Origin of the sequence: Variovorax sp. KBW07, assembly GCF_003852515.1 — a bacterium.
GTDB lineage: Bacteria > Pseudomonadota > Gammaproteobacteria > Burkholderiales > Burkholderiaceae_C > Variovorax.
Genome location: NZ_QAJK01000130.1, coordinates 1 through 44022, shown reverse-complemented (window position 1 = coordinate 44022; position 44022 = coordinate 1). Strand labels below are relative to the sequence as shown.

44 protein-coding genes are annotated in these 44022 nt (G+C 67.9%); 17 read left to right on the top strand and 27 right to left on the bottom strand.

Annotated features, from left to right (window positions below; genetic code table 11):
- Positions 1-73: 73 nt before the first annotated feature.
- Positions 74-1645, bottom strand: a complete 1572-nt coding sequence (locus DBV14_RS24575) for a BBE domain-containing protein (RefSeq protein ID WP_124463023.1) — start codon at positions 1643-1645, stop codon at positions 74-76.
- Positions 1646-2046: 401 nt separating this feature from the next.
- Here DBV14_RS24575 and DBV14_RS24570 point away from each other — a divergent pair, with 401 nt between their 5' ends.
- The 3 genes from DBV14_RS24570 (at position 2047) to DBV14_RS24560 (ending at position 3408) form a co-directional block, all read left to right on the top strand.
- Positions 2047-2232, top strand: coding sequence for a hypothetical protein (locus DBV14_RS24570; RefSeq protein WP_124463021.1), 186 nt, complete (start codon positions 2047-2049; stop codon positions 2230-2232).
- A 100-nt stretch (positions 2233-2332) separates the two neighbouring features.
- Positions 2333-2755, top strand: coding sequence for a hypothetical protein (locus tag DBV14_RS24565; protein ID WP_124463019.1), 423 nt, complete (start codon positions 2333-2335; stop codon positions 2753-2755).
- A gap of 23 nt (positions 2756-2778) precedes the next feature.
- Positions 2779-3408: a shikimate kinase gene (locus DBV14_RS24560; protein WP_124463018.1), complete on the top strand. Its 630-nt coding sequence runs from the start codon at positions 2779-2781 to the stop codon at positions 3406-3408.
- On the opposite strand, the gene DBV14_RS24555 is transcribed toward DBV14_RS24560, so the two are convergent.
- A complete protein-coding gene (locus DBV14_RS24555) occupies positions 3350-4285 on the bottom strand; it encodes a LysR family transcriptional regulator (RefSeq protein ID WP_124463032.1) in 936 nt (311 codons plus the stop codon). The genes DBV14_RS24560 and DBV14_RS24555 overlap by 59 nt on opposite strands.
- A gap of 142 nt (positions 4286-4427) precedes the next feature.
- Between DBV14_RS24555 and DBV14_RS24550 the strand changes: the two genes are divergently transcribed.
- The 9 genes from DBV14_RS24550 to DBV14_RS24510 all read left to right on the top strand — a co-directional run bounded on the left by DBV14_RS24550 (position 4428) and on the right by DBV14_RS24510 (position 13799).
- Positions 4428-5330, top strand: coding sequence for an amino acid ABC transporter substrate-binding protein (locus DBV14_RS24550; RefSeq protein WP_124463016.1), 903 nt, complete (start codon positions 4428-4430; stop codon positions 5328-5330).
- Positions 5331-5334: 4 nt separating this feature from the next.
- The gene (locus tag DBV14_RS24545; protein ID WP_124463014.1) at positions 5335-6654 is read left to right on the top strand and encodes an aminotransferase class V-fold PLP-dependent enzyme; all 1320 of its coding nucleotides are present in this window, start codon (positions 5335-5337) and stop codon (positions 6652-6654) included.
- A 69-nt stretch (positions 6655-6723) separates the two neighbouring features.
- The gene (locus DBV14_RS24540; RefSeq protein ID WP_124463012.1) at positions 6724-7848 is read left to right on the top strand and encodes a hypothetical protein; all 1125 of its coding nucleotides are present in this window, start codon (positions 6724-6726) and stop codon (positions 7846-7848) included.
- A gap of 17 nt (positions 7849-7865) precedes the next feature.
- On the top strand, positions 7866-9119 hold the full coding sequence (locus DBV14_RS24535; RefSeq protein WP_124463010.1) for a toxic anion resistance protein: 1254 nt from the start codon (positions 7866-7868) through the stop codon (positions 9117-9119).
- Positions 9116-10705 carry a VWA domain-containing protein gene (locus DBV14_RS24530; RefSeq protein ID WP_260397213.1) on the top strand — a complete coding sequence of 530 codons (1590 nt, stop codon included), beginning with the start codon at positions 9116-9118 and terminating at the stop codon, positions 10703-10705. Before DBV14_RS24535 ends, DBV14_RS24530 begins: the two co-directional genes overlap by 4 nt.
- Positions 10705-11334 (top strand): hypothetical protein, encoded by a 630-nt coding sequence (locus DBV14_RS24525; protein ID WP_124463007.1) that lies wholly within the window; start codon positions 10705-10707, stop codon positions 11332-11334. The genes DBV14_RS24530 and DBV14_RS24525 overlap by 1 nt, the downstream gene beginning before the upstream one ends.
- Before the next feature lie 121 nt (positions 11335-11455).
- Positions 11456-11752 carry an iron uptake protein gene (locus DBV14_RS24520; RefSeq protein WP_124463005.1) on the top strand — a complete coding sequence of 99 codons (297 nt, stop codon included), beginning with the start codon at positions 11456-11458 and terminating at the stop codon, positions 11750-11752.
- Positions 11753-11776: 24 nt separating this feature from the next.
- On the top strand, positions 11777-13459 hold the full coding sequence (locus DBV14_RS24515; protein WP_124463003.1) for a PepSY domain-containing protein: 1683 nt from the start codon (positions 11777-11779) through the stop codon (positions 13457-13459).
- Between the two features lie 4 nt (positions 13460-13463).
- Positions 13464-13799 carry a DUF3325 domain-containing protein gene (locus DBV14_RS24510; protein WP_124463001.1) on the top strand — a complete coding sequence of 112 codons (336 nt, stop codon included), beginning with the start codon at positions 13464-13466 and terminating at the stop codon, positions 13797-13799.
- Between the two features lie 45 nt (positions 13800-13844).
- Here DBV14_RS24510 and DBV14_RS24505 read toward each other — a convergent pair whose 3' ends face one another.
- From DBV14_RS24505 to DBV14_RS24480, 6 genes are read right to left on the bottom strand one after another with little or no spacing between them, the layout of a single operon-like run.
- Positions 13845-15296, bottom strand: a complete 1452-nt coding sequence (locus DBV14_RS24505) for an aldehyde dehydrogenase (RefSeq protein ID WP_124462999.1) — start codon at positions 15294-15296, stop codon at positions 13845-13847.
- A 44-nt stretch (positions 15297-15340) separates the two neighbouring features.
- Positions 15341-16057 carry an ABC transporter ATP-binding protein gene (locus DBV14_RS24500; protein ID WP_124462997.1) on the bottom strand — a complete coding sequence of 239 codons (717 nt, stop codon included), beginning with the start codon at positions 16055-16057 and terminating at the stop codon, positions 15341-15343.
- Positions 16054-16812 carry an ABC transporter ATP-binding protein gene (locus DBV14_RS24495; protein ID WP_124462995.1) on the bottom strand — a complete coding sequence of 253 codons (759 nt, stop codon included), beginning with the start codon at positions 16810-16812 and terminating at the stop codon, positions 16054-16056. Before DBV14_RS24495 ends, DBV14_RS24500 begins: the two co-directional genes overlap by 4 nt.
- Entirely contained in the window at positions 16805-17758 is a 954-nt protein-coding gene (locus DBV14_RS24490) for a branched-chain amino acid ABC transporter permease (RefSeq protein ID WP_124462993.1), read from the bottom strand. Before DBV14_RS24490 ends, DBV14_RS24495 begins: the two co-directional genes overlap by 8 nt.
- Positions 17755-18633 carry a branched-chain amino acid ABC transporter permease gene (locus DBV14_RS24485; protein ID WP_124462991.1) on the bottom strand — a complete coding sequence of 293 codons (879 nt, stop codon included), beginning with the start codon at positions 18631-18633 and terminating at the stop codon, positions 17755-17757. The genes DBV14_RS24490 and DBV14_RS24485 overlap by 4 nt, the downstream gene beginning before the upstream one ends.
- Before the next feature lie 4 nt (positions 18634-18637).
- The gene (locus DBV14_RS24480) at positions 18638-19828 is read right to left on the bottom strand and encodes an amino acid ABC transporter substrate-binding protein (RefSeq protein ID WP_124462989.1); all 1191 of its coding nucleotides are present in this window, start codon (positions 19826-19828) and stop codon (positions 18638-18640) included.
- 220 nt (positions 19829-20048) lie between these two features.
- Between DBV14_RS24480 and DBV14_RS24475 the strand changes: the two genes are divergently transcribed.
- Entirely contained in the window at positions 20049-21005 is a 957-nt protein-coding gene (locus tag DBV14_RS24475) for a helix-turn-helix domain-containing protein (RefSeq protein ID WP_124462987.1), read from the top strand.
- Here DBV14_RS24475 and DBV14_RS24470 read toward each other — a convergent pair.
- The 3 genes from DBV14_RS24470 to DBV14_RS24460 form a co-directional block, all read right to left on the bottom strand.
- On the bottom strand, positions 20980-22656 hold the full coding sequence (locus DBV14_RS24470) for a SulP family inorganic anion transporter (RefSeq protein WP_260397212.1): 1677 nt from the start codon (positions 22654-22656) through the stop codon (positions 20980-20982). The two genes, DBV14_RS24475 and DBV14_RS24470, sit on opposite strands and share 26 nt — an antisense overlap.
- On the bottom strand, positions 22653-23360 hold the full coding sequence (locus DBV14_RS24465; RefSeq protein WP_124462985.1) for a ParB-like protein: 708 nt from the start codon (positions 23358-23360) through the stop codon (positions 22653-22655). Before DBV14_RS24465 ends, DBV14_RS24470 begins: the two co-directional genes overlap by 4 nt.
- A 102-nt stretch (positions 23361-23462) precedes the next feature.
- Positions 23463-24392 carry an SAM-dependent methyltransferase gene (locus tag DBV14_RS24460; RefSeq protein ID WP_185546114.1) on the bottom strand — a complete coding sequence of 310 codons (930 nt, stop codon included), beginning with the start codon at positions 24390-24392 and terminating at the stop codon, positions 23463-23465.
- Positions 24393-24788: 396 nt separating this feature from the next.
- Between DBV14_RS24460 and DBV14_RS24455 the strand changes: the two genes are divergently transcribed.
- From DBV14_RS24455 to DBV14_RS24445, 3 genes are all read left to right on the top strand, one after another.
- A complete protein-coding gene (locus DBV14_RS24455; protein ID WP_260397211.1) occupies positions 24789-25514 on the top strand; it encodes a hypothetical protein in 726 nt (241 codons plus the stop codon).
- A 76-nt stretch (positions 25515-25590) separates the two neighbouring features.
- Positions 25591-26064 carry a hypothetical protein gene (locus DBV14_RS24450; protein WP_124462981.1) on the top strand — a complete coding sequence of 158 codons (474 nt, stop codon included), beginning with the start codon at positions 25591-25593 and terminating at the stop codon, positions 26062-26064.
- 96 nt (positions 26065-26160) lie between these two features.
- A complete protein-coding gene (locus DBV14_RS24445) occupies positions 26161-26784 on the top strand; it encodes a flavin reductase family protein (RefSeq protein ID WP_124462979.1) in 624 nt (207 codons plus the stop codon).
- On the opposite strand, the gene DBV14_RS24440 is transcribed toward DBV14_RS24445, so the two are convergent.
- From DBV14_RS24440 to paaC, 16 genes are all read right to left on the bottom strand, one after another.
- Positions 26765-27814, bottom strand: a complete 1050-nt coding sequence (locus DBV14_RS24440; RefSeq protein ID WP_124462977.1) for a hypothetical protein — start codon at positions 27812-27814, stop codon at positions 26765-26767. The two genes, DBV14_RS24445 and DBV14_RS24440, sit on opposite strands and share 20 nt — an antisense overlap.
- Positions 27811-28635, bottom strand: coding sequence for a ChbG/HpnK family deacetylase (locus DBV14_RS24435; RefSeq protein ID WP_260397210.1), 825 nt, complete (start codon positions 28633-28635; stop codon positions 27811-27813). The genes DBV14_RS24440 and DBV14_RS24435 overlap by 4 nt, the downstream gene beginning before the upstream one ends.
- A 22-nt stretch (positions 28636-28657) precedes the next feature.
- Positions 28658-30304, bottom strand: a complete 1647-nt coding sequence (locus DBV14_RS24430) for a glycosyltransferase family 39 protein (RefSeq protein ID WP_124462973.1) — start codon at positions 30302-30304, stop codon at positions 28658-28660.
- Positions 30301-31377 (bottom strand): glycosyltransferase family 2 protein, encoded by a 1077-nt coding sequence (locus tag DBV14_RS24425; protein WP_124462971.1) that lies wholly within the window; start codon positions 31375-31377, stop codon positions 30301-30303. Before DBV14_RS24425 ends, DBV14_RS24430 begins: the two co-directional genes overlap by 4 nt.
- Positions 31374-31958 carry a phosphatase PAP2 family protein gene (locus tag DBV14_RS24420; RefSeq protein ID WP_124462969.1) on the bottom strand — a complete coding sequence of 195 codons (585 nt, stop codon included), beginning with the start codon at positions 31956-31958 and terminating at the stop codon, positions 31374-31376. Before DBV14_RS24420 ends, DBV14_RS24425 begins: the two co-directional genes overlap by 4 nt.
- Positions 31959-32187: 229 nt before the next feature.
- Positions 32188-32646 (bottom strand): hypothetical protein, encoded by a 459-nt coding sequence (locus DBV14_RS24415; RefSeq protein ID WP_124462967.1) that lies wholly within the window; start codon positions 32644-32646, stop codon positions 32188-32190.
- 107 nt (positions 32647-32753) lie between these two features.
- Entirely contained in the window at positions 32754-33314 is a 561-nt protein-coding gene (locus DBV14_RS24410; protein WP_124462965.1) for an isoprenylcysteine carboxylmethyltransferase family protein, read from the bottom strand.
- Positions 33315-33344: 30 nt separating this feature from the next.
- The gene (locus tag DBV14_RS24405) at positions 33345-34103 is read right to left on the bottom strand and encodes an SDR family NAD(P)-dependent oxidoreductase (protein ID WP_124462963.1); all 759 of its coding nucleotides are present in this window, start codon (positions 34101-34103) and stop codon (positions 33345-33347) included.
- A complete protein-coding gene (gene paaZ / locus DBV14_RS24400; protein WP_124462961.1) occupies positions 34103-36163 on the bottom strand; it encodes a phenylacetic acid degradation bifunctional protein PaaZ in 2061 nt (686 codons plus the stop codon). The genes DBV14_RS24405 and paaZ overlap by 1 nt, the downstream gene beginning before the upstream one ends.
- Before the next feature lie 161 nt (positions 36164-36324).
- Positions 36325-37056, bottom strand: a complete 732-nt coding sequence (locus DBV14_RS24395; RefSeq protein WP_124462959.1) for an ABC transporter ATP-binding protein — start codon at positions 37054-37056, stop codon at positions 36325-36327.
- On the bottom strand, positions 37053-38975 hold the full coding sequence (locus DBV14_RS24390; RefSeq protein ID WP_124462957.1) for an ATP-binding cassette domain-containing protein: 1923 nt from the start codon (positions 38973-38975) through the stop codon (positions 37053-37055). The genes DBV14_RS24395 and DBV14_RS24390 overlap by 4 nt, the downstream gene beginning before the upstream one ends.
- A complete protein-coding gene (locus DBV14_RS24385) occupies positions 38972-40000 on the bottom strand; it encodes a branched-chain amino acid ABC transporter permease (RefSeq protein ID WP_124462955.1) in 1029 nt (342 codons plus the stop codon). The genes DBV14_RS24390 and DBV14_RS24385 overlap by 4 nt, the downstream gene beginning before the upstream one ends.
- A gap of 177 nt (positions 40001-40177) precedes the next feature.
- A complete protein-coding gene (locus DBV14_RS24380; RefSeq protein WP_124462953.1) occupies positions 40178-41323 on the bottom strand; it encodes an ABC transporter substrate-binding protein in 1146 nt (381 codons plus the stop codon).
- Between the two features lie 47 nt (positions 41324-41370).
- Positions 41371-42465 carry a 1,2-phenylacetyl-CoA epoxidase subunit PaaE gene (paaE, locus tag DBV14_RS24375; protein ID WP_124462952.1) on the bottom strand — a complete coding sequence of 365 codons (1095 nt, stop codon included), beginning with the start codon at positions 42463-42465 and terminating at the stop codon, positions 41371-41373.
- A 13-nt stretch (positions 42466-42478) separates the two neighbouring features.
- Entirely contained in the window at positions 42479-43021 is a 543-nt protein-coding gene (gene paaD, locus DBV14_RS24370) for a 1,2-phenylacetyl-CoA epoxidase subunit PaaD (RefSeq protein ID WP_124462950.1), read from the bottom strand.
- Positions 43021-43809: a 1,2-phenylacetyl-CoA epoxidase subunit PaaC gene (gene paaC, locus DBV14_RS24365; RefSeq protein WP_124462948.1), complete on the bottom strand. Its 789-nt coding sequence runs from the start codon at positions 43807-43809 to the stop codon at positions 43021-43023. The genes paaD and paaC overlap by 1 nt, the downstream gene beginning before the upstream one ends.
- A 137-nt stretch (positions 43810-43946) precedes the next feature.
- Between paaC and DBV14_RS34025 the strand changes: the two genes are divergently transcribed.
- Positions 43947-44022, top strand: a 76-nt coding sequence (locus DBV14_RS34025) for a hypothetical protein (RefSeq protein ID WP_311732862.1), incomplete at its 3' end; no start/stop codon positions are given.

Genomic DNA, 44022 nt, shown 5'->3' with positions numbered 1-44022 from the left:
GCGCGGGCGTCGCCCTGAACAGCAGCCCGGGACCCACGCACCCAAGGCACGACGCGACGAGCAGAGCGGCATCTCAAGGCCGCACCGACATGGCATGGTGAAAGATGTTGTTCGGGTCGTACCGGCGCTTCACCTTCTGCAGGAACCCGTAGAGCCCTCGGTCGCCGTAATACAGCTGCGACCAGAACGGGTACGCCAGCATGTCGTTGTCCGGGTAGTTGATGTAGCACCCCTCGTAGCGCTCGCCGGGGTAGGGCGTGCCCGCGTAGCGTTCGGGGACTTCGGGCGTGCCGTACACGTCGCGGTAGAAATCGCTGATCCAGCGCAAATGGCCGGCGTCGTCCTTCGCGCTGCGCCAGTAGGTCTGGTATTGCAGCTTCATGATCGATGCGCGTTGCGGCACCGCCGTGTCGTCGATGCGCTCCGGCTTGTTGATCGCACCACCATACGAATCCACCTGAACCAACGACTGGCTCAGGTCCACCCCCGGCATCACGCGCGTCAGGTGCGTGTAGATGCGCAGGGCCTCGCGGGCGCTGAAGTTCTGCTTCATGTAGGCCGACTTGTACTTGCCGCGCTGGTTGTCGCCCGAGCCGTTCAGATATTGCGTCGCCGTCAGCCAGTCGTAGCGCGTCACCGTGTGCGGCTTGGAGCACAGCAACTGCCCCGCATCGCGCTGCGGAGCCGGCCCCACGCCCGGCGGCCGGCCTTTGAGCGGCACCGGTGCGCAGGCGCGAAAGCGGTCGAGAAACTCGTTCAGCACCGTCAGGTCGTTGCACGTGCCGTCGGGGTTGCAGAACTGCGTCAGCATCACGATCTGGCCCGACGAGCGGTGCGTGAGCTTCAGCAGCGAAAACATGCCCCAGGTGTCGGGGGACTTGCCGCGCGTTGCCCAGTAGTCGCCGTAGGTGGTCAGCAGGGCGGTGAAGCGCTCGGGCGTCATGGTGGCCCAGTCGAACGCGACCACGGCCAGTGCCACCTCTCTCGGCGCCGGCGGCAAGGTGTCGAACACGTAGCTGGTGATCGCGCCGAAGTTGCCGCCGCCCGCGCCGCGGCAGGCGCGGAACAGTTCGGGCTCGCGGCGCGCGTCCACCGTGCGCGGCACCACCTTGCCGCGCGAGTCCACCGTCAGGATGTCCACCGCCGAGAGCCAGTCGACCGTCAGGCCCTGCAGGCGCGACAGCAAGCCGTAGCCGCCGCCGCAGATGTGCCCGCCGGCACCGACCGAATAGCACGAGCCGCCGGGCAGCGTGACGTTGCTGTGCTTGTACAGCTCCAGGTAGCCGTTCCAGTTCTGCGTGCCGGGGCCGATGCGGTAGCGCCCGTTGGTGGTGGCGTTGTTGCTGCTGTTGTCGTTGCCGCTGCCGTCGTTGCCGCCCGCATTCGCCCGGTTCAGCAGGCTCAGGTCGAGGATCGCGCCGTCGGGGTTGTTCGACACGAAGTCTTCATAGCAATGCCCACCGCTGCGCAGCGTGGGCCGCAGGCCCGCATCGACGATGCGCTGCAGCGCCGCGGCGGCATCGGCGGCGTTTTCCGCGAGCTCGATGCGCGATGCCGCGTCCGATTCCGTCGAAGGCCATCGCAGGTTGAAGCCCTTTTTCAGGGTGTTGTAGCGGGCATCCTGGCGTGTCACGGTGATGGTCATGCGCACTTTCTGAAGGACGTCTTGCGACGGTGGAAGCCGGAAACAAAGACGGGCCGCGCTGCTTTCGGCGACGAACCGCAGTGCTTTTCCCTCGCGCGAATCCGATGCCAAGGCAGCTTCGAATTGAAAGATTTTTTCTTAACTTCTTTGAATCGAAGTGAATTTCACGCGATATCGCCAATATTGCCGTCAATTTCAGACTTTGTGAAATATATTTTCATGAAGCTGGAGGCTGGTCGGCAGCGGCCGATACCGGCATGGCGCTGCCCGAAATGCCGAGGCGCCGCCCAGGCGAATACTGACTTTCGCCATTGGGGACTTCTAAAGTTCTAACGCTCTTGTCAAAAATCAGTCAAACTGACGCAGGAATCAGGGCGGTGGTCACGAGGACAGGAACGCAGATGGACAAGGACGCGGAAGGTCTGGGCGCCGACTTCGAGCAGTGGCAAAAGCTCACCGACGATTACGAAGAAGCGTTGGCAGCCTTGGCCCGCGGGGAGCCGGGTGCGCGCGACCTGGCCATGAAACTGTCGCTCGTCCTCCGGCAACGCCACCCCGAGCCTTTGCGCCCCAGCTTCGGGGAGTAGTGGACACAAGAGGCGCCTACCGGCAATGGCGCGCCGGCCGTCAGGTATGTAGGTAGGCAGGTAGCATGCGGCAGCCTCACCCACCGCTCCCTTTCTCCCCATGCACACTGCAGCGCGGCATCTCGTCTTTCACGGCGCCATCGTCCTCCTGTTCGGACTGTTGCTGGGTGCCCCCTATGCAAAGGCGATCAAGCGCGAAGCTGCGGCGCACATCGTCAATTCGTGGCGCGTCGCGCACCTGAGCCTGCCCATCGGCGCGACGCTGATGCTCGCGACGGCGGCCGTTCTTTCTTCGCTCGCCGTGCCGGCGTGGATGCCGTGGCTCATCGCGGTTTCACTCACCGTGTCGGCCTACGGCTTCTGCGTTTCCACGCCGCTCGCGGCCATCTCGGGCCAGCGCGGGTTGTCGTCCGATGGCGCAGTGGGGCTGGGCAAGCTCGTCTACCTCGGCAACATGGTCGGCGCGGTGGCTTCCATCGTCGGTGCCGGGGCGCTGCTGGTGGCGGCCTTCATTTCGCTCTGACCGGTCGGCAGGCAGGCAGGCGCATGCAGGCCGGGACGCTCCCCGTCGTCCAGCTCATCGGCCCCGGAGGCGCCGGAAAAACCACTGTCGGGCGCGCACTCGCCGGATTGCTCGGCTGGCCCTTCGTGGACCTCGACGCGGAGTTCATGTCGCGCGAAGGCGATGTCGCCGAGTGCATGGCGACCCATGGCTACCTGGGCTACGCAAGGCGCAACCTGGCCGTCCATCGGGAGGTGCGCGGCGCTTTCACCGTGCCGACCGTGTACGCGCTTTCGTCGGGCTTCATGACGTACCCCATCGATGCGGACAGCGGATATGCGCAGGCTCGCGAGTGCATCGAGCGCAGTGCATTGACCGTGCTGCTGCTCCCGCATTTCGACCTGGAGCCCTGCGTCGAAACCATCGTGCAAAGGCAGTTGGCCCGGCCTTACCTGCGAGGCGACAGGGCGAGCGAAGAATCGCGCATACGCCAGCGGTTTCCGCTGTTCATGGCCTTGCAGTGCGAGCGCTTCCGCAGTGACGCAGTGCCATTGCAGGCGGCCTCGCAGATCGAGCGCTTCGTGAAGCAGCGCATCGGTTCACTGCCGGAACCCGCTATGGCTTCGGTGCCGCCCGATCCTCTTCTTCCGCCTGCGCCTGGAACATCCGCGTGAAGTCGCAGCATTCCTGCGCCAGCATCACGATCGACGACGTGAGGGCGCTGCGATGCTCGCCCTTGTGCATCGCCACGTAGCGCACCACCGGCAGGGCCGGCGTCACGTCGATCACCGCGAGCATGCCCGCCGCGACCAGCGGCTCCAGGCACTGGCGCGGCAGGTAGCTCACGCCCAGCCCCGACACGGTGAGCCCGGTCAGCGCCACGAGGTTGCTCACGACGATCACGTTGGTGGGCTGCACGCCCTGTTCCTTCATCCATGCGTCGTAGGCGCGCCCGGTGCCCGAGTTGTTGCCCTGCACCAGCATGCGGTGCCGCGCCAGTTCGTGCAGCCGCACGGCGGTGGTGCTGGCCGGCACCACGCCGGGCTTGCACATCCATGCGCTGCGCACGCGGCCAATGGTCTTGTGCGGCAGGCGGGAGTCGGCAAAGGTGTCGGGCACGATGACCAGGTCGAGCTCGTCGGCCAGCAGCTTGTCGCGCAGCTGCAGGCTGTCGTCCACGTCGGGTTCGAGAATCACCTTCGGGTATTGCTGCTGGATCAGCCCGACCAGCCGCGGCAGCCATGTCATGGCCGTGAGCTCGGTCACGCCGATGCGGATGCGCCGCTCCACCACGCCGGGCTTGCCGAACTGCTCCACGGCCGCGTCGCGCTGCTCCAGCAGCTTCTTGGCGAGCACGAACATCTCCTCGCCCTTTTCGGTGAGGCGCGCGGTGCGCTGGCTGCGGTCGAACAGCTCGGTGTCGAACAGCAGCTCCAGCTCGTGCACCCGCTTGGACACGGCCGACTGCGAGGTGTGCAGCTGGTTGGCCGCCTGCGCAAAGCCGCCCAGTTGGGCGATCCAGTACAGGGCTTCGAGCTGCTTGAAGGTCATCACGGTGCGGGTCTCCAGCGGAAACGACTCATAAGAACACTTTTATTCATGCGATTCGATCACAAAAAATCGCTTTTAGAAATTCATCGAGACGCAGAAGATTCGCGGCAGGCCACCGTCATTGCAAACCAAGGAACACACCATGGACTTCAAACTGCCCAAACTGCGTCTTGCTTCAGCCCTCGCCCTTGTCTTCGCCTGCGGCGTCGCCAGCGCCCAGGACGGCGGCACCCTGCAGAAGATCAAGGAGAGCGGCACGGTGCAGATCGGCGCGCGCGACAGCCAGATCCCGTTCTCGTACAAGCTCAGCGCCGACAGCGCCCCCATCGGCTTCACCAACGACATCTGCCTGAAGATCGTCGACGCCATCAAGGCGAAGCTGGGCCTGCCGAAGATCGAAGTGCGCTACACCATGCTCAACTCGACCAACCGCATTCCGCTGCTGCAGAACGGCACGGTCGACCTCGACTGCGCCACCACCACCAACACCACGCAGCGCCAGGCGCAGGTCGACTTCGCGCCCAGCCACTTCGTGACCAACATCACCGCCGCGGTGAAGAAGGCCTCGGGCATCAACGTGCTGGCCGACCTGAACGGCAAGAACGTGGCCACCGTCTCGGGCAGCACCTCGATCCAGCTGCTGCGCGGTGCGCGCAAGAGCGGCACCATCGAAGTGAACGAGATCGCCGGCAAGGACACCTCCGACGGTTTCCTGCTGCTGTCCACCGGCCGCGCCGACGCCTACGTGCTGGACGACGTGCAGCTGGCCGGCATGGTCGCCAGCGCCACCAACCCCGGCGAATACAAGCTGCTGAAGGAGTCGCTGCGCCAGGAGCCCTACGGCATCATGCTGCGCAAGGACGACCCGCAGTTCAAGGCGCTGGTCGACGAAACCGTCACCGGCCTCATGAAGTCGGGCGCCATCGAGCAGCTGTACACCAAGTGGTTCATGTCGCCGATTCCGCCGAAGAACGCGAACCTGAATTTCCCGATGTCGGACGCGGTGCGCGAGATCTACAAGAACCCCAACAACAAGGGCGTCTGAGCACATGGCGTCCGCACTCGACAACCACCCCCGGGGCCTGGCCTTTTCCGATGCGCTGATGCGCGAGGTGAAGGCGCGCTTCCTGCTCGTCGACCACGACCACCACGGCCGCGAGCGCCTGTACTTCGACAACGCCGGCGGCTCGTTCCGGCTCAAGGCCGCGGCCGAGCGCTTTGCGCAGGTCGATGCCATTCCCGACAACGCGGAGCGCATCCACGCCACCGCGGTCGAGCTGCAGCAGATCCAGGCGAAGGCCGGCGACGACCTGCGCACCATCCTCAATGCGCAGGGCGGCAGCGTGTACGCCTCGCTTACCGCATCGGGAGCCATGTTCGACATGGTGCGTGCCATCGCCGAGAACGTGCCGGGCACGAACATGGTCACCACCGTGCTCGAGCATCCCTCGGCCTTCGACGCGATGAGCCTCTATGCCAACCGGCTGGGCCGCGAGCTGCGCGTGGCAAAGAGCAACCCGGTGACGGGCGGCGTCGACGTGGAAGAGATCGTGCGCCTTGTCGACAAGGACACCTGCCTGCTCAACGTGATCTACGCCTCGAACATCTCGGGCGCCAAGCTCGACATGGCCGAGATCGTGCGGCGCGCGCGCGCCATCAAGCCCGACCTGTACATCCTGGTGGACGCCGTGCAGCATGCGCCGCACGGCCTCATCGACCTGCAGAAGACGCCGGTCGATGGCATCAACCTCGCGCCCTACAAGTTCTTCGGCTGCCGCGGTTCGGGCCTGTCGTGGGTGTCCGAGCGCGCGGCCGTGCTGCCGCACCACAAGCTCGCGGGCAAGAAGCCGGACTTCTGGGACCTGGGCAGTTCCGCGCCGTGGCAGTTCGCGGCGCTCACGGAGATCGTCGACTACGTGTGCTGGATCGGCGGGCAATTCATCGATGCCATCGATGCCACCGGTGCCACCGGTGCCACGGACCGCCGTGCCCTGTTCGTCGCGGGCATCGGTCACATCGAGCTGCACGAGCGCGCATTGCTCGCAGCGCTGCTCGACGGCACCGGCAACGCCACCGGGCTGCGAGAGATGCGCGGCGTGGAAGTGTTCCTCGACCACGAAGACCTGACCCGGCGCGACCTGATCCTGGGCATCGGCTTCGACCGCATCGACTGCACGCAGGCGGTGGTCGAGTACGGCAAGCGCGGCGTCACGGTGTACGAGCGCGTGGCAACCAGCATCTATTCGAAGCGCATGCTCGAGTCCTTCGGGCTCGAAGGCACGGTGCGCGTCTCGCCGCTGCACTGCCATTCGATGGCCGACGTGGAGCGGTTCCTGAAGGTCACGCAGGACATTGCGACCGCTGTGTGACAGCACTGTCATATTCGGTAAGTAGCATGTTTCTCAGCCCCATCACAGAGGGCCTGAGGAGCATGAGATTTGGAAATTCGAAAGCTGATCGCGCCGGTGCTGGCCGTGGTGCTGCTGGCGGCGGTCGCGTCCGGTGTCTGGTACTCCAACACCCGCCTGCACGATGAATCGGCCACTGCCGCCGCCGCGCGCATCGAGCAGGAAAAACAGGTCACGCTGCGTGGCCTGATCGGCTCCGAGAAAGAAGCCTTCTTCGCCGATGCGCGCGTGCAGAAGGCGCTGGCCGCGCAGGGCATCACCGTCACGGTCGAGAAGGCCGGCTCGCGGGCCATTGCCAGCCGCTACGACGCCAGCAAGTTCGACTTCGGCTTTCCCTCGGGCGCGCCCGCGGCGGCGCAGCTCAAGTCGCTGGCCAAGGCGCCGAACGTCTTCAATCCGTTCTACACGCCCATCGTGCTGGCCAGCTGGCGGCCCATCGCCGAGATTCTGGTGGCCAACGGCATCGCGCAAAAGCAGGGCGACTTCTACTACGTGGTCGACCTGCCGGGCCTGATGGCCATGATCGAGAAGGGCACGCGCTGGAAAGAGCTCAAGGCCAGCAACGCCTTTTCCACCAGCAAGTCGCTGCTCATCAACTCGACCGACGTTCGCACCTCCAACTCGGCCGCGATGTACCTCGCGCTGGCGAGCTACCTGGCCAACAGCCAGCAGATCGTGCAGAGCCAGGAAGACGTCGACCGCGTGATGCCGGTGGTGGCGCCGCTGTTCCTGCGCCAGGGCTTCCAGGAGCAGTCGTCGGCCGGCCCGTTCGAAGACTATCTCGCGCTCGGCATGGGCAAGGCGCCGCTGCTGGTGGCCTACGAATCGCAGATGGTCGAGTTCTGGCTGAAGAACCCCGACCGCCTCAAGAGCGACATGGTGCTGCTCTACCCCAAGCCCACCGTGTTCTCCAAGCACGTGCTGGTGCCCTACACGCCGGGCGGCGTGCGGCTCGGCGCGGCACTCGAGAACGATGCGGCGCTGCGCGAGCTGGCGCACGAATACGGCTACCGCACCGGCGGCGACACCAAGGGCCCCGAGACCTGGGCCGCGCGCGGCGTGAAGGTGCCCGACGTGCTGGTCGACGTGATCGATCCGCCCAGCTTCGAGTGGCTCGAACGAATGACCGTGGGCATCGAAGCCCGCTTCAAGTAATGAATCAAGGAACCCTCATGAACGTGCCCGTCACTGCAACGAACACCAGCACCACGGCCCCCGCACCGGTCGAACTCCAGCCGCCGCAGGCCTTCACGCTCGAGCCGCCGGCCGCCGTGGCCGTGGTGCCGGTGGAGTCCGCCAGCGGCAAGGTGCGCCTGAAGCCGGAAGACGTGGCCGAGCTCGATGCGCAGGTGGCGCGCTTCATCGACGACATCACGCAGCACGACAGCCAGCATCCGCAGTTCAAGGAAGCCGTGGAGCGCATCCACGCGATGGGCAACAAGGACATCGAGGCCTCGGCCTCGGTGTCCAACCGCATGCTCGACCGGCCCGTGGGTTCGCTGCGCAACGGCCTGTTCGACAAGGGCGCGCAGATCGGCCAGTCGCTGATCGACCTGCGCCACCAGGTGGAAGACCTCGATCCGTCGAAGCAGGGCGACCTGTTCTCGGCGCGCAAGCTGCTGGGCATCATTCCACTGGGCAACAAGCTGCTGGCGTACTTCGAGCGCTACCAGTCGTCGCAGACGCACCTGAACGCGATCATCGAATCGCTCAAGCGCGGCAAGGACGAACTGCTGCGCGACAACACCGCCATCGAGCAGGAAAAGGTCAACCTCTGGACGCTGATGGAGCGGCTCGAGAAATACGTGCACATCGGCAAGGCCCTCGACAGCCGGCTCGACGTGAAGGCGCGCGAGCTCGACGCCACCGACCCTGAGAAGGCCCGCGTGGTGCGCGAAGAAATGCTGTTCTATTCGCGCCAGAAGGTCACCGACCTGCTGACGCAGCTGGCGGTGAACATCCAGGGCTACCTGGCGCTGGACATGATCCGCAAGAACAACCTGGAGCTGATGAAGGGCGTGGACCGCGCCACCACCACCACCGTGGCCGCGCTGCGCACCGCCGTCATCGTGGCGCAGGCGCTGTCGAACCAGAAGCTGGTGCTCGACCAGATCAGCGCGCTGAACGCCACCACCGGCAACCTGATCGCCAGCACCAGCGAAATGCTGCGCGACCAGAGCAGCGCCATCCACCAGCAGGCGGCCTCCAGCACCATCGAGATCGCCAAGCTGCAGCAGGCCTTTGCCAACATCTACCAGACCATGGACACCATCGCGGACTTCAAGAGCAAGGCGCTCGACTCCATGCAGACCACGGTCGACACGCTGACCAACGAAGTCGCCAAGAGCCGCACCTACCTGGACCGCGTGCGCCGCCAGGAAACCACCGAGGCCATGCAGCAGCCGCGCGGCGAGGTCGCGCTGTGAGCCTGTTGCCGCGCATGCGCTGGCTGCTGGCCATCGCGCTGCTGGCGATGGGCTTTCTTGCGGGTTGCGAGCCGCAGCAGGCCGCGCAGGCCTCCAACGGCGCACCGGCGGCGGCATCGGACGCCGCCTTCACCATCCTCGCGGGCTCGGAGCTCAAGGACCTCGAAGCGCCCATCGTCGCTGCCGCCAAGGCGGCGGGCGTGGACGTGAAGCTGTCGTACGCCGGCACGCTGGACATCGTCGAACGCATCAACGCCGGCGAGCACTTCGACGCCATCCTGCCGCCCAACGGCGCGTACCCCGCGCTCGCGCTGCAGGCCAAGCCGCTGGCGCGCGACAAGCTGTTCTATTCGCGCATTGCGCTCGGCGTGAAAAGCGCCAAGGCCGCGCAGCTGGGCTGGAACAAGCGCGCGCCCGGCTGGGCCGAGATTGCCAAGGCCGCGAGCACGGGCCAGCTGCGCTACGGCATGACCAATGCCACCAGCTCCAACACCGGCATGAGCGCGCTGTTTGCCGTGGCGTCCGCGCTGGCCGGCAAGACCGAGGACCTGGGCGCGCAAGACGTCGACGGCAAGACGCTGAAGGCCTTTCTGTCGGGCCAGAAGCTCACGGCCGGCAGCTCGGGCTGGCTGGCCGAGGCGTACATCAAGGACCCGTCGGCCATCGACGCGATGGTGAACTACGAGGCCGTGATCCTGCGCGCCAACGAGAAATTGCCGGCCGCCGACCAGCTCACGCTGATCTACCCGCGCGACGGCATGATCTCCGCCGACTACCCGCTGATGCTGCTCGACGCCGGCAAGCGCGAGGCCTACACGCAGCTGGTGGCCACGCTCAAGGCCGTGCCGTTCCAGCGCGATGCGCTGTCGGCCGCGTTCCTGCGCCCCGCCAATCCCGAGGTGGCCGCGGCCAGTGCGCTGCCCACCGCCGCCGTGGCCGAACTGGGTTTTCCCAACCGGCTGGAAGTGATCGACGCGGTGCTCGGCACCTACCAGTCGCAATGGCGCAAGCCCGCCACGTCGATCTTCGTGCTCGACCTCAGCGGCTCGATGGCCGGCAAGCGGCTGGCGTCGATGCGCGAGGCGCTCAAGCTGCTGTCGGGCGCCGATGCCAACACCGCCAGCGCGCGCTACAGCGCCTTCCAGAGCCGCGAACGCGTGGTGCTGATCCCCTTTGCCACCGAGGTGTCGGCGCCGGTGTGGGTGCGCTTCGAAGGCGACCGCATCGACAGCGCGCGCACAGAGCTGCGCATGCAGGCCGACGCCATGACGGCCAACGGCGGCACCGCGATCTATTCCGCGCTGGCTGCCGCCGAAGAGCTGGCGCGCCAGGAGCAACTGCGCGAGCCCGACCGCTTCGTCAGCATCGTGCTGCTGACCGACGGCGAGAACAACTCGGGCCTGAAGCTGCACGAGTTTCGCGAGCGCTATGCGAAGGGCCTGCCGGCGCGCATCTTCCCGATTCTGTTCGGCGAGGCCAATGCGTCCGAGATGCAGCAGATCGCGCAGCTCTCGGGCGGGCGCGAGTTCGATGGCCGCAAGCTGCAACTGGGCCAGGTGTTCAAGGAAATCCGGGGCTACCAGTGATGCCGGAGCGTTCGCTGAAACTGCGGGCGCTGCTGTTCTTGTACGGCAACGCCAACATCCTGGGCTGCGCGCTGGCGCTGCTCGGGCCGGCCCTGCTGTTCGCCGGCTTCATCGACCGCGGCTGGCTGCTCATTACCGCCGGCCTGTACGTGGCCGGCTTGCTGCTGGGCCGCAAGGCGCCCGAGCTGGAGCGCCGCATCGAAGACAGCCTGAGCATCGAGCAGACGCTGGAGCGCCTGGACCACGTGGTCGCGCAGGCGCAGCCGCACCTGACCGAAGACATGCGCAAGAGCCTCGACAGCGTGCGCGGCTCGGTGGGCGAGGTGCTGCCGCGGCTGGTGGGCGACCGCTCGAATGGCGACGACCTGTTCACCGTGCGCGAGACCGTGCTGCGCTACCTGCCCGAAACACTGGCCAACTACGTCGCGCTGCCGCCCGCCTTTCGCATCACCCATGCGGTGAAAGACGGCAAGACCGCGCGCCAGCTGCTCGGCGAACAGCTGGGCCTGCTCGACGCCAAGCTGCGCGAGATCGTCGCCAACGTGGCATCGAGCGACGCGGCCGCGCTGGTGGCCAACGGGCAGTTCCTCGAAAAGAAATTCCGCCAGCCCGATTTCCTGGTGGGGTAGGCCGGCCGCCGCAAGACACGGGGTCGGCATAGGGTTGTTCGCCCGGACGGGCGGGCACCTCGGGGATAATGCGATCAATTCCCATTTGAGTCGCTTGCGCGATCCGTCCGAACTCCAAGCCATGGCCCGAAGTGCTGCGTCCGCTGTCCACGTTGTCTCCCGCATTGCCGCCGGTGTGCTGGGCAGCTACGTGTTCTGCTGGGGCTTCATTGCCCTGGGCGTCGGCCTGCTGTTCAGTGCGGGCATGCCATTCCACGACGCCGAATCGCTCAGCAGCATGCTGGCCTTTCTCGTGTTTCTCGTCGCGTTCCTCTGGGCCTTTGCAGCGAGCAGCCTGACCCGTGTGTGGCTGGTGCTGCTGGGTGGCGGGCTCGTGATGACGGGGGCGGCCTCGCTCGTGCAGCGCGCCCTGCTCTGACCTTTTCTCTTCAGGAGCTTCCCCGTGTTTCAGAACTTCCGGCTGTCCATGGCCTGGCTGCATACCTGGTTCGGCCTGACGCTCGGCTTCGTTCTGATGGTCGTCTTCTTCTTCGGCTCGCTGTCGGTGTTCGACCGCGAGATCGACCGCTGGGCCATTCCGCAGACGCGTTTCGAGCCGCAGCCCATGCCGTCCTTCGACCGCATGCTGCTGCCCATCTTCCAGGACATCAAGCCGACCGCCGAAAGCATCGAGCAGGCGCGCAGCCGCGTGAACGGGCCGATGGCCACGAGCTTCGGCCCCAAGCAATGGGCTGCCTACACCACCCACCGCGACCCGGTGCTGAGCCTGTTCACGAGCTACACGCTGCCCAATGCCAAGGACCCGGACGATGGCGTCTTCGGCCAGCGGACCATCGATCCGCGCGTCGGCAAGGCCCTGCCTGACGACCGGCTCAAGGTCGGCAGCGAGTTCTTCTATCCGCTGCACTACAGCCTTCACCTCGAATGGCTGAACCTGGGGATGTGGATCGTCGGCCTTGCGGCCATGGTGATGCTGGTCGCGCTGGTGAGCGGCGTGGTGATGCATCGCAAGATCTTCCGCGAGCTGTTTACTTTCCGGCCGGCCAAGCACATCCAGCGCAGCGTGCTCGACCTGCACAACCTGACGGGCGTGGTGGCTCTGCCCTTTCACTTCATCTTCGCGCTGTCGGGCCTGGTGGTCTTTGCGGGCATCTACTTTCCGGTCACGCACACCCAACTGCATTCCCTGCACGAGCTGCACGAAAAACTCGACGCCCAGAAGACCGGCCTCCCGCACGAGCGCGCTGGCGTTCCCGGCACGCTGGCGTCGGTGGATGCCATGGTGGCCGACGCCAAGCGGCGCTGGGCCGCGCGAGGCGTGGCGGGCGAGGTGGGCCTGCTCACGGTGCAGCACGTGAACGATGCCAACGCCTATGTCAGCGTCTATCGCGCCGGCAGCGATCGCGTCACGCTCACCGGCGAGGGCATTCATTTCAAGGGCGCCACGGGCGAGCTGATCCGCGAAGACCCGGCGCCCACGGTCGTGGCCGGCGTCGTGGACTTTCTCACGGGCCTGCACCTGCAGCACTTCGAGCACTGGATGCTGCGCTGGCTGTACGTGCTCGGCGGGCTCTCGGGCTGCGCGTGCATTGCCACCGGCTTCATCTTCTTCGTGGAAAAGCGCAAGCGCCAGCACGCCAAGCAGGGCGTGAGCGGCGCGCGCTGGGTCGATGCCTGCGCGGTCGCCACGGTCACCGGCCTGCTGGTCGCGACCTTCGCCATGCTCATCGGCAACCGGCTGCTCCCCGACAACCTGCCGATGCGTGGCAGCTGGGAGAAGGGCATTTTCCTGGGCGCGTGGCTGCTGGCCTTCGCGCACGGCATCTGGCGCACCGCGCCCACCGCCGAAGGGCGCCTGTCGCCCGCGTGGGCGGAGCAGTGCCGGACCGTGGCCGTGCTGGCCGTGGCCGCCGTGCTGCTCAACTGGATCACCACGGGCGATCACCTCGTGCGCACCATCGGTGCCGGCTACTGGCCGGTGGCCGGTGTCGATCTTTCGTTGCTCGCGAGTGCCGCGCTGGCCATCGTGGCCGCGCGCGTGCTCAAGCGCCGGGCTGCCGCGGCGGTCATCGCGCCGGTGCGGGCCACACCCGACAACGACAACACCTCGGCCGCCCGTGCCTGACGCCATGCTCCTGTTCATCGCACTGCTCATCAGCATCGCCGGCGCGGGCTTTCTCGCGCTGTCGATGGACGTGCACTGGGCGCAGGTGCGCGCCGACGCGCATTGCCCGCAACAAGTGGCCCGGCTGCTGCGCGTGCTGGGCGCCGCCTGCCTGGCCGGCTCGCTCGTGCTGTGCCTGCGCGTGGACCATGTCTCGATGGCCTCGCTGGTCTGGTTCATGACGCTCGCCAGCTCGGCGCTGGTGGTGACGTTCACGCTCAGCTGGCGCCCGCGCTGGCTCGCCCCGCTGGTGGCGTGGATTCCCGCGGCCACCGCCACCTCCTCGTCCTCGGAGAAGTAGCGCGGGCCGCAGCCCGGCGCCGCGTGGCTCGCGTGACGCTGTGATTCAGAACGGGTAGTGGCGCGGCGTGGTCTGCACGGTAATCCAGCGCAGCTCGGTGAACGCCTCCACGCCGGCCCGTCCGCCGAAGCGTCCGTAGCCCGAAGCCTTGACGCCGCCGAAGGGCATCTGCGCCTCGTCGTGCACCGTCGGGCCGTTCACGTGGCAGATGCCCGCTTCGATGCGCTGCGCCACGTTCCATGCGCGCGCCACGTCGCGGCCGAACACCGCCGACGACAGGCCGAAGGCGTTGTCGTTGGCCGTGGCCACCGCCTTCTCGACGCCATCGACGCGCACCACCGCCTTCACCGGGCCGAACGATTCCTCGTGGTAGATCTGCATGGCCGGCGTGACGTGGTCGAGCACGGTCGCGGGCATCAGCGTGTTGGTGGCCTTGCCGCCGCACACCAGCTTCGCGCCCCTGGCCAGCGCATCGTCGATGAGCGCGTTGCAGCGCTCGACCGTGCTCATGTCGACCACCGAGCCCAGCACCACGGGGCCTTCGCGCGGATCGCCCAGCGGCAGGGTCTGCGCGCGGGCGGCGAACTTCGAAACGAATTCATCGGCCACCGCGTTGTCGACCACGATGCGCTCGGTCGACATGCAGATCTGGCCCGAGTTGGCGAACGAGCCGAAGATCGCGGCGTTCACCGCAGCGTCGATGTCGGCATCGTCCAGCACCACGAACGGCGCCTTGCCGCCGAGCTCCAGCACGGCGGGCTTCAGGTATCTGGCGCAGGTCTGCGCAATGAGCCGGCCGACGCGCGTCGAGCCCGTGAAGTTGACGCGGCGCACGGCCGGGTGCGCCACCATGGCCTCGACCACGGCGCCCGCATCGGCCGGTGCGTTGGTGACGAAGTTCACCGCGCCCCTGGGCAGGCCGGCTTCGGCCAGCGCTTCGATGATGAGCGCGTGCGTCTCGGGGCACAGCTCCGAGCCCTTCAGCACCACCGTGTTGCCGCAGGCCAGCGGCGTGGCAATGGCGCGCGTGGCCAGGATCACCGGCGCGTTCCACGGCGCAATGCCGACCACCACGCCGGCCGCCTGCCGCACGCCCATGGCAAGGCTGCCCGGCACGTCCGATGGAATCACCTCGCCGCTGATCTGCGTGGTGAGCGACGCGGCTTCGGTCAGGATGCCGGCCGCCAGGTGCACGTTGAAGCCGGCCCACAGCGCCGAGGCGCCGGTCTCGCGCGCCATGGCCTGCACGAAGGCATCGGCGCGCGCTTCGAGCGCATGCGCGGCTTTGAGCAGCAGCGCGCGGCGCGCACCGGGTCCGGTCTGCGACCACTCGGCGAAGGCGCGCTGCGCGGCATCGACGGCGGCGACCGCATCGGCCGGCGTGCCTGCGGGCGCGCGCGTGGCGACCTTGCCGTCCAGCGGGTTGCGGCGCTCGAAGGTGGCGCCACCGGTGGCGGCGCGGCGTTCGCCGTCGATGAACATGGAGATGTCGGTCATGGGGTGTGTCCTTGCGAAAAAAGAGGAGGAGGAGGGGAGATGCGTCAGGCAACGCCCAGGTAGGCCTGGCGCACCACGTCGGAATGCAGCAGCGCCTGTGCTTCGCCCGAGGCCACGACGCGGCCGCGTTCGAGCACGTAGCCGCGGTCGGCGGCCTGCAGCGCCTTGCGCACGTTCTGCTCGACCATCAGCACGGTCACGCCTTGCGCCGCGATGCGCCGCACGATGGCCAGCAGCTCATCGACCATGCGCGGTGCCAGGCCGAGCGAGGGTTCGTCGAGCATCAGCAGGCGCGGCCCGCTCATCATGGCGCGCGCCACCGCCACCATCTGCTGCTCGCCGCCGCTCATGGTGCCGGCCAGTTGCGTGGCGCGTTCCTTCAGGCGCGGAAAGTCGTCGAAGGCACGCACCAGCCGTTCGGCGCGCAGGCGCGCGGGCAGCAGCCAGCCGCCGAGTTCGAGGTTCTCGGTGACGGTCATCTGCGGGAACAACTGGCGGCCCTCGGCCACCAGCGCCAGGCCGCGGCGTACGCAGGCCGTGGCTTCGCCCGAAGGCAACGCGGTGCCATCGAGCAGTGCCTCGCCGGTGCGCGGCAGCAGCCCCGCCAGCGCCTTCAGCAGCGTGGTCTTGCCCGCGCCGTTGGGCCCGAGCACGACGGTGATGCCGGGCGTCACGTCGATGTCCATGCCCTGGATGACCTGGAAGCCGCTGTAGCCCGCACAGAGGCCGCGCACGGTCAGTTGGCTTGCGGTGGTGCTCATGCCGTGGTCTCCATCTCGTCGCCCAGGTAAGCCTCGACCACCTCGGCATTGCGCACCACTTCGGCCGGCGTGCCGTCGGCGATCTTGCGGCCCTGGTGCAGCACCAGCACGCGCTCGACGTACTTGAGCAGCGTGGCCACCGCATGCTCGATCCACACCACCGTGAGGCCGTGTTCGTCGCGCAGCTTGCGGATGCGCCGCGCCATCGCGTCCACTTCCGCTTCGGTCAGGCCGGCCGCCACTTCGTCGAGCAGCAGCACGCGCGGCCGGGTGCCCAGCGCCATGCCGATTTCAAGCAGGCGCTGCTGCGAAGGCGTCACGTCGGCCGCGGTGTTCTTCGCAAGATGGCCGAGGCCCAGCATGTCCAGAATCTCGCCCGTGCTGCCCAGCCCCGCGATGGGTGCGCGATGGCGCCCCGCAAACTGCATGCCGAAGCGCACGTTGTCTTCGAGCGTCATGTCGGCCATGACGCGCGGCGTCTGGAAGGTGCGCGCAATGCCGTGCGCCGCGTACAGGTGCGGCCCGCGCCGCGTGAGATCGACACCGCCCTCGACCAGCAACTGGCCCGAGGTCGGCATGACCACGCCCGAGATCGCATTGAAGAAGGTCGTCTTGCCCGCGCCGTTCGGCCCGATGATGCCGACCAGCTCGCCCGCATGCAGCGTGGCGCTGACCGCATCCACGGCGGTGAGGCCGCCGAAGCGCACCGTGAGCGCGCGGGCTTCGAGCAGCAGCGCCGGTTGCCTGTCATTCATGGCCGTGCCTCCGCAATGCCGCCGCCTTGCGCTGCCACAGCGACGCCAGGCCGTTCGGCAGGTACATCACGCAAAGAATCAGCAGCAGCCCCAGCACCATCATGTAGCCGTAGGGCAGTTGCAGCCGCAGCGTCTCGGCCAGCAGGCTGAAGACGATGGCCGCGGCCACCGGCCCGCCGATGCTGGCGGCCCCGCCGATCATCGCGATCAGCACGGTCTGGAAACCGATGAAGGGGCTGAACACGGCCGGCGGGTCGATGTAGGTCCAGCGCACCGCCATGGCCGCGCCCACTGCGCCGGCAAACGCGGCGGTGAGCGCGAAGCCCATCACCTTGACGCGGCGCGTGTCGACGCCCAGCGTCTGCGCGCGCTGCTCGTCGGCACCGATGCCGGCCAGCGCCAGCCCGAAGCGGCTGCGCTTGACCAGCAAGGCCGTGGCAATGGCCGCACCCGCAATCGCCAGCACCGTGAGGTACACCGTCTCGTTCGATGGCACCACGGTGAGCACGCGGCCGACCGTGCCCGACACCTGCTTTTCGACGAAGGTCACGGCATGGCGGATCAGCTCCGTCATGCCGAATGTCAGCACCGCGAAGTAGGTGCCGCGCAGGTGCAGCACGGCCGCGCCCATCAGCACCGCCACCGCGCTGGCAATGGCTGCGCCGCACAAAATGACCAGCGGCCACGGCAGCACGTCGAGCAGCGTGGCGCTGGCATAGGCACCGAGCCCGAAGAAGGCCGAAGTGGCCAGCGACAGGTAGCGCGTGGCACCGCAGAACAGCGACCAGCTGGTGGCCAGCGCGATGTACATCAGGCAGCCCAGCGCCACCGAGGCGATGAACTCCGACGCGATCCACGGCACGGTGGCCGCCAGCGCAAGGCCGATGGCCAGCACCCGCCACGGCTTGTCCTGCAGGGTCCGCAGGTTCTTGAGAGGGGAAGTCATTTGCGGGAAAACAGTCCGTTGGGCCGCCAGATCAGCACGCCGATGAACACGGCATACGACAGCAGCATCTTGAGCGAGGGGCTCGTGTAGTGCATGCCCAGCGCTTCCACCACGCCCAGCAGCAGGCCGCCGACGAGGCTTCCCGCGATGCTGCCGAAGCCGCCGAGCGTGATGACGATCAGCGCCGTCACCGTGTAGGGCTCGCCCATCGAGGGAGAGATTTCGTAGGTCATCGACAGCAGCGCGCCGGCCACGCCCGACAGGCCCAGGCCGATGCCGAACATCAGCGGATGCAGCCGCTTCGTGTTGATGCCCACGAGCTGCGCGCCGGTGGGCGACTGCATCAGCGCGCGCACCGCCTTGCCCAGCAGCGTGAGCTTGAGCAGCGCAATGAGCCCGATGCTCAGCGCCAGCGCCACGCCGAACAGCACCAGCTTGTTGGCCGTGAAGCGCATCTCGCCGAACTGCACCGGCTCGGCCAGGTAGTCGTAGCCGCGCAGGTCGCCGCCCCAGACCAGCAGGGCGGTGTTCTGCACCAGGAACATCAGCCCGAAGCCGACCATCAGGCTGCGCGCCTCGAACACATCGACGTTCGGCGCGCGCGCCGCCACCTGGCGAAAGCACAGCCAGTGCACCGCCATGCCCAGCACCATCAGCACTGCGAACGCCACCGGCATGAAGACCAGCGGCGAAATGCCGAGGGCCGTGTGCGCCCACCATGTCAGGAAGGCCCCCAGCATCAGGAACTCGCCGTGCGAGATGTTCATGATGCGCATCAGCCCGTACTGCAGGTTCAGTCCGATGGCAACCAGCGCGTAGATGCCGCCCGTGATCAATCCGCCGGCAAGAAGCTCGGCCCATCCAGTAAGAGACACGTCTTTATTTCCAGGCCGGCTTGGGCATCAGTTGCGCGGTGGCGCGGTCCTTGGGCCAGACCACTTCGAAGTCGCTGCCCTGCCATTGCGCGACGGTGCCGGGAATCGAGGCGTTCTCGCTGCCCTCGAAACGGATCGGGCCGAGGATGGTCTTGAACTCGTTCTTCGCGATCTGCTCGCGCAGCGCCTTGCGGTCCAGGCCCACCTTCTCCACCGCCTGCTGAAGAATCTGCAGCCCCGCCCATGCGTGGCCGCTGGCCCAGCGGTCGGGTTCCTTGCCGAACTTTTTGGTGTGCGCATCGAAGTAGGCCTTGGCCTCGGGGCTGGTCTTGCCGTTCCACGAGCCCATGCCGATCACGCCTTCGGTGTTGGCCGCCATCACGTTCTTGTAGAGCTGGAAGGCGGTGCCCACCGACGCATAGAAATACTTCGGGTTGAAGCCCACCTCGCGCGCCTGGCGGCTCGCAAGAATGGTGTCCGGCGGGTAGGTGATGCCGATGAAGGCGTCGGGGTTCAGGTCCTTCATGGTGCGCAGCACCGGCGCCAGGTCTTTCACGCCCAGCGGGTAGCTCTTGCGCTCGAGCACCTGGATGCTGGTCTTTTTCAGCGCGGCATTGAGCGCGGCAAAGTTCTCCAGCCCGAACAGGTCGTCCATGTAGACGATGGCAATGGTCTTCACGTTGTTCGCCACCAGCATGTCGACCAGCGCGCCCATCATCTTGTCGGGCTGCTGCAGCAGCGAGAAGAAGAAGGGCAGGCGCATGTCGATCAGCTTGCGCGACAGCGCGGTGGGCGACAGCAGCGGGTAGCCGAAGCGGTTGGCCAGCGGGGCCACCGCGAAGTTGGCGCCCGAACCCCAGGGCGGCAGCACCAGGTCGACCTTGTCGCTGCCCATGAGCTTCTCGAAGGTGCGCACGCAGGTCTCGGTCTCGCTGCGATCGTCGTAGCCGATCAGCTCTATAGGGCGCCTGGCGCCCTTCACCGACAGGCCGCCGGCGGCGTTCACCTGCTCGGCCCACAGCAGGTAGTTGGGTTCCTGGCTGACCTGCGCGCCGGCAGCCCACGGGCCAGTGCGCGCGATGGCGTAGCCGATGCGAACGGGCGCGCCCTGCGCGAACAGTTGCGGTGCAACGGCGGCCGCGCCAAGCGCGGTGGCGGTGCCCTTGATCCAGTGGCGGCGGTTGGGGTGAAGCATTCAGGTCTCCTGTGGGGCGTCGGTATGCGCCCGCTGCAGGGATCGTAGAAACGCGGGCCTTCGGGTGCTGTGCCCCCCGCGCACAAAGCACTTGACGCAGCGTGCAGGCGCCTAGTGGTTAACCCGCAATCCCTTGGGCCGCGAAGGCGCTTCACAATGCGCGGCACCCCGGCTTCGTGTTGAAATCTTTCGTTCTCGTCGTCCTTGCAGTCCAGCCCGCATGACCGCCTCCTTGCTCCTGTCCACCGACCAGATCCCGCCGAAGGAGCGCGGGCCGCTGTGGTGCGAGTGGGTGTGGCGCCACTTCGGCGGCCTGGGTTCCGACCTGTACGACGACAGCGAATTCGATGGCCACCTGGCGGCCTCGCATGCCGGCGACGTGATCCTCACGCGGCTCGAAGCCAACCGGCACCGCGTGCTGCGCACCACGCAGATGGCACGCATGAGCGAAGCGCCGTACCTGAAGATCGTCGCGCCCTGGCAGGGCTCGGCCGAAGTCACGCAGCGCGGCCGCGCGGCAGCGGTGCGCTCGGGCGGATGGACGCTGTACGACACCACCGCCGACTACACCGTGGCCAACCCCGAGCGCAGCGACCACCTGATCGTGATGCTGCCGAAAGACCAGCTGGCCACGCCCGCGTTGCCGCTCAACGACCTGGTGGCGCGGCGCATCGGCGGCGGCAGCGGCATCTCGCGCGTGGCGCTGGAGACCATGCGCAGCACCTACCTGGAGCTGCCCTTCATGAGCGAGGCCGCGGCGCGTGGTGCCGGCGAATTGCTGATCCAGCTGGTGCGGCTGTCGCTGATGGAACTGGCGGGGCAGGAAACGCCGCAGACCCAACGCGAGGCGTTGAAAGACCGCATCCGCCGGCACGTGGCGCAGAACCTGCACGACCCGGCGCTGTCGATCGACAGCATGGCGCTGGCCCTGCGCTGCAGCAAGCGGCTGCTGCACAGCGCCTTTGCGGGCGACGACGAAACGCTGACCGGCTACATCCAGCACCAGCGTCTGGCCGTCAGCATCCGCGAACTGCTCGACCCGGCGAACGCGGCGAGGTCGATCACCGACATTGCGCTGGCTGCCGGCTTCGGCAATCTCTCGCACTTCAGCCGCGTGTTCCGCGAGCACACGGGCGGCAGCCCGAGCGAGTTCAGGCGGCAGGCGGCGCAGCGCTGACGGTCGTGGCGGTGCCCGTGCCCTGCGAGGCCTGCACCGCATCGTCCACGCTCCACGGCGCATACACCTCGGCGGACAGGTCGGGCGAATCGACCTTGGCCAGCAGGTCGCGCACGTTGTCCTTCACGCGCGCCAGCGACAGGCGCGCGCCGCGCACGCGCACGTAGGCGGCAAAGTCGCACAGCGCCTCGATGCTGGTGGCGTCGAGGTCCGGCGATTCTTCCAGGCTCAGCACCATGCGCCGCAGCGCCGGCGTGGCGTCGATGCGCGTGCGGATCGACGCGAACACCGCATCGGCATTGCCGAAGAACAGCGGCACTTCGGGCCGCGCGATCAGCACGCCCGGCGGCACCACGGCCTCGGGGTGGCGCCCCGTGTCGACGTAGTCGTGGCTCTGCCCCAGCCGGCCGAGCCAGCTGACGGTGGTGCGCGAGAAGCCGCGCAACAGCAGCAGCAGGCTCACGCCGATGGCCGCCAGCAGCCCGTCGAGCACGCCCAGCAGCAGCACGGCCGCGACGGCCACCAGCGCCACCAGCCGGTCGCGCCGCCAACGGAAATACGGCCGCATCGACGACGGGTTCAGCGAATGGCTCACCGCATTGATCACGATGGCGGCCAGCAGCGGCTCGGGCGTGTGCGCGATCCATGGCAGCAGCGTGAGTACCGCCACCAGCACCACCAGCCCGGCCACCAGGCCCGCCGCACGGCTCTGCGCGCCCGCCGATTCATTGGCCGAGGTGGCCGAGTAGCCCGCGCCCACCGGCATGCCCTGGAACAGCGCGGACAGCAGGTTCGCGCCGCCCAGCGCCAGCAGGTCGCGGTTGGCCGATACGCTGTCGCCGTGGCGCATCGCGAAGGTGCGGATCGAGCCATACGATTCGGCATACAGGATGAGCGCCATCGCGAATGCCAGCTCGCCCAAGCCCAGCCATTGCGCGCGGTCGAGCGAGGGCACGCCCGGGTGCGAGAAGTCGAGCGAGATCGGTCCCACCGCGGCCACGCCCCAGGCATGGCACAGCCCGCTCACGTCGAGCACGATGCCGCCCACGATCACCAGCAGCGCGGCCGGCACCGCGCGCCAGCGCGCCAGTCCGCGCAGCAGCACCAGCGCAACCAGCGCCATGGCCGCGCCGGCCAGGTTCCAGTGCCGCCAGTCGGCCGCGAGGCCCGCGATGAGCCTGAAGAAATCGCTGTGCGCGGGCTGCACCGCCAGCACCTTCGGCAACTGCTTGATCACGATGGTCAGCGCCAGCCCGAGCGCGAAGCCGCGCAGCACCGGCTTGGCGATCAGGCTCGACACCGCGCCCAGCTTGGCGATGCCCGCAATGACGAAGAAGACGCCGGCCAGCAGCACGATGCCCGCGCCCAGCGCCAGCCGCGTCGCGGCATCGATGCCCGGAACAGAGGTGGTGGCCGCGAACAGCACCGCGGCCGACGACGAGGTGGCCGAGACGATCGCGAAGCGGCTGCTGCCGAAGAAACCGTAGACCAGCAGGCCGGCGAAGAGCGCGATCACACCGGCCTGCGGCGGCAGCCCCGCAATGCCCGAATACGCGACGGCCTCGGGCAGCAGCAGCCCCGCGATGGACACGCCCGCCACCACGTCGGCGATGCCGGGGCGGCGCCCGGGGAGGCTGCTGCCCAGGCTCACTTGGCGGGCTTGTGGTCGTTGTGGTCGTGGGCGGGCTCGATGGCCGCCGTGGCGGCCACGGGCGCTGGCGCCGGCCCCGGATTGGTCACGCCGGTCCAGCCCGGCAGGTAGCGTGCGGCGGCGGCGCGCGCCAGTGCCACGGCCTTGTCGATGGTGGCTTGCGGCAGCGGCTCGGTCGCCGAGGGCTGCAGTTTTTTGGCCGGCAGCAGCGGGCGGAAATGATCGGCCCAAAGGAATTCCGCATACGGCGCCGCGTCCTTCGCGTAGCCGCCGGCCTTGCGCACGAAGCCGGCGAGCGCGCGGTACGGATCGTCGCGCAGCCTAGCCACGCTGGAAGGTATCGCGCTGTACTCGCGCCGCTTGCCCTTCTCGTCGAACGGATGCGCCCAGCGGTGGAATTCCATCAGCCGCCAGAACTGCTCGCCCTTGACCTCCGAGAGATCGTCCAGCTGCATCACCCACACCGTGTCGACCGACTCCTCATGCAGCGCACGCCCCAGGTGATGGTGGTCGACGATGTAGTAGCGCCCGCCCGGCCCGCGCACCGCCGGAAACCAGTGCGCGGCCAGCGTGCGCTCGCGCTCCTTGCGCTTGAGCTGGCTCCACTGCGTGCGCTTGGTCGCGACCTCGGCGCCGCCGACCGTGATCTGGGTCGGATGGAGTTCGCCGAGGGCGACGGAAATCAGGTTGGGTTTGGCGGTCATGGCAGGGCCTGTTGTCGGGGTTGCGGGAACCGGTGGCGGCGCGTCGGAAGGCATCATCGCCATCGACGGGCAGCGCCACAAGTGCCGCGCACGCTAGCAGCCTCAGGCGGACCGGAACCTGACGGCGCGCGCCACGTGCGCCGCGCCGGCGGGCCGCAGCCCGTTGGCGCCCGCGGCGTCGTAGCGCGCCAGGGCCTGGTGGTCATCGAGGTCTTCCACCAGTTCGAGCCCGGTGTCGCGCAGCTGGGCCGCCAGCGTTGTCGGATCGAAGCCCGACAGGAAGGCTTCGCCCACGGAAGACACGTCGCCGCGCAGCTTCTGGAACGCTTCATTGGCCGTGCCATCGGTGCGCAAGGCTGCCTCGTCGACGTAGGTGAAGACCAGCTCGCTGCCTTCCGGTGCACAGGAGGCAATGGCGCGCAGCGCGGCCAGGTTGGCTTCGCGCGTGAGGTACACGGTAACGCCGAGCCATGCGAAGAAGGTCGGCAGGGCGGGCTGGAAAGGCGAGCGTGCGAGCGCGGTGCCGAGGTCTTCGACCGACAGGTCGGCCTCGACGAAGTGCACGTCAGCCGATTCGGCAACGCCGCACTCCTGCAGGCGCTGGCGCTTCAGTTGCTGCGTGGACGGGTGATCGACTTCATAGATGCCCAGGCCTTCGGCCCACGCAGGGCGGCGGCAGACGAAGCTGTCGAAGCCCGCGCCGACGATCACGTACTGGCGGACGCCCCGGCTCACCGCGTCTTTCAGTGCGTCTTCGGTGTAGCGCGAACGCAGGATCACATCGGGGTAGGCCGCGTTCGCGCGCAGGCCCGCATCGAGCACCGCTTCCGGCGACAACGACGACAGCGATGCGGCTGAAGCTGAAGCGCCGAGCCGTGCCATGCCCCGTTCGCGAAAGGCCGTGCGCACGGATTCAGGCACGAGGCGGTCGCCCCACGGATCGTCCAGCAGTGGCGCGGGGTCGCTGCGCGAATGGAGTGCCCGCATCAACGAGGTGGCGAGGGCGGTGCGGCTGGCTTGCGATGGGTTCATGAAGAGAAAGGCTCCGGCGTTGCGAGGGCGCGAAGTTTCAACCCGCCGGACGCATCTGTACAGGGCATTGTTCAAGGCAATGGCCTGCGTGAAATGAATTCCATGGGCCTGAACCTGCTCGCGGCGCTCGATGCATTGTTGAGCACCGATGCGCGCGCGCATTGGCGGCACGAGGTGCCATGAATGCTTAAGCAGCGGTTGCCAACAGGTAAGCAGGAAACTTAAATCTTCCTAACTACCAGTCTTCGGCGCTGCCGTTTGCGATAGAAAAAAAGAGGGCCCCGATGGCCTGCAAAGCGTCTCGCATGGCACTTCCCGCTGGTATGGTCGTGCGCGCAAATCAAGCTTCACGCCATCACGCCACCTCGCCCGTTGTCGACGCACTGGGCCACGCACATGCCCATTCGTCACGCCCGAATCTTTCCGCGCTACGCCTTCTATTGCGTGCTGGGCGGCCTTGCCGCGATCTATCTCTTCTGCGCCATGATGCTGGTGCCGGCAAAGATCTACATCCTTCCGTATCTCATCACGCCGGACATCGTTCGCTACAAGGCAACGCTGTTCGTGCTGGTGCTGGCGATTCCCGCCGCGATCTACCTGATCTGCTGGAAGGGCAGCGACTTCTTTGCATGGTTGCGCGCGCCCGAAGTGCTGACCGTGGGCGCGCATGGGCTGCAGATGGGCAAGAACATCGTGGCCTTCGCCGACGTGACGCGGCTGCGCCACCGACACAACCGCAACCATCTGCTGCTGACCACGCGCAACGGCAACACGCTGCGGCTTCGGCTCGACCTGTGGGACAACGCGCACGCGCTGCTCGCCGAAGTGGAAGAAGCCGTGGGCGAGGTGCTGCGGCACGACGTCGAACGCCGCGTGCATTCAGGCGAGACCGTGGCCTTCGGCGCACTGGGGCTGAATGCGGAAGGCCTGGTGCACAAGGGCCAGCTCATTGCGTGGTCGAACATCGACACCATCCGCACCCAGTCCGACGAAGAGGGCATGGACGTCGACGAACACCTGGTGATCGTCGCCAACGGCAAGACCCGCAAGATCGATCGCTCGAAGATCGACAACGAGCCGGTGCTGATGGTCTGCCTGATGCAGCGCCTGCCGTCTGCCTGAGCCAATCCTTTCTTCTTTTCGCGTTTCTCTTCCTTCCTTTCTTCAACCACTCCAACACACATCGAATCGGGAAAAAATGGAAATCTACAGCTCCGCCAGCCAGCAGGAAAAAACCCGCCAGGACCGCCCTGTCTTCTATTCCCGCACGCGACTGATCGCCGGCGCCGTCCTCTGGGTGGTGGTGGCCTGCGTGCTGGCCGTGCTCTGCATTCGTGCGCAGGACAAGAACATCGGCATCCTCATTGCCGGCGCGTTCGGCCTGCTCGCGGCGTGGCTGGCCATCAAGTGCATCCGGCAGCTGGGCAACATCGATACGCCCGCCTTCGTCGTCGGCCACCAGGGCCTGACCTTCGAGAACGACATGCTGATTCCGTGGCACAACATCGTCGAGAACATCTGGGTCAACCAGAGCTACATGGGCATTCCCATCGGCAAGCAGATCCAGATCAGGACCGACCTGCCCAAGCCCAAGGCCCGCGTGCTGCGCCGCGCGACCGCGCTGCAGATTTCGGGCGACGAATACCTCGCCCTGTGCGACGCCTATCGTTGATGCCAAAGTGAAGCGCCCGGCGAGGCAAGGCCGGGCCCATGCTGGTACGCTGGCGTGCTTCCATCCCATGGACTGGGCTTTGCCGGTCTCACGCGCATGAATGCATCACACCGCCGGCCGGTTCCGTTGAACAAGGCCTACCGTCTGCTGAACCACGGCCCCACCGTGCTGGTAAGCGCCGCGCACGGTGGCCAGCGCAACATCATGGCCGCGGCCTGGGCGATGCCGCTCGACTTCGATCCGCCGAAGGTGGCCGTGGTGATCGACAAGAGCACGTGGACGCGCGTGCTGCTCGAAGGCGCTGGCCATTTCGCGCTGCAGGTGCCGACGCGCGCGCAGCTGGACCTGACGGAAGCGTTGGGCAACAGTTCGGGCCGCGAGATCGTCGAGCAGGCGGGACACGACAAGTTCGCGGCCTATGGCCTGCAGACTTTCGTGGGCACGGCGACCGATGCGCCGTTGCTGGAAGACTGCGTGGCGTGGCTCGAATGCCGCCTGCTTCCCGAGCCGCCGATCCAGCAGCGCTACGACCTGTTCCTGGGCGAGGTGATCGCCGCGCAAGCCGACTCGCGCGTGTTCGCCGACGGACGCTGGAACTTCGCGGGCCACGACGAACTGCGCACGCTGCACCACGTGGCGGGCGGGCACTTCATCGTCGATGGCGAACAGGTCGATGCGCGGCCTTTGCCGATGCCGATGTCTACGCCAGGCGCGCGCTGATCCGGTAGCGGGTGCTGAAGGTGCGACCGGCAGTCAGCGGCAAGCCGCGTCGGTGCGACAGCGGATGCCTCCCGGGCGGTTGCGCGACCCGGCTCAGGTCGAAGCACGAGTTGCAGGGCTCGATGCCCAACGCCTGGTTGCGTCCGTTCCAGGGCGCCTGGCGGCGTCCGCGCTGGCTCACCCACAACACGGCATCGGGCAGTTGCGCGCGGTCCCAGTCGAGCACCACCTCGATGCCCGAGGGATAGCGCAGCACGAAGGCCGATCGGCAGTCCTGCAGCTGAAGAATTTCTTCGGTCTCGAAGTCCAGCGGCAGCTTGCTGAAATCGGTTCTGCCGTCGGCACATGGCAGCGCTTCCAGCGAGGCCGCCGTGCGGTCGGGCGTGAGCCGCGACACCCCGGGCTCGGGTTGCATCGGATAGGTGTGCACGGCCGCGTATTCGCCCGGCAGCAGTTGCATGCCGCTCGAAGGCACGGCGAAGGTCGGGTGCAATGCAAACGGCAGCACGGTGTCGCGGCGCGGGTGCATCGTCAGGTCGATGTCCAGCGCCGGCGCATCGGGGTTGGGGCGAATGACGCGCTCCATCCACGCCAGCGGGTCGCTTTCGGGCAGCTCGATGCGCAAGGTGATGGCGCCGTCGCTGCGATCGACCAGCGTCCACGCATGGTTGGCCGAATGGCCGTGGTCCCATGGCGATCCGCCGTCGCGCGAAGCCCAACCCGCAGGCAGGCCATCGGGCGTTTGCGCCGGGCCGAAGGGCGCGCAGGGCCATTCGCCGCGCAACCCGCGCATGAGGCCGGACAGCGCCTGCGTGCCTTGCTCTTCGGCCCAGGGCGCGGTGTACAGCGGGGAAATGCGCTGTCCGTCGGGCAGCGTGAATTGCAGTGGTGCCAGCATGCCGCCGATGGCGCGCACGGTCAGCGCGCCGTGCGGCCAGTCGATGGACCAGAACGTCTCGTCGTCGCGGTTCGGTGTCATGCCTGGCGTGCCCTTGTAGTGGATCGATGCGAAAAGCACGATGGCGGTCATTGTCCGCGACGAACCTGCCGGGACAACGGCGCAAGCACGATGTCGCCCGTGTGCTCCTGCATCGGAAACGCCAGGCGCTGCAGCACCGCGTATTCGCGCAGCCGCGCTGCGCCGTGCGGGTCGCTCGGCAGATTGGCACCGGCCGATGGGTGGCACATCAGCACGTCGCCAGTGCGGCATTCCGAGAGCCACTCCGACAGGCAGGTCTGGTAGTGCTGCGTGTCGCCGGAAAAATCGTAGACGCCCAGCAGGCGGCGGCTCAAAGGAATTCCGCGCTTCTTCGCGAGCGCCGCCAGCCGTGCACCGCCCAGTGCATGAACGACCTCGGCCTTCAGCCACCCGCGGCCGTAGCGCCAGCCCGGTGCCGTGGCGCGGACCCAGGGCGGCGACACGGGGTAGCGACGCGCGATCTCTTCGACCAGGAACGCCCGCACGACGGGGAACTGATGCACGTGCCGGTGCCCATCGATGAACGCGGGCGCGCGGCCCATGGCGTCTTCAAAACGGTTCAGCTGATCGCGAATGTCCGCGTGGAGCGCGGCTGCGAACACCGTGCGCGTGTAGGTGCGGGCGAGCAGGCCGAACAGGCCGGGCTCGAAGCCGTCGACCGTCTCGGGGCGCGTGAGGTCCAGGTGCAGGCCCGTGTCCAGCAAGGCGGGGTCGAAGCGCCTCAGTGTCTTCGAGCCGGCGGCCCAGGCGCTGCGGCGCACCATGCAGCTGGTGGCGGAAATGTTGCCCCTCTCGGCCAGGTCGAACACGGCCGTGTTGATGCCGGGGCTCAGGCCGAAGTCGTCCGCGCAGATGCAGAGGTAGCGTGTCATCGACCCGAAGGAGTCTGGAGTTTCAGTCGTCGCCATTCGTTCCGGGAGCAGGGGGATGGGCAGATGCGGGTGTCACGGATGCAGCGGATGCGGCAGGTGCGCTGGCCGCGACGTCGAGGCAGTGCGGGTCCTGCCCGGCGCTGCCCGCGAAGCGCCATGCGGCAACGCTTCCGTGAACCGCGACCAGCTGCGCGCGGGCCAGCCAGGGGTGCGCGAGCTGCGCATTGCTCGGCGCGACCAGCCAGGTGATGCGGGGCACGCAGAGCGCGGCGGCAAGCTGCGTGCGATCGACCAGCGTGTTCGCGGCGCGCGCCGGATCGAAGCGGCCGGCATCGACGATTTCCTTGCGCCAGTTGTCGCGGGTGTCGGCTGCGGCGGCTTTCCAGTCGTCCGCAATGCGCACCGGCTGGCGCAGGTTCCAGTAGAACGGAATCTCGTAGAAATAGCTGTCGAGCATCAGCACCTGGTCGTCGGCGGCCACGGCCTGGCCCACGGGCAGCCGGAGCCGGGTGCCGGGCGGTACGGCATACATCGCGAGGCCGGCCACGCAGGCCACGCTCACGGCGGCGGAGGCCAGCGCCGTTGCGCGCACCCTGGGCACCAGCGCCTCCATCGACCGGCCCGCCAGCACGCGCTGCGCAATCAGGTAGGCCAGCGGCGGCAGTGCCGGCAGCACGTAGCCGATGAGCTTGGAGCGCGGCAGCGAGAAGAACACCACGACGACGGCGAACCAGATCCACATCAGCCAGTCGATGTCGGACAGCCGGGGCCGCGCCACGCCATCCCGGCCCCGTGGCACCAGCACCCAGGCGAACCACGGCAGCGTGAGCCCCGCCAGCACCGGCAGGTAGAACCAGATGCCATGCTCGTTGTTGAAGCCCGAGGAGGCGAAGCGCCTGAAGTGCTGCGTGACGACGAAGTAGTCGAAGAACGCCGGGTACTTCAGCTGCATGGCCACGAACCACGGGCCGGCCACGGCCAGCAGGATCGCCCAGCCGGGCAACCACACCGACAGCCGCAGGGCCGACGGCCTCCGCGTGACCGCGCACCACGCCGCCAGCACGCCCACGGGCAGCACGATGCCGATCAACCCCTTGGCCAGCAGCCCGGCCGCGGCGAACAGGTAGGCGCCGGCCAGCAGGCCGCGCCACGGCTCCTCGCGCTCGCGGGCCAGCACCGCGGCGGCGGCCAGCAGCACGGTGGGGGCGATGCAGCCGGCCACCAGCATGTCGAGGTTCGCGAACTGCGCACCCATGAAGAAGAAGGGCGTGGTCACCAGCACCACGGTGGACAGCAGCGCCAGCCGCACCGTCGACCAGCGGCGCAGGAACAGGAACAGCGCCGAAGCCGCCGCGCCCGCACCCACGATGGAGGGCAGGCGCGCGGCCCATTCCACCGGGCCGGTCACCGCCATGGCGGCCGCGCCGATCCAGTAGAACAGCGGCGGCTTGTGGAAGAAGGGCAGGCCGTCGAGCCGGGGCACCAGCCAGTCGCCCGAGTGCAGCATCGACAGCGCGATGCTGGCGTAGCGGCCTTCGTCGGGTGCCATGAGCGGGCGCATCCAGGCCGTTGCCAGCAGCCACGCGAAGATCGCGGCAACCAGCCACAGCGGCTGCGGCGACGTCCACCGGGCGTGGCCGGCCTGCCTCGTGTGGCCGGCCTGCCTCATGGCTGGCCGGCCTCGAGCCCGCTGCCGTGCTCGCGGCGCACCACGTACAGCGGGCGGCCCTTGACCTCTTCGTAGATGCGCGCGATGTACTCGCCCACGATGCCGGTGGAGATCATCTGGATGCCGATGAAGAACATCAGGCTCACGACGATGGTGGTCCAGCCCGAGACGGCGTTGCCGAACAGCACGTGGTCCAGGGCCACGTAGGCGCCATAGGCGAAGGCCGGCACGGCGAGCATCAGGCCGGCCACGCTTACCATGCGCAGCGGCCAGGTGGTGAAGGCGGTGAGACCGTCGATGGCCAGGTTCAGCAGCCGCCGTGCGTTGAAGGTGCTGGTGCCCTCGGCGCGCGGCGCGGGCGTGTAGGGCAGCGCCACGGCCCGGAAGCCGACCCACGCGTACAGCCCCTTCATGAAGCGGCTGCGCTCCGGCAGGCTCATGAGCGCATCGACCACCTTGCGGTCCATCAGGCGGAAGTCGCCCGCGTCGCGCGGCACCTCGAAGCGGTCGGACGAATTGACGAAGCTGTAGAAGAGCCTGCTGCCGATGCGCTTGAAGCGGCTTTCGTCGTTGCGCGCCTCGCGCACCGCGTACACCACCTCCGCGCCCGCGACCCACTGCGCGACCATGGCGTGAATGAGCTGAGGCGAGTGCTGCAGGTCGCCGTCGAGCAGCACCACCGCATCGCCATGGGCCGCGGCAAGGCCGGCGGTAAGCGCCGCTTCCTTGCCGAAGTTGCGCGACAGCGAGATGCAGCGAAAGCCCGACAGCTCGCACCACGCCTGCGCGACGGCGGCGGTGTCGTCGGTGCTGCCGTCGTCCACCACGATGATCTCCCAGCGCATGTGCGTGGCCCAGAGAATGTCTTCGAGCAGGGGCAGCAGGTTCCGCAGGTTGGCCGCTTCGTTGAAGCAAGGAATGACGCACGAGATGGTGCGTGCGCCCACTTGCGGAGCGGCCGGCGTGTTGGTGGCGGGCCCGGCTTGTACGGTGCTGTGTTCCGGTTGCGTGGCCTGCGGCACATCGATGCGCGCACTGGCGCGCGAGTGCCGGTTGGGGGTCGAAGAAATCATGGATGCCTCCAGAGCGATGCGGCCGCTTGCCTGTCGTCGGAAGCGCGGCCGGCTCTCGACGTGAAAAAACCCAGGAGCCACTGCCCCATGGCGAGCGCTCCGACGATGAGTGCCGCGAGCAATGCGCCGGCCGCGATGTCGAGCGGAAAATGAACCCCCACGAAGACGCGCGCCCAGCCGGTGGCGAGCGCCACGGCGAGCAGCGGCACACCCAGCCTGCGCAGGTCGGGCCGCAGCATGAAGGCGAACGCCACCATGAACATGACGGCCGCGTGCGTGCTCGGCAGCGACCCGCGCCCCGCGTGTTCGATGTACGACGGCGCCAGCCCCTGCATGAAGGGCCGCGGCACGTTCAGCGACAGCGCGATGCCATGCGCCACCAGCGAGGTCAGGCCGGCCACGGCCGTGACGATGCACAGGTAGGCCCGCTCGGAGCGATGGCGCCACATGGCCATGACGAGAACGGCCACGCTCACCCAGCTGCCCCAGAGGGCGAAGCCGGTTGCGACGGACAGCACCCAGGGCGTCGGCTGGCTGCCCGCGGTGATCCACTGGAACAGCGCGAGGTTGAGCGTGTTCACGGTGCGCTCCCCGCGAGCGGGTTGACGAAGAAGCTGAAGCTGAAGCTGAAGCAGTAGCAGGAGCAGGAGGCAGGCGCACGGCTGCGCCGGGTGCGGCGCGCGCACCCGAAAAATGCAGGGGTCACGGTCAGGACCTTTCGACGAGGAAGAGAGCCCGCTGCGTCGCGTCGGTGAATGAAGGCACCGGCGCTGGCGCGGCACGAAGAAGCGGCGCGCGTGGCGCCGCTGCTCAGATCCCCTGGGGCGGGGCAGCGGTGGGCGGCAGTCGCCGCCAAGGTCGCGAGGGCGTGGCCGGGGGCGGCGCGCCCCCGTGCGGCGGCACGCGCTCGGGTGCTTCTCGTTCGATGGGGGTGGCAAGGCGGGCCATGGCCAGCGTCAGAGGCAGCAGCGCGAAGACCATGGCCATGAAGCCGTCCAGCGCGGACATCAGCGCGTCGGGGTGATCGATGCTGGCCGGCGCCTGCGCGAAGACCGTGGTCTCGTGGTCGTTCGGATGGTCCGCGCGGTCGTCGGCCTCGAACTGCGTGGTGCCACCGAGGTTTCGAACCCGCAGCATGGGTTCGTCTTCGAGGCCGTCGCAGCGGAAGTGAACCGCGATGAAAGGCTGCAGAAGAATCAGCAGCATGCCCGCGACGCACCACGCCTTGTAGTGCGTTCGGGCGAAACGGCGGACACGTGCGAGCAGCATGCGCGGATGCTAGGTCGCGGTTGTGAACAGAACCTGATCGGCCCGGTCAGCCTCCAGCAAGGTGACGGTGCGAGTCGGGTGTAGACGCGCGTACGCGCGCCGGCCAGCTACAGCACGAACGGAATGAAGCGCCGCGTGCCGCGCATGTACGCGCGGTAGTCGTCGCCGAAATGAGCGATGCATTCCTTCTCGTCGCTCAATGCCGTCAGCACCAGCAGCAGCGTGGCCGCCACCACCAGCGCCAGCGTGAGCCAGGTGAACTGCTTCAGGAAGGCGCCCCAGGCCAGCAGCATCAGCGCCGTGTACATCGGGTGGCGGATGTAGCGAAAGGCACCGGTGGTCACCAGCGACGAGGTTTTCTCGAAACCATAGAGGGCCGGGTCGTCATTGCGCGCATCGCTGGGCTTGCCTTGCGCCTTGAGCCGCCGCACCGCGTGGATCGGCAGCCAGATCGACAGCGCAAGGAGCACGCAAGACAGCAGTTGCGTTGCCGAGAGCGGATCGACGTGCCACACGGGCAGGTTCACGATGATCAGCACCAGCATGCATTCCCACGCGAAGAAGCGGTAGAAACCGTGCGAGCCGGGCTGCCGCAAGGGGCCGCGCGAAACATAGAGCAGCGCGGCCGTGCCGGCGACGAACAGGAGGATCTGGAACCAGAAGAGCATGGCGGCCGAATTTACACGGCCCGCCCGTCTTCAGCCAGAGATCGAAAACCCGCCATCGACCGGGATGGCGGTGCCGGTCACGTAGTCCGATGCGGGGCTGGCCAGGAACACGGCGGTGCCGGCAATGTCGGCCGGCTGGCCCCAGCGGCCCGCCGCGGCGCGGGCCACCACGCGGTCGTACAGGCCCGGAATCTGGCTGCGCGCGCCGTCGGTGAGCTCGGTCTCGAACCAGCCCGGCAGGATGGCGTTGACCTGGATGTTGTCGGCCGCCCACGAGAGCGCGGTCGACTTGGTGAGCTGCACGATGCCCGCCTTGCTCGCGGCATAGGCCGGCGCGTAGGGCGCGCCGAAAATCGACATCATCGAGCCGATGTTGATGATCTTGCCGCCGCCGGCCGCCTTCAGGTGCGGGTGCGCGGCGCGGCTGCACAGGAAGGCGCTGGTGAGGTTGGTGCCCAGCACCTTGTTCCACTCGTCCAGCGAGAGCTGGTCGACCGGCTTGCGCACGGTGGTGCCGGCGTTGTTCACGAGAATGTCGAGCCGGCCGCAGCGCGCGGCCGCTTCGTCGACCGCCTTCTGCACCGAGGCCTCGTCGCTCACGTCGGCTTCGAGCGCGAAGCTGTCGCTGCCCAGTGCCTTCAGTGATTCGACCGCGGCGGCCGACTTCTGCGCGTTGCGCGCGGCAACCACGACGCGGGCGCCGGCCCTGGCCAACCCCTGGGCCATGCCCAGGCCGATGCCGCCGTTTCCACCGGTGACGAGGGCGACTTTTCCCGTGAGATCGAACATCAGGCAGCTTCCGGTTTCTTGGAGACGAGGGTCAGGATATCGTAGCTCGCGACCACGTCGCCGTCCTGGTTGGTCACCTCCACGTCCCATGCCACCACGCCCTGGCCTTGGCCGCTTGCGTCTTTCTTGTTGCGGTCGATCTTGCGCTTGCAGGTCAGGCGCGCGCGGATGGTGTCGCCGATGCCCACGGGCTTGACGAAGCGCAGGGTGTCCAGGCCGTAGTTGGCGAGCACCGGGCCCGGCGCGGGCGACACGAACAGGCCCGCAGCCGCCGACAGCACGAAGTAGCCGTGCGCGATGCGCTTGCCGAACGGCGACTCCCTGGCCGCCACTTCGTCGAAGTGCATGTAGAAATAGTCGCCCGAGATGCCGCCGAAGGCCACGATGTCGGCCTCGCCGACGGTGCGGCGGTGCGTGAGCAGCGAGTCGCCGATCCGCAGGTCTTCGAAGTGGCGGCGGAAGGGGTGCACCTCGCTCTCGCGCACGGCCGCGCCGCGCACGTGCTCGCCGGTGATCGCGGCCAGCATGGTGGGCGAGCCCTGCACCGCGGCGCGCTGCAGGTAGTGCTTCACGGCGCGCAGGCCGCCGAGTTCTTCGCCGCCGCCCGCGCGGCCGGGGCCGCCGTGCTTGAGCTGCGGCAGCGGCGAGCCGTGGCCGGTCGATTCGGCGGCGGCCTCGCGGTCGAGCACCAGCAGGCGGCCATGCCATGCGGCGGCCACGGGAATGGCCTTGGCCGCGATGGCCGGGCTGCGCGTGACCAGGGTGCCGACAAGGCTGCCACGGCCGCGCGCGGCCAGTGCCAGTGCCTCGTCGATGCCGTCAGTGCTGTCGTATGGCATCAGCGTGCTGACCGGGCCGAAGGCTTCGACGTCGTGCGCGGCATCGTGTTCGAGCGGCTTGCGGCTCAGCAGCAGCGTGGGCGCGAAGAAGGCGCCCTGGCCCACGCCGTCACCCACGGGCGAGAAGCCGTCGCGTTCGCCGTAGACCAGCTCCGCGCCCTGCAGCAGCGTGGCCACGCGCTCGGCCACGTCGACCTGCTGCGCGTGCGAGGCCAGGGCACCCATGCGCACCTCTTCGCGCGAAGGGTCGCCGATGACGGTCTTGGCGAGCCGCGCGCGCAGGCGCCCGGCCACCGCATCGAGGTGCTGGCGCGGCACGATGGCGCGGCGGATGGCGGTGCATTTCTGCCCGGCCTTGATGGTCATTTCGCGCGCCACTTCCTTCACGAAGAGATCGAACTCCTCGTCGTCGGGCGTCACGTCGGGCGCCAGGATCGCGCAGTTCAGCGAGTCGGCCTCGGCGTTGAACGGAATCGACTGGCGCACCAGGTTCGGATGCACGCGCAGCTTGGCGGCGGTGTCGGCCGAGCCGGTGAAGGTCACCACGTCGGGCCCTTCGAGCCGGTCGAGCAGGTCGCCCGTGCCGCCGATCACCAGCTGCAGGCTGCCTTCGGGCAGGATGCCCGACTGCACGATGAGCCGCACCAGCGCTTCGGTGAGGTAGCTGGTGGCCGTGGCCGGCTTGCCGATGCACGGCATGCCCGCCAGAAAGCTGGGCGCGAACTTCTCGAGCAGGCCCCACACCGGGAAGTTGAAGGCATTGATGTGCACCGCCACGCCGCCGCGCGGCACCAGGATGTGCGTGCCCGCGAAGCCGCCCTTCTTGCCGAGCGGAAAGGCCGGCCCTTCGTGCACCAGGTTGCCCGAGGGCAGCTCGTTGGTGCCGATGCCGGCGTAGGCGCTCAGCGTGCCGGCGCCGCCTTCGATGTCGATCCAGCTGTCGGCGCGCGTGGCGCCCGTGTGGGCCGAGATGGCGTAGAGCGTTTCCTTGTTCGCGGCGATGTATTTGGCCAGCGCCTTCAGGCGTTCGGAGCGCTGCTGGAAGTCGAGCGCCATCAACGCGGGCAGGCCGACGCGGCGCGCGTGGTTCAGCGCTTCGGCGAAGTCGATGGCTTCGGCGTGGGTGCTGGCCACGGCGCTGCCGTTGATGGCGCTGCGCAGTTGCTGCGCGGCTTGCTGGCCGATCCAGCGGCCGGCGATGTAGCTTTGAAGGGTGGTCATGAGGGTGTCCTTTGGCTTTGTATTGGCTCCTTCCCCTTCCGGGGGAAGGCTGGGATGGGGGCAAGCGGCGTGGGTTCGGCGCGGTGCCTCATCAAGTGCCGCTTGCCCCCACCCCGGCCCTCCCCCGGAAGGGGAGGGAGAAAGAGAAAGGCAAGAGGCGGTCAGTGCTTGTTGCCGATGCCCAGGTAGGTATCGATGATTCGTTGGTCGTGCAGCAGGTCGCGCGCATTGCCTTCCAGCGCCACGTCGCCCATCTCGAGCACGTAGGCGCGGTCGGCCACCTGCAGCGCGGCGCGTGCGTTCTGTTCCACCAGCAGCACCGAGACGCCATGCGTTCTCAGTTGCGCGACCACGCGCAGCACTTCGCGCACCACCAGCGGCGCAAGGCCCAGCGAGGGTTCGTCGAGCATCAGCAGGCGCGGCCGTGCCATCAGTGCGCGGCCGATGGCCAGCATCTGGCGTTCGCCGCCCGACAGCGTCGACGCCATCTGCGGCTTGCGTTCGCGCAGGCGCGGAAAAATCTCGAACACTTCTTCCATGCGCGCGCGCTGGTCGCGCTTGCCCTTGCGCCACTGGTAGAAGCCGCCGAGCAGCAGGTTGTCTTCGACCGACATCTCGCCGAACAGCTCGCGCCGCTCGGGCACCAGCGCCACGCCGCGCGCCACCATGGTCTCGACGCCGGGGCGTGCGATGCGCTCGCCGTGCAGCGAGAGGTTTCCGGTGGAAGGCAGCAGGCCCATGGCCGCGCACAGCAGCGTGGTCTTGCCGGCGCCGTTGGGGCCGATCACGGTGACGATCTCGCCTTCGTTCACGTGCAGGCGCACGCTGTGCACCGCTTCGACGGTGCGGTAGGCGACGCAGAAATCTTCGAGTTGGAGGATGGGGGCGCTCATCGTGCGTCTTCCAGCAGTTCGTCGTCGGCGCCGCCCAGATAGGCTTCGAGCACGCGCGGGTTGGCCTGCACTTCGGCGGGCGTGCCGGTGGCGATGACGGTGCCGAATTCCAGCACCGTGATGCGGTCGGCCAGGTTCATCACGAACTCCATGTCGTGTTCCACCACGAGGATGCCGAGGCCTTCGGCGCGCAGCTGGCTCAGCAGCTCCGAGAGCGCGCGCTTTTCCAGATGGCGCAGGCCGGCGGCGGGTTCGTCGAGCAGCAGCACCGAGGGCTGGCCGGCGAGCGCGCGGGCAATCTCGACCACGCGTTGCTGGCCCAGCGAGAGCGATGCGGCCGGCGTGTCGGCATGCGCGCCAAGGCCGCAGCGTTCGATCTGGCGGCGGGCTTCGGCCATCAGCGCGGCTTCTTCGGCGCGGTCGAGCCGCAGCATCGCGGCGAGCCAGCCGCGCTTGGCGCGCAGGTGGGCGCCGAGCGCGACGTTTTCCACCACGCTGCGCTGGCCGAGCAGGCGCACGTGCTGGAAGGTGCGGCCCAGGCCCAGTGCGGCAAAAGCGCGCGAGGGCCTGGTGGCCATCGACTGGCCCGAGAGCCGCACTTCGCCCGAGGTCGGATCGTCCACGCCCGAGATCATGTTGAAGAAGGTGCTCTTGCCGGCGCCGTTGGGGCCGATCAGCGCGTGAATCTCGCCGGCCTTCAGCGTCATCGAGATCGCGTTGTTGGCGACCAGGCCGCCGAAACGCTTGCTCACGTCGCTGGCTTCGAGCAGCAGCTGGCCCGTTGCGGGCAGCGTGCGCTGCGCGAGTTGCACGGTGGCGCCGTTCGATGCGGCAGCGGGCACGGCCTTGCGCCCATCGTCGCGCACCCAGCGCCGGGACAGCCGCGCCAGCGTGGGCCACAGGCCGTCCGCGAAGCGCTGCAGCACGAACAGCATCAGCAGGCCGAACACGATCACTTCGAAGTTGCCGCTGGTGCCGAGCAGCGAGGGCAGGATGTCCTGCAGCTTCTCTTTCAGCAGCGTGATGAGCGCCGCGCCGAGCACCGCGCCCCACAGGTGGCCCGCGCCGCCGACCACCGCCATGAACAGCAGCTCGATGCCGATGTTCAGGTTGAAGGGCGTGGGGTTCACGAAGCGCTGCAGGTGCGCGTAGAGCCAGCCCGACACCGCCGCGAGCAGCGCGGCCAGCACGAAGAGCTTGATGCGGTGGCGCGCCGTGTCCACGCCCATCGACTCGGCCATCAGCCGTCCGCCCTTGAGCGCGCGGATGGCGCGGCCTTCGCGCGAATCGAGCAGGTTGTGCAGCGCCCACAGCGCCAGCAGCAGCACGGCCCAGATCACGATGCCCAGCGCGCGCGGGGTGGCCAGCGACACGCCGGCGACCACCAGCGGCGGCACGCCCGTGATGCCGGTCTGCCCGCCCAGGAACTCCATGTTGCCGAACAGGTAGTACAGGCTCAGGCCCCAGGCGATGGTGCACAGCGGCAGGTAGTGGCCCTGCAGCTTGAGCGTGACCGCGCCCAGCGCCCAGGCCAGCGCGAAGGTAAAGGCCAGGCCCAGCAGCAGGCCGGCCCATGGCAGCAGCCCGGGACCCACCGCGCCGCCCATCCACGCGGCGGCGGTGGGCGAGGTGCAGATCCACGCCGTGGCATAGGCGCCCATGCCGACGAATGCGGCCTGGCCGAAGGAGGTCATGCCGCCCACGCCGGTCAGCATGACCAGCCCGGCCGCGACCAGCGCATAGAGGCCGATGTTGCTGAGCACCGAGACCGTGAACTCCGGCAGGAAGCCCCAGGCCAGCGCCAGCAGGACCACGAAGACCAGCGTGAGCTGGCGCGGCGTGACCAGCGGCTTGCCGGCGGGTGCGTTGTTGTTGCTGTTGCTGTCCACGGCGGCGGCGTTGTTCGAAGACGGGTTCATTCCTCGTCCTCCACGTGATGGCTGCGCAGCGAACGCCACCACAGCACCGGAATGATCAAGGTGAAGACCAGCACTTCCTTGAAGGGGCTGGCCCAGAAAGAGGCGAAGGCTTCGAGCTGGCCGACCAGCAGCGCGCCGACCAGTGCCAGCGGATAGCTCGCGAGCCCGCCGACGATGGCCGCCACGAAGCCCTTCAGGCCGATGAGGAAGCCGGTGTCGTAGTACACGGTGGTGATCGGTGCGATCAGCAGGCCCGACACGGCGCCGATGAGCGCCGCGAGCGCAAAGCTCAGGTCGCCCGACAGTTCGGTCGGAATGCCCGACAGCCGTGCGCCCACACGGTTGATGGCGGTGGCGCGCAGCGCCTTGCCGACCATCGAGCGGCCGAAGAACAGGAACATGGCGATCACCAGCAGCAGCGTGACGCCCACCACCACCAGCGATTGCCCGCTGACCGGAATGCCGCCGATGTCGAAGCGCGCGTCGGAGAAGGCCGTGGTGCGCGAACCTTCGGCACCGAAGAACAGCAGGCCCAGCCCGACCAGCACGCCATGCAGCGCGACCGAGACGATCAGCAGCATCAGCACGTTGGCATCCGCCAGCGGCCGGTAGGCCAGGCGGTAGAGCAGGGGACCGAGCGGCATGATGAGAAGCAGCGTGGTCAGCGCCTGCCCCGCCATCGAGGTGGGCTTGAGCAGCAGCACCAGCGCGGCGGCGGCCAGCGGCAGCACCACGCACCAGGCGAGCGCCGAAGCCCAGTCGACCACCGCGCCGCGCTTCCAGCGCACGGCCTCGACCACCAGCACCATCACCGCCAGTGCCAGCAGAAGCCACAGCGTGGCCGGCACGCGGCCGGCCTGCAGCATCGCCATCGAGAGCGCCCCGAAGGCGACGAACTCGCCCTGGGGAATGAAGATGACGCGCGTGACCGAGAACACCAGCACGAGGGCGAGCGCCATCAATCCATAGACGGCACCGTTGACGATGCCGTCCTGCCCCAGAAGCAGGGCGATCTGCAAATCCATAAGAAAACCTTCGGGCTCGGCCCGTGTGTCGAATCAGTGTCTGCACCGTTTGGCTCCTTCCCCCTTTGGGGGAAGGTTGGGATGGGGGCATGGCTCGTTCGGCGCAGTGCTTGATCAAAAGCCGCTTGCCCCCACCCCAACCCTCCCCCGAAGGGGAGGGAGCAAGTCAGAGGTGCTTCAGGGCTGGTACTTCCAGGCGCCGTTTTCGATCTTCACCATCACGCGGGCGCGTTGGTCCAGGCCCAGGTGGTCCTTCTCTGTCATGCTGAACACGCCGTGCGCGCCCGACACTTCCTTCACCTGTTCCAGCGCATCGCGCAGGGCGGCACGGAATTCAGGCGTGCCCGGCTGGGCCTTCTTCAGCGCGGCCGGCACGGCCGAGGTCATGAGCAGGCCGGCGTCCCAGGCGTGCGCGCCGAAGGTCGACACGGTGCCCTTGCCGTAGGCTGCTTCGTAGGCCGACACGTAGGCCAGCGCGGACTTCTTGACCGGGTTGGCGGCCGGCAGCTGCTCGGCCACGAGCACCGGGCCCGCGGGCAGGAAGGTGCCTTCGACGTCCTTGCCGCCGACGCGCAGGAAGTCGGCATTGGCCACGCCGTGCGTCTGGTACATCTTGCCGGTGTAGCCGCGCTCCTTGAGCGTCTTCTGCGGCAGCGCGGCCGGCGTGCCCGAGCCCGCGACCAGCACGGCGTCGGCCTTGGCGGCCATGATCTTCAGCGCCTGGCCGGTCACCGACGTGTCGGTGCGCGAGTAGCGCTCGTTGGCGACCACGGTGATCTTCTTCAGCGCGGCGGCCTTTGCGAATTCTTCCGACCAGCCTTCGCCGTACGCGTCGGAGAAGCCGATGAAGGCGACCGTCTTCACGCCGTTGGCGGCCATGTGCTCGGCGATGGCCAGCGACATCATGATGTCGTTCTGCGGCGTCTTGAAGACCCACTTCTTCTTGGCGTCCATCGGCTCGATGATGCGGGCCGAGGCGGCGATGGAGATCATCGGCACCTTGGCTTCGCTCACCACGTCGATCATGGCCAGCGAGTTGGGCGTGGTGGTCGAGCCCAGCACGATGTCGACCTTGTTCTCGGCGATCAGCTTGCGGGTGTTGGCCACGGCGGCCGTGGTGTCCGACGCGTCGTCGAGCACGATGTAGTTGATCTTCTGGCCCGCGATGGTCTTGGGCATCAGCGAGATGGTGTTCTTCTCGGGGATGCCGAGCGAGGCGGCCGGGCCGGTGGCCGAGACCGTCACGCCGACGTTGACGTCGGCCCAGGCCGCGGCGGCGGTGGCGCACAGCGCGGCAATCAGCAGGGGCTTGAAGAATTTCATTTGGATTTGTCTCCGGGTTGAAAAATGGTTGAAGCCTGAAGTATCTATCACCGCTCGTCGAAAGAGAGCGTGACGCGTTCGGTAAGGGGGTGGGCCTGGCAGGTCAATACGAAACCGGCGGCGACCTCATTCTTGTCGAGCGCGAAGTTCCGTTCCATGCGGACTTCCCCGTCCACGCACTTGGCGCGGCAGGTACCGCACACGCCGGAAGTACAGGAGAAAGGAACCTCGAGCCCGGCCGCCGATGCCGCATCGAGAATGCTCGGCTGGCCTTCGGTGAAAGTGATCTCGCGCTGCAGGCCGTCGCGCACGATGGTGATGCGTGCCTGCTTGGCGTCGCCCGGCAGCGCTTCGTGCACCACGGCGCCGACCTGGGCGGTGGATGTGGCCGAAGGCAGCGCAACGCCGAAGCGTTCGATGTGGATGCGGTCTTCGGGCACGCCGGCCGCGAGCAACGCGGCCTCGGCCTCGTCGTTCATCTGGAACGGGCCGCAGACGTACACGTGGTCGATGTTTTTCGCGGGCACCACCGACGCCAGGAACTCGCCGATCTTCTCGCGGTTCATCACGCCGAAGCCCAGCGGCGAATCGGTGTGCTCGTCGGAAAAAACGTGCTGCAAAACGAGCCGCGTCATGTAGCGGTTCTTCAGGTCCTCGATTTCTTCCTTGAACATCGTGGACTGCAGTTGCCGGTTGCCGTAGATCAGCGTGAAGCGGCTCGCGGGCTCGCGCGCCAGCACCGTCTTCATGATCGACAGGATCGGCGTGATGCCGCTGCCGCCCGCAATGCCGACGTGGTGCCGCGCGGCAGCCGGCTCGATCGGCACGAAGAAGCGGCCCTGCGGCGCCATGACCTGCAGGGTGTCGCCCGGTTGCAGGCTGGCATTGATCCAGTTCGAGAAAACGCCGCCGCGCACCTTGCGCACGCCGACGCGCAGCTCGCCGTCGTCGAGGCCGGCGCAGATGGAGTACGAGCGGCGCAGGTCCTGCCCGTCGATGTCGTGGCGCAGCGTGAGGTACTGGCCTTGCGTGAAGCCGAAAACCTGTTGCAGGTCGGCCGGCACTTCGAACGAGACGATGACGGCCTCGGACGTGTCGGGCTCGATGGCCTTCACGCGCAGGGGATGGAAAAGGGTGCTCATCGTGGGGACCGTCTCAGATTGGCTTGAAGTGTTCGAAAGGCTCGCGGCAGGCCATGCAGCGGTACAGCGCCTTGCAGGCGGTGGAGCCGAAGGCCGAGAGCCGTTCGGTGCGCTCGCTCGCGCAGCGCGGGCAGGCAATGCGCTCGCCGGCGATGCGGCCGAAGAGCTTGATGGGCATGGCGGTGCTGGCGGCGGCCTCGGGCGTGAGGTGGGCGGGCGGCGCAATGCCGTAGGCCTTGAGCTTGGCGCGGCCTTCGTCGCTGATCCAGTCGCTGCTCCAGGCGGGCGCGCGGCGCAGCGTGGCGCGAGCGCGGCCCAGCCCGGCCTGCTCGATGGCGGCCAGCACGTCGTGCTCGATGGCCTCGGTCGCGGGGCAGCCAGAATAAGTGGGCGTGAGAACGATCTCCAGCCCGTCATCGTGCTCGATCACTTCGCGCACGATGCCCAGGTCGCAGACCGACACGGCCGGCACCTCGGGGTCGAGCACCGTGTGCAGCACGGCCCACGCCGCATCGACGCGCGAGGCGACGGCCGCGCCGGTGCCGGTGGCATTCATCACCACACGCCTCCGGGAAAGCTGCGCTGCAGGTGCTGCATCTCGGTGAGGATATAGCCCATGTGCTCGCTGTGCACGCCTTGCTTGCCGGTGCTGCGAAACGCGGCTTCCTTCGGCATCGCGAGGCCGGCGGCGTCGAGCACCTGCTGCATCTCGGCGAGCCAGGGCTCGCGCAGTTCGCTCCATGCCGGGCCGAGGCCGCTGGCGCTGGCTTCGGCATCCACCGCATCGCTCTCGAAGAGTTCGGGCACGTAGAGCCAGAGCTGCTTCAGTGCCTTGTCGGTGCGCCGGTGCGATTCGTCGGTGCCGTCGCCCAGGCGCACGACCCAGTCGGCCGAATGCTGCTGGTGGTAGCGCGCTTCCTTGACGGCCTTGCCGGCGATGGCGGCCACTTCGGCGTCGCTCGACGAGGCCAGCCGTTGCCAGAGCAGCTTGAGCAGGGTGGCGACCATGGTGTTGCGCAGCACGGCAAAGGCAAAGTCGCCGCGCGGCAGTTCGACGAGCGTGAGGTTGAAGTAGTCGCGTTCTTCGCGCAGGTAGGCGAGCTGGTCTTCGTCGTGTTCGCGGCCCGAGCCGTCGGCGCCTTCGAGCTTGCCGGCGTGCGTCAACAGTCCACGCGCCTGGCCGACGAGGTCGAGCGCGATGTTGGCCATGGCAATGTCTTCTTCCAGCACGGGCGCATGGCCGCACCATTCACCGAGGCGTTGCGCGAGCACGAGGCAGGTGTCTCCGATGCGCAGCAGGTATTGCACGGCGGGCGTGCGGTTCAGTTCGATCGATGCTTGCATTTCAATTTTTCCAGCTTGCGTTGTGCTGTCGGGGGCTTGTGTTTTTGGCGCTGCTGTTTGGGAGCGGGAGCGGGGTCATTCTTGGCGTGTGCGAATGACACCGGGTACTTCCCTGGTTCGAGCGGCGCACCGACCGCATCGAGCTGAACGCGGCGCAGCCCGAGTTCCACCTGGTGCCCGACCGCTCGCGGCCGTTGGACTTCGAGGTCTATT

Coding starts and splice junctions, on each gene's coding strand:
- DBV14_RS24575 (WP_124463023.1), bottom strand. CDS start 1,645: ATGACCATCACCGTGACACGCCAGGATGCCCGCTACAACACCCTGAAA.
- DBV14_RS24570 (WP_124463021.1), top strand. CDS start 2,047: ATGGACAAGGACGCGGAAGGTCTGGGCGCCGACTTCGAGCAGTGGCAA.
- DBV14_RS24565 (WP_124463019.1), top strand. CDS start 2,333: ATGCACACTGCAGCGCGGCATCTCGTCTTTCACGGCGCCATCGTCCTC.
- DBV14_RS24560 (WP_124463018.1), top strand. CDS start 2,779: ATGCAGGCCGGGACGCTCCCCGTCGTCCAGCTCATCGGCCCCGGAGGC.
- DBV14_RS24555 (WP_124463032.1), bottom strand. CDS start 4,285: ATGACCTTCAAGCAGCTCGAAGCCCTGTACTGGATCGCCCAACTGGGC.
- DBV14_RS24550 (WP_124463016.1), top strand. CDS start 4,428: ATGGACTTCAAACTGCCCAAACTGCGTCTTGCTTCAGCCCTCGCCCTT.
- DBV14_RS24545 (WP_124463014.1), top strand. CDS start 5,335: ATGGCGTCCGCACTCGACAACCACCCCCGGGGCCTGGCCTTTTCCGAT.
- DBV14_RS24535 (WP_124463010.1), top strand. CDS start 7,866: ATGAACGTGCCCGTCACTGCAACGAACACCAGCACCACGGCCCCCGCA.
- DBV14_RS24525 (WP_124463007.1), top strand. CDS start 10,705: ATGCCGGAGCGTTCGCTGAAACTGCGGGCGCTGCTGTTCTTGTACGGC.
- DBV14_RS24520 (WP_124463005.1), top strand. CDS start 11,456: ATGGCCCGAAGTGCTGCGTCCGCTGTCCACGTTGTCTCCCGCATTGCC.
- DBV14_RS24510 (WP_124463001.1), top strand. CDS start 13,464: ATGCTCCTGTTCATCGCACTGCTCATCAGCATCGCCGGCGCGGGCTTT.
- DBV14_RS24505 (WP_124462999.1), bottom strand. CDS start 15,296: ATGACCGACATCTCCATGTTCATCGACGGCGAACGCCGCGCCGCCACC.
- DBV14_RS24500 (WP_124462997.1), bottom strand. CDS start 16,057: ATGAGCACCACCGCAAGCCAACTGACCGTGCGCGGCCTCTGTGCGGGC.
- DBV14_RS24495 (WP_124462995.1), bottom strand. CDS start 16,812: ATGAATGACAGGCAACCGGCGCTGCTGCTCGAAGCCCGCGCGCTCACG.
- DBV14_RS24490 (WP_124462993.1), bottom strand. CDS start 17,758: ATGACTTCCCCTCTCAAGAACCTGCGGACCCTGCAGGACAAGCCGTGG.
- DBV14_RS24480 (WP_124462989.1), bottom strand. CDS start 19,828: ATGCTTCACCCCAACCGCCGCCACTGGATCAAGGGCACCGCCACCGCG.
- DBV14_RS24475 (WP_124462987.1), top strand. CDS start 20,049: ATGACCGCCTCCTTGCTCCTGTCCACCGACCAGATCCCGCCGAAGGAG.
- DBV14_RS24465 (WP_124462985.1), bottom strand. CDS start 23,360: ATGACCGCCAAACCCAACCTGATTTCCGTCGCCCTCGGCGAACTCCAT.
- DBV14_RS24460 (WP_185546114.1), bottom strand. CDS start 24,392: ATGAACCCATCGCAAGCCAGCCGCACCGCCCTCGCCACCTCGTTGATG.
- DBV14_RS24455 (WP_260397211.1), top strand. CDS start 24,789: ATGCCCATTCGTCACGCCCGAATCTTTCCGCGCTACGCCTTCTATTGC.
- DBV14_RS24450 (WP_124462981.1), top strand. CDS start 25,591: ATGGAAATCTACAGCTCCGCCAGCCAGCAGGAAAAAACCCGCCAGGAC.
- DBV14_RS24445 (WP_124462979.1), top strand. CDS start 26,161: ATGAATGCATCACACCGCCGGCCGGTTCCGTTGAACAAGGCCTACCGT.
- DBV14_RS24440 (WP_124462977.1), bottom strand. CDS start 27,814: ATGACCGCCATCGTGCTTTTCGCATCGATCCACTACAAGGGCACGCCA.
- DBV14_RS24435 (WP_260397210.1), bottom strand. CDS start 28,635: ATGACACGCTACCTCTGCATCTGCGCGGACGACTTCGGCCTGAGCCCC.
- DBV14_RS24430 (WP_124462973.1), bottom strand. CDS start 30,304: ATGAGGCAGGCCGGCCACACGAGGCAGGCCGGCCACGCCCGGTGGACG.
- DBV14_RS24425 (WP_124462971.1), bottom strand. CDS start 31,377: ATGATTTCTTCGACCCCCAACCGGCACTCGCGCGCCAGTGCGCGCATC.
- DBV14_RS24415 (WP_124462967.1), bottom strand. CDS start 32,646: ATGCTGCTCGCACGTGTCCGCCGTTTCGCCCGAACGCACTACAAGGCG.
- DBV14_RS24410 (WP_124462965.1), bottom strand. CDS start 33,314: ATGCTCTTCTGGTTCCAGATCCTCCTGTTCGTCGCCGGCACGGCCGCG.
- DBV14_RS24405 (WP_124462963.1), bottom strand. CDS start 34,103: ATGTTCGATCTCACGGGAAAAGTCGCCCTCGTCACCGGTGGAAACGGC.
- paaZ (WP_124462961.1), bottom strand. CDS start 36,163: ATGACCACCCTTCAAAGCTACATCGCCGGCCGCTGGATCGGCCAGCAA.
- DBV14_RS24395 (WP_124462959.1), bottom strand. CDS start 37,056: ATGAGCGCCCCCATCCTCCAACTCGAAGATTTCTGCGTCGCCTACCGC.
- DBV14_RS24390 (WP_124462957.1), bottom strand. CDS start 38,975: ATGAACCCGTCTTCGAACAACGCCGCCGCCGTGGACAGCAACAGCAAC.
- DBV14_RS24385 (WP_124462955.1), bottom strand. CDS start 40,000: ATGGATTTGCAGATCGCCCTGCTTCTGGGGCAGGACGGCATCGTCAAC.
- DBV14_RS24380 (WP_124462953.1), bottom strand. CDS start 41,323: ATGAAATTCTTCAAGCCCCTGCTGATTGCCGCGCTGTGCGCCACCGCC.
- paaE (WP_124462952.1), bottom strand. CDS start 42,465: ATGAGCACCCTTTTCCATCCCCTGCGCGTGAAGGCCATCGAGCCCGAC.
- paaD (WP_124462950.1), bottom strand. CDS start 43,021: ATGAATGCCACCGGCACCGGCGCGGCCGTCGCCTCGCGCGTCGATGCG.
- paaC (WP_124462948.1), bottom strand. CDS start 43,809: ATGCAAGCATCGATCGAACTGAACCGCACGCCCGCCGTGCAATACCTG.